The following is a 56,262-nucleotide window of genomic DNA, read 5'->3' as shown; positions in this document are numbered from 1 at the left end:
TGGTCGATCAGTGTTCCAAACAGACCGAGGAGATCAATCTCCCCGTTATCGTCTTCCTGTACGGTGACTGCTGGCGTTTGCTGCATAAGTCGGATTCTTAGCCTTTATTTCGATTCAAAAAGTAGTGGCGATCAGCGTGCAAGACGCTGCGCCCATGCGTTTACAGCTTCTTCGATCAACGCATAAGCGTGCACAAACGCGGCCTTGCCTTGACGGTACGGGTCGCTGATCTCTCGCTCGTTTTGCCATTTGCCCAGCAGCAAGACCTTGCCTCGTGCCTCGGGCGCCATGCTGAGCACGGCATTGATGTGCTGTCGTTCCATGACCAGGATCAGGTCGGCTTCACTGATCGCCTGTGGCGCCAACTGGGTGGCCTGGTGCTTGTCGGCCGGATGACCGTGGGCTTCGAGTACCGCACGGGCGGTGGTTTCAATCGGCTTGCCGACCAACGCGGCAATACCTGCAGAACTGATCTTGATATCGGAGCACGGGAGTGCGCCACGCAAAAGACTTTCCGCGGTGGGACTACGGCAAATATTGCCAATACAGACAATCAACACTCTTTTAAACAAGGCACTATCCCCGGGCCATCCATTACCCCATGAAGCAACCTCTTCAACTTCATTACTTCACGGCAGTATTTATTAACACGTAACCCTTACTTCCCCCAAAATTATCTCCGGACGAAAAATAACAACCACCGCCTTCAAACCGACAATTTATAACATTCATTACTTCGTCACTCCCATCGGTTTTAAATTACAGCCTTGTCACGTATCGCCCTATATAGGAAGAGGAACGCCCATGAGCGCAAATGCCAACAAAGCCTGGTACCTGGTCCAGTGCAAATCCCGGCAGGACGAGCGCGCCGAGGAGCACCTCCAGCGCCAGGGCTATACCTGCTTCCGGTCTACCTATAAACGCGAACGGCTGTTGAAGGGCCAGCGCAGGACCACCCGTGAATCGTTGTTTCCCGGTTATCTGTTTATTCAAATGAGCCAGCAGGACAGCTGGAGCTCACTGCGCTCGACCCGCGGTGTGTCGCGGGTGGTGGCATTCGGCGCGCACCCGTTGCCCATCAGCGACACGCTGGTGGACGAACTCCAGGAGCGCGACCACCAGGCCGTGGTGAGCGCCCTGTTGCAGCCCGGCGAAAGCGTGCGCATCAATGAAGGGCCGTTTGCCGAACTTGAAGCGGTCTTCCTGGCCATGGACGGTGAGGAACGTGTGGTGTTGCTGATGAACTTCCTGCAACGGGAACAACGCATCAACTTGCCATTGGCAGAAATCAGCCGAGTGCAAAGAAGTGACTGATAGCGGCGCTGAACAGACAAGAAATAACATTCAACTTAATAACAGACTAAAAATAACATCCGCTTACTTTTTCACCTCTTGAGAATAAAGTAATACGTGAATTAACAGCGAGGGACGGCCATGAAAAGTTCAAAGCTATTGGTAGAGCGTATCGGCCTGTTTCCTTCTTCGGGAAACATTCACGTCAAGGTTAATAGTTCAACCACCGTTGTAGAACGCATGCAGGTGTTATACGCCGGCCATTCCCTGGACAGTGACGAATCCTGTACCGGGCTTTCAATGGTGTTTGCCGACTGGCGCTTCAAGTTGCAGGTGAGCAATCCCCTGTCCATCTGCCTGTGCGTGGAGAGCCGCGGCGACAACCACCTGATGCAAATGAAGACGGCCGAACTATTGGCGAATATTTCCTGCACCGAGGAGCGGCCATGAGCATTTATGAGGATCTGAAACGGGCCTACGCCTTGAAAAGGCTGACGAACACGTTTGAAGGTTTCGTGGGCCTGGCACCGCACGAACAACTGCCGGCGGAGCAATATGCGCGCAACACCCGGATCATGTCCCACTGGCTGGATCAGTTGCGCGGCAACTCACCGCAGGACATAACCGACACGCTGTTCAAGCAGATGAAGCGTTCGCAGCGCCGTGGCGATGCCCGACGCTTCAATTGCCAGACGGTCCTGCTGGAGCTGCTGGTGGAAAGTAACCTGGCCCTGGACCTGGCCACTTACTCGGCGTTCAACTGCATGGAAGAGGCCCGCCAGGAAGGCTCCTGATGGGCCTGGTCGGCACCTGATACGGCCACTGCCACATGGTTGAGCAGCTTCTCGGCGTTGTACTTGGGTGCCATCGCACTTAACAACAGGATCACCATTCCCCCTCCGATTAACGATGGGGAAACCCGCACTTCAACCACCTCAAGGCGCCATAGAAACGCCAGTGCCGCCATGCCGCCCAAAAAGCCACCGGCCAGTGCTTCGTTGAATGGATGAATATAGGGTGCCACGCAATAGGCACTGAACCAGCCGGCGATCAACATCCCGGCGATAGCTGCGGGCCAGCGCCACTCGGGGTTGACCCGGCGCGCCACCAGGCTCATCGCCACGGGCACCATCAACGACGTATTCATGGCGTGACCGCTGAGCACCGCAATATCCAGCTGCTGGAGCGCCACGCCCCAGCCCTTGAACAGCAACTTGCTGAACGCCACGATGGAATAGGTGCAGGCGATGGTCATCAGCCACCACTTGACCGCCTGGGGCCGGGAATACCAGAGCCAGACGGCGATCACCACTGCGGCCGGAATCATGACGGTGATACCGCCATATTGCGCCAGTTCTTCCCGTATCAAGTGCTGTTCCCTACCCGCAAGTTTTTCCCGGACCCATGAGACCTCAGGTCCGGGCAAAACACAACGACTTCAGGGCGCGCCAGCCAGCGATTGCGGCGAAAACACCTCGGTATCCGTCAGTTTCCGTACCTCTACCCGGTGCGGGAAAATCTTCTTTTCCACAAACAAATCATCCACCTGCTGCAACGCCTGCACATCCCGCTCCTCTACTGGCAGCAGCGACTCATCACCCCATGTGCGCAGCAACTGTGAAACCTTGAGCGGGATATCGTTGACCGTGGCAAACACCCGTGCGTATTCCTCGGGGTTCTGCTGCGCCCATTCAAAGGCCTTGGCGAACCGCTGCAAAACGTCACGCAACGCCTGGCGCTTGAGCGGGTCGCTGAGCACTTCATCGGACGCGGTAATAAACGTCAGGCCGGTATTGATGCCCTCCCCGCTGATCAGCACCCGCGCGCCCTGCTGTTCGGCGAACGCCTGGTACACCCCGAAGGTCGCCCAGGCTTCGATCTTGCCGGCGTTGAACGCAGGTAATGCATCGGTGGGCAGCACGAAGCCGACGTTGACGTCCTTTTCATCCACGCCGGCATTCGCCAGGGCGCGGATCAGCAGGTACTGGGAAATGCTCCCACGGGCCGACGACACCACCACATTGCGTCCTTTCAGATCGGCCACGCTGTGGATCGGTGAATCGGGCGGCACCAGGATCGCAATGCTGCGCGCCTGACTGCGGCGCACCGCAACGATACGCAGCGGCGTGCCTCCGGTGGCAGCCGCCAGCACCGGTGTATCCCCGGCCGGGCCGAGGTCCACGGCGCCGGCGCGCAAGGCTTCGAACAGCGGCGCGGCGCCCTGGAAGTTGGCCCACTGGACCTTGTAGTCGATGCCATCCAGGGCGTGGGCGGCCTCCACCACCGTACGCAAGCCCTTGGCCTGGTCACCGAGGATCAAGGTCACACCCGACAGATCCGATGCAGACTTCGGCGCTTCAGCGGCTTTGTCGCAACCGCCCATCAGCAGTGCAGCCGCCAACAGGCAAAGGGTTCTGAATTCAACCATGGGCAAAACGCCTGACGCTGGCGTTCGCAGGCTGGGCGGCCGGGGCGTCCACTTCAACCCCCAACAGGCTCAGCAAGCGGGCGCGAATCGCCTGGAAACCGTCCTGGCCGGTATCCCGTGCACGGGGCAGGTCGATGCGCAGTTGCTCGGCAATCTTGCCCTCCGCCAGCACGATCACGCGGTCGGCCAGCAGGATCGCTTCGTCGACGTCGTGGGTCACCAGCAACACGGCCGGCGTGTGTTTGCGCCAGAGCTCGATGATCAGGCGATGCATCTTGATGCGGGTCAGCGCATCCAGCGCGGCGAACGGTTCGTCGAGCAACAGCAGCTTGGGCTCGCGCACCAGGCCGCGGGCCAATGCCACGCGCTGGGCCTCGCCGCCGGAGAGGGTCGCCGGGTACGCCTCCAGCCGATGGGCCAGCCCGACTTCCGTCAACGCCTGCACCGCACGGGCCTTGGCGTCGGGAACCCGCAGGCCGAGAATCACGTTTTTCCAGGCGCGCTTCCACGGCATCAGGCGCGGCTCCTGGAACACCGCCGCCCGGGCCTTGGGCACGCGCAACTGGCCGCTGTCGATGCTGTCCAGGCCCGCGAGGCTGCGCAGCAAAGTGGTCTTGCCGGAACCGCTGGCGCCCAGCAACGCAACGAACTCCCCCGGGGCGATATCCAGATCCAGGCCGTCGATGACCCGCTGCTGGCCGAACTGGCGCACCACATTGCGCAACTGCACCGGTGCTGTTGAAGCTTCGAGAATCGACATGTCAGTTCCTCACAAACGATGGGCGCCAGGCCAGGGCAAAACGTTCCAGGGTGCGGATCAAGCCGTCGATCAGCAGGCCCAGCACGCTATAGATCAACAGGCAGATCACGATCACGTCGGTGCGCATGAAGTCCCGCGCATCACTGGCCAGGTAGCCGATACCGGCGGTGGTGTTGATTTGCTCGACAAACACCAGGGCCAGCCAGGAGATGCCCAGGGAATAGCGCAGGCCGACAAAAAACGAAGGCAACGAGCCCGGCAGGATCACGTGCCAGATCAGCTCGCGACGGTTGAGGCCGAGGGTGTTGGCGGCCTCGATCAGTTTGGGGTCGATGTTGCGGATGCCGGCGAACAGGTTGAGGTACACCGGAAAGGTGGTGCCGGTAACGATAAGTGCGATCTTGGTGAACTCGCCGATGCCAAACCAGAGGATGAACAACGGCACCAATGCCAGGGAAGGAATGGTGCGCAGCATCTGCATCGGTGAGTCGAGGATTACCTCGCCGCGCTTCGACAGGCCGGTGATCAACGCGGCCACCACCCCGATACTCACGCCGATGCTCAAGCCCAGCAGCGCCCGTTGCAGGGACACCAGCAGGTGCTTGCCCAGCTCTCCGGAGACGATCATTGCCCACAGGGTGCCGCCAATCTGAGACGGCGCGGCGATGATCCGTGCCGGAATCAAGCCCAGCTCGGAGGCCAGTTCCCACAGCAACAGCAACACAATCGGGCTGACCAGCCGCAGCAACACATCGGGGGTGCGCCAGTTGCGCAGCCAGCGCGGAATCAAGCGGGATGCAACGCCGGCTTGACCCTCGGCCTTGTCGACGGAAAACGAACTGGCGTTAAGGGACTTTTCAGTCATCGGGCTTCCTTCCTCATCAAGAACACGGCCAGGAGCGCCGCTGCGGTTTCATGCTATTCGCATAAAAAACCTCAGTGAAATTCTATTTGGGAATAACCTAATACGATTAAAATGCGCATTACTGATAACTATATAAAACTATGATTCTGTATTTTTATAATTAGGATAGAACCAATCGGCATTTTACAGGCCCGGGTGCGGCCCCTATTTTCGATAGCAGCTTTATTCCTGCCCTCAACAAGGACTGACCATGAGCATCGAATTTATCGGCTATATCGGCGGCCACCACGCCTCCGAGATCCACCCTCGCAGCGGCCCGACCTTGCAGCCCGACTACGTGGAGACCGTGGCCCGCGCCCACGAAGAGGCCGGCTTCGACCGCGCGCTGGTGGCCTTCCATTCCAACAGCCCGGACAGTACGTTGATCGCTGCCCATGCGGCCAGCGTGACGAAAAAGCTGCAGTTCCTGATTGCCCACCGGCCCGGCTTCGTCCAACCCACCCTCGCTGCGCGGCAGTTCGCCACGCTGGATGTGTTCAACGGCGGGCGCACCGCGGTGCACATCATCACAGGCGGCGACGACCGTGAACTGCGGGCCGATGGCAGTCATATCGACAAGGATGAGCGTTATGCGCGCACCGACGAGTACTTGAGCGTGGTGCGGCAGGAATGGACCAGTGAAAAGCCCTTCGACCATCACGGGACTTACTACCGGTACGAGGGTGCGTTTTCGACGGTGAAGTCACCACAGCAGCCGCATATACCGTTGTATTTTGGCGGGTCTTCAGCGGCGGCCATTGCGGTGGCGGGCAAGCATGCGGATGTGTATGCGCTGTGGGGTGAGACCTACGAGCAGGTGAAGGAAGTGGTCGCCCAGGTGCGGGCTGAGGCGGCCAAACATGGGCGTACGGTTCGCTTCAGTTTGTCGTTGCGGCCGATTCTGGCAGAGACTGAAGCGCTGGCTTGGGAGCGTGCGGATCGCATCCTGGAGCAGGCGACGGCGCTGGCGCAGAAGAATGGGTTTGTGAGGCGTGAACCGCCGAATGAGGGGTCGCGGCGGCTGTTGGCGGCGGCGGCCCAGGGGTCGCGGTTGGATAAGCGGTTGTGGACCGGGATTGCGGGGTTGCTGGGAGCCCAGGGTAACTCTACGTCGCTGGTGGGTACGGCCGATCAAGTGGCCGAGGCGTTGCTGGATTATTACGACCTGGGTATCACGACGTTTTTGATTCGTGGGTTTGATCCGCTCAATGATGCGATCGATTACGGCAAGCGGCTGATTCCGCTGACCCGGCAGTTGGTGGCTGAACGGGAACGCCAGGCGGCGGAAAAAGTCGCCTGAAACCATCTGAAGGAGCTGCCCACGCAGCTCCCGCAGAGAAAATCGCTGATTGCATCCAACCCTCTCGCCACGCTAAAGTTGAGAATAATTATCAATCACTAGCTGGCACCTGCATTCCATGAACAACCGCAGCAGTTTCGAACAGGACGTCGAACACCTCTACCTTGAACACAGTGGGTGGTTGAAAAACTGGTTGCGCAAACGCCTGCACGAAACCGCCGATGCCGATGATCTTGCCCAGGACACATTCGTGCGAATCATCGGTGCGCGGCGTCCGGTCAATGAATTGCGCCAGCCCCTGGCCTACCTTGCCACCATCGCAAACAGCCTGTTGATCAACCGCTGGCGCCGCCAGGCAGTGGAGCGCGCTTACCAACACGTGTTGGCCGAGCAACCACAAGCGCTGGAGATATCGCCGGAAGACAAATACCTGCTGATCGAAACCCTGGTGGAGGTCGATGAACTGCTGCATGGGATGCCCGCCGGCATGCGCGAGATCTTCCTGCTGTCGCAGCTCGACGGGCTGACCTACAAGCAGATCGGCAGCCAGCTTGGCCTGAGTGTGGACAAGGTGCAAAAGTCCATGAGCAAAGCGTTCGCCCTCTGCTATGCCAGCCAGTTCGAGTAAGCGCCGTGTCGGTTCAGGATCATCAGGAACACCCCATCCCCGAATCCGTGCGTGACCAGGCTATCGCCTGGTTCACCCTGGCGCAATCGGGTGAGATCAGCCCCCAGCAGCAGGAACAGTTGCAACAGTGGCGCCAGGCCGACCCCCAACACGAACGCGCCTGGCAACGCTTCACCACCCTCACTCAACAGTTGCAACGGCGCAGCCAGCAACTGAGCACCCCGCTGGCACGCCAGACCTTGCAACAGACCCGAACCCTGGAGCGTGATCGTCGCCAGGTGCTGAAACTCCTGTTGGGTGCCGGCTTGTTGGGCGGTACCGCCTGGCAGGCCAGTGACAGCTTTTGGGTACAAAGCGCCCTGGCCGATTACCACACCGCAACCGGCGAACGCCGCCACCACACGCTGAGCGACGGCACACAAATCTGGCTTAACACCCGAACGCTGCTGGATGCGCAATACGATACCCAGGAACGCCGCCTGACCCTGCGTCAAGGCGAAGTCGACATCCTCACCGCCAGCGACCCCGCCGGGCGCCCCTTGCTGGTGTACACCGCCGAAGCGCGCCTGCAGCCGTTGGGCACGCGGTTCACTGTACGGCGCGAAAACGATGGGCACGGAACCCTGGTGTCCGTCAGCAGCGGCCGGGTCGCCGCCCGCCTCAAGGCAGGAGGCGAGGCGCTGGTGGTAGACGCCCAGTCACAGGCCTGGATCAGCAGCACTCGCGTCTACCCGGCACAACCGGCCAACCTGAACGATACGGCATGGATCGACGGATTCATCGTGGCCGAACGCATGCGCCTGGAGGATTTCGCCCAGGAACTGGCGCGGTATCTGCCAGGCATTTTGCGCTGCGAACCGGCGGTCGCCGACCTGCGACTGAGCGGCTCTTACCCGCTGAACAATCCCGGGCAGATCTTCTCGATGCTTGAACAGAGCCTCCCGGTGAAGGTGCAGCAGCGCACGCGTTATTGGGTCACCCTCACCGCGCGGTGAGCCTGCCATGAAAATAAACTGAAAAAAGCCGCAGGTTTTTCATTCTCGTTTGGCTTATGGGCGACTCCCGCTCATTGCAGTGGCGGGAAAGCCCTCCTCCTGACTCCGGAAACCTGCCATGAAAGACCGCTCCGCCCCTCGCCCACGCAGCAGCAATCATCGCTGTGCATCAACCCTCAGCCTGGTCCTGTTCAGCGGCGCGGTACTTGCGCAAAGCGTGCTCGCACCGGTAGCCCTGGCGCAAACGGCAGACAGGCAGATCCACTTCGCGGTCGGCGCAGGGCCGCTGGACCAGGTGTTGGGCCAGTTCGGATTGCAAGCAGCCATTGCGGTATCCGCCAACGCGAGCCTGACCGCCGGCAAAAACAGTCCGGGCCTCGAGGGTGCCTACACAGTAGCGCAAGGCTTTGCGAGGATCCTGGCGGGCAGCGGTTATACCGCCGCGCTGCAAACCAACGGCAGCTATGTGCTGGTGCCCGAGGCCGACAGCACTGGTGCCCTGGAGCTCGGCGCCACCAACATCAATGCCACGGGGCTGGGTGCTACCACGGAAAATACCGGCTCCTACGCCACAGGCTCAATGCAGACCGCCACCAAGCTGCCGCTGTCGCTGCGTGAAACGCCGCAATCGGTGACCGTCATCACCCGTCAACGCATGGACGACCAGGGCATGCGCAGCCTCGACGATGTGGTGCAGGCAACCCCAGGGCTGCGCATGTCCGCAGCACGGCCGGCCAACAGTGAGTATTTCTCCCGCGGTTTCCCCATCAACAACCTAATGTTCGACGGATTGCCCACCACCTACAACGCCGACTGGGTCGCCGCTGCCGACATGGCGCCCTACGACCACGTGGAAATCGTGCGCGGCGCCACCGGTCTGATGCAAGGCGCCGGCAACCCGTCCGCGGCGATCAACATGGTGCGCAAGCGGCCGACGCGGGAGTTCCAGGCCAGCGTCACTGGCAGCGCCGGCAGCTGGGACAATTACCGCTCCGAGCTGGACGTGTCCGGCCCCCTCAACGACAGCGCCAGCGTGCGCGGACGGTTTGTCGGGGCGTACCAGGACAAGGACAGCTTCCAGGATTACGCCGGCCGCGAACGGGGGGTGTTCTACGGCATCAGCGAGTTCGACCTGAGCGACAGCACCACCCTGACCCTGGGAGCTTCGGATCAGAACGATAACAACAACATCAACTGGGGCGGGTTACCGGTCAACAGCGACGGCAGCCATGCCAACTTTTCCCGTTCAAAGACCTTTGGGTATAGCTGGAGCCACCAGGACATCGACAACAAAACCGTATTTGCCGAGCTGGATCACCGGTTCGACAATGACTGGCGCCTGCACCTGGCCGCGTCAAAGAACTGGTCTGACTTCGCGCTGACCGGCGCCGTACTGGAACACTACGGCGCCTACCAGCAGCGGGTGTTCAACCAGACCCGCAACTACGATCAGTCCACTTATGATGCCTACGCCAGCGGACCATTCAGCCTGTTGGGGCGCCAGCATGAACTGGTCGTGGGTGCCAGCAAGCGTCAACTCAAGACCAGCGGCAAGGGCGGCAACACCTTCATTCCAGTGGCCGACATCATCAACTTCAGCCCCCGCAGCGTACCCAAGCCCAGTGTTCCGGACAGCTACGACCTGAATGAAAAAGTCGACCAGGAAGGCCTCTACATCACCACCCGCTGGAGCATCACCGACCCGCTGAAAGTCATTCTCGGCGCACGCCTGGACTGGTACGACACCACATCGATCTACAACCAGATCAATGACGGTTACTACACCAACAGCCAATACAAGGTCACCCGCAACCTGACGCGCTACGCGGGCGTGATCTATGAACTGGACGAGCACCACTCGGTCTACGCCAGCTACACCGACATTTTCATGCCGCAAAGCGAGGTCGCCAACGACAACTCGGTGATCAAGCCGATCGAAGGCAAGAACTACGAAATAGGTATCAAGGGTGAATACTTCGGCGGCGCGCTCAATGCCAGTGCCGCGCTCTTCCAGATCGACCAGGAAAACCGCGCGGCCTTGCTCGACAACCAGTCCCAGTGCGCGCGTAGCAACGACGGTGTGTACTGCTACGAAGCCGCCGGCAAGGTCCGCAGCCAGGGTATCGACCTGGAACTGATCGGCGCCCTGACCCCTGATTGGCAAGTGGGCGCCGGCTACACCTTCGCCCAGGCCAAGTACCGCAAGGACGCCGATCGCACCAAGGAGGGCCGCCTGTTCGACACCGACCTGCCACGCCATATGTTCAAGTTGAACACCGTGTACACCCTGCCAGGGGAGCTGGATCAGTGGCGTGTCGGCGCCAACCTGTATGGCCAGAGCAGCATGTTCAACAAGGGCAGCAACTCAAGTTTCGGCCCCTACCATATCGAACAGGAGGCCTATGCACTGGTGGGATTGATGGTGGGCTACAAGGTCAATCAACACCTCGATACCCGGCTGAACGTCAACAACCTGTTCGACAAAAAGTACTATCAGGGCATCGCCAGCAACAGCACCTGGAGTCCGTATGACGTGTACGGCGATCCACGCAATTTCACGGTGACCGCCAAGTACAGCTTCTGACCCGACCTGCGGTGAGGGAGCAGTCTCTCTCACCGCATCGATCAGTTCTTGTAATCGGTATCGCTGCGCTCCAGCTGCCGAATCAACGCATTCCAGTGCCGCGCCACCCCCGGCCCATCCCCGCTCTTGAACACTTCTGCCTGCTTCTCCACCTTGGCCACCACCTCCGCCGGCGGAAAGATCAACTCGGCATTTCCCCCCGCCTGCGCCGCAATCTGGATATTGCACGCCCGCTCCAGCCCCTGCAGCTGCTGGAACGCATGCTCCACACTCACCCCCGCCGTCAGCAATCCATGATTGCGCAGGATCATCACGCTCTTGTCCCCCAGGTCGGCCACCAACCGCTCACGCTCATCCAGGTCAAGGGCCACACCTTCATACCCGTGGTACGCAACGCGCCCGGAAAACCCGATGGAATGCTGGGAGATCGGCAACAACCCGTCCTTCTGCGCCGACACCGCAATACCGTCCCGCGTATGCGTATGCAGCACGGCCTGCAAATCGTGGCGAGCCGCATGGATCGCGCTGTGGATCACATAGCCCGCATAGTTGATGCCCAGGCCCGTAGGGTCATCGACAATCGTGCCGTCGATATCCACCTTGACCAGATTCGAAGCGCTGATCTCATCGAACAACAGCCCGTAGGCATTGATCAGGAAATGTTCCTCAGGCCCCGGCACCCGGGCGGAGAAGTGCGTGTAGATGTGGTCGGTCCACTTGTACAAGGCCGCCAGCCGATAGGCCGCCGCAAGTTTAACGCGCACCTCCCACTCTTCCGGGGTAACCCGCTGGCGGACGTTGTTCGAGACACTGGAGATCGAGGTGACGCTGCTCATGGCAAAACTTCCTGGATGGCCTTAAGGACTTCCAGGCAAGCCTAGGGGATGACCAAAAATAATAAAAAGCACATTTTAATCTAAGCTAATTATTATTTTTTTTCATATCACGCCGCATTGCGCACCTTGTGCAACGACGCCGCCACCAGCTTGCCAAACGCGTCCACCGGCCCTTGCAGGTTGCCCAGGAAATGCGGGTAGATCAGCCACAGGTCCATCACCGGCTTGAAGTCCTTCAGTGGCATGGCCGCCAGTTGATCGCGATGGGCGCTGCGCTCCAGCAGCGGGCGTGGCACCAGGCCGAGGCCCAGGCCGTCAGCCACCAGGCCCAACTGTAGCTCGGTGCCGAAGGTCTCCAGGTTGACCCGCAACGCCAGGCCCTGGTCCGACAGGGTGCGTTGCAACCCGGCACGGAAACCGCAGCCATCCGGGTTCAGGATCCAGCCATTCTGGTACACGTCCGCCAGCTTGCAGGGCTTCTTCGGCAGTTGGGCCTTGGCACACACCACCACCAGTTCCATCTTGCCGATGGACTCGCCGACGATGTTGTCCGGGAAGATCTTGCCCGCCGGAAACAGCGCCGCCGCCGCGTCCAGTTCGCCGCGCTCGATCTTGCCCACCAGTTGGCTGCCCCAGCCGGTAGCCACCTGGGCCCGCAGCTCGGGGAATTCACTGCGCAGGTGCTTGAGGGCGTCCAGCAACACCACGTCGCCAATGGTCTGCGGCACCCCCAGGCGCAGCAGGCCGGTGGGCGGCGCGTCGGTGGCCACCAGTTCCCGCAGGGCGTCCATTTCCCGAAGGATCGAACGGCACTGTTCATACACCCGCGTTCCGATCAAAGTAGGCTTGAGCGGCTTGGTGTTGCGGTCGAACAACTCCACCCCCAGCGCCTGCTCGAAGTTCTGCACGCGACGGGTAATGGCCGGCTGGGTCAGTTGCAGCGACTCGGCGGCATGGCTGATGGACTGGCAACGAATCACTTCGACAAAGGCATCGATATCGTCAATTTTCATTTGGGCCGCACATAGAGAACAGTCATTAAGATGTGTGAAAAGCATAGTTCCATAAACGGTGGCTGGATAGCCCAACCCCCGGATCGATAACGTCTAACGCTATTCAAACCGGTTCTAAATTACTTTCCGCTATAACCTAATCATTAAAAAATAGCATATTAACTATAAACATTATGCTTAGATAAACCCATCACCACGAACCACCCACGATGGAATTGTCATGACCCAGGCCCGACACCCGGAGAGACTCAGAGCATTCATTGGCGCCCTGGCGGAATTGATCGACGGCAACCCTCGCGAAGGCGACCTGCTGCACCGCGGCGGCAAGCTGCTGGCGCAACTGGTCAGCCACGATGACTGGCTGCCGGACGAGTTTGCCCAACCCGACCCCGAGCGTTATCAGCAATTCCTGCTGCACGCCGATTCGCGGCAGCGCTTCAGCATCGTCAGCTTTGTGTGGGGGCCGGGGCAGACCACGCCGATCCATGACCATCGCGTGTGGGGGCTGATCGGCATGCTGCGCGGTTCCGAGTATTCCCAGGGCTTTGAGCGTAACGCCGAGGGCGCACTGGTCGCCGACGGCAAGCGCATCCAGCTGGAACCCGGCCAGGTGGAAGCCGTGTCGCCGAAGATCGGTGACATCCATCAAGTCAGCAATGCCTTCAGTGACCAGGTGTCCATCAGCATTCATGTGTATGGCGCCAACATCGGTGCGGTGCGCCGCGCCGTGTACCAGCCGGACGGCAGCGAGAAACTGTTTATCTCCGGTTATTCCAACGCTTTTCTCCCGAACATCTGGGATTTGTCCAAAGACGCCCTGTCCAAAGAGAGCCCTGCCCCATGACTGTATCGAACCGCAGCTTCGCCCAGATTCGCCAGGCCCTGCTGGACCGTGAAGAAGTCGCCCTTGTGGATGTGCGCGAGGAAGCGCCTTTCGCCGAATCCCACCCGCTGTTCGCCGCGAATATCCCGCTGTCGAAACTGGAACTGGAAGTGTATTCACGCATCCCACGCCGGGATACCCAGGTGACGGTGTACGACAATGGCGAAGGCCTGGCACAGATCGCCGCCCAGCGCTTGCAGGCGCTCGGCTATACCGAGGTCAGCCTGCTGGAAGGCGGCCTGGACGGTTGGCGCAGCGCCGGTGGCGAGCTGTTTATCGACGTCAACGTGCCAAGCAAATCCTTTGGCGAGCTGGTGGAAAGCCAGCGCCACACACCGTCGCTGGCGGCTGAAGAAGTGCAGGCGTTGCTCGACAGCAACGCCGACGTGGTGGTGCTCGACGCCCGCCGCTTCGATGAATACCAGACCATGAGCATTCCCACCGGCATCAGCGTGCCCGGCGCCGAACTGGTGCTGCGCGCCCGTGAGCTGGCACCGGACCCGGCCACGCGCATTATCGTCAACTGCGCCGGGCGTACCCGCAGCATCATCGGCACCCAGTCGCTGATCAATGCCGGCATCGCCAACCCGGTGTCTGCCCTGCGCAACGGCACCATCGGCTGGACCCTGGCCGGGCAGAAGCTGCAACACGGCCAGGCTCGACGCTTCGCGCCGACCTCGGAAGAACACCGCCAGATCGCCGCCAGGGACGCCCGCCAAGTCGCCGACAAGGCCCGCGTAGGCCGCGCCACCCTCGCCGACCTGCAACGCTGGCAGCAGGAAGCGACGCGCACCACTTACCTGTTCGACGTACGCACCCCGGAAGAATTCGAAGCCGGCCACCTGCCCGGCTCGCGCTCCACACCGGGCGGCCAACTGGTGCAGGAAACCGATCACGTCGCCAGCGTACGCGGCGCCCGGCTGGTACTGGTGGATGACGACGGCGTGCGGGCCAATATGTCTGCGTCCTGGCTCGCACAACTGGGTTGGGAAGTGCATGTGCTGGATGACCTGCAACCTGCGCACTTCAGCGAACCGGGGGCCTGGGTTGCCCCCGTCCCGGCGCCGCAACAGGCCGAACTCATCAGCCCGCACACCCTCGCCGAATGGCAGGCTCATGGCGACACCGCAGTACTGGATTTCACCGCCAGCGCCAACTACGTCAAGCGCCACATTCCCGGTGCCTGGTGGGCGTTGCGCGGGCAGTTGCCCGAAGCCTTGCGCAAGGTGCCTGCTGCCGAACGCTACGTGTTGACCTGTGGCAGCAGCCAGCTGGCGCGCCTCGCGGTGGCGCAAGTCGAAGCGCTGACCGGCAAGCCCGTGTTCCTGCTGCAGGACGGCACTGCCAGCTGGATCGCCGCGCAACTGCCGCTGGAGGAAGGCGAGACCCGCCTGGCTTCACCGCGCATCGACCGCTACCGCCGCCCGTACGAAGGCACCGACAATCCGAAGGAAGCCATGCAGGCCTACCTCGACTGGGAGTTCGGCCTGGTGGACCAGCTGGCCCGCGACGGCACCCACGGGTTTTATGTGATCTGAACACCCCCAGGAGCGAGCCCGCTCGCTCCTCTTCCCACTACCAGCCGACCCCTTCTCCAGGCGGAGGCGACTGAACGCAAGACCTAGCCTGGAGCCCGCCTGATGCGCTTTACCCTTGCCCTTTTACTGGCCGCCCTCACCCTGGGTGCGACTTGCCAGGCCGCCGACCTGCAGCCCCTGCGAGTGGCCAACCAGAAATCTACCATCAAGGCGCTGCTGGAAGTCGCCGGCGAAACCCGGGATGTGCCCTACGAAATCCAGTGGTCCGAGTTCCCCGCCGCCGCACCGCTGGGCGAAGCCCTCAACGCCGGGGCCGTGGACATCGGCGCGCTGGGGGATGCGCCCTACGTGTTCGCCCTCGGTGCCGGAGCACCGCTGAAGGTGGTGAGCATCATCCACGCCGAAGGCCGCAACACCACCGCGCTGATTGTTCCGAAAGATTCCCCGATCCACGATCTTGCCGACCTCAAGGGCAAGCGCATCGTCACCACCCGCGGCTCCATCGGGCACTTCCTGGCGATCAAGGCGCTGCGCAGCGCCGGCCTTTCCACCCACGACGTGCAGTTCATCTTCCTGCTGCCCAGCGAGTCACGGCTGGTGCTGGATAACGGCACCGCCGATGCCTGGTCGACCTGGGACCCCTACACCACCGTGGTCACCAGCCAGAGCCAGGCAAGGGTCCTTGCCAGCGGCAACAACCTGCTGAGCAATCACCTGTACCTCGCCGCCACCAGCAAGGCGATTGCCGACAAGCGCGTGCAGCTGGACGACTTCGTGGCCCGGGTCGACCGCGCCTACCGCTGGAGCAACGATCACCCGCAGGCGTTCGCCGCCGCCATGGCCAAAATCACCGGCTTGCCGCTGGAGGTGCACGTAGCCGTGGCCAACGCCACCCATATGCAACCGGTGGCGATTGACGACTCGGTGATCAGCGGCCTGCAAACCACCGCCGACATCTATCAGGACGAAGGCCTGCTGACCAAACACATCGACGTCTCCCAAGGCTTCGACAAAAGCTTCAACGCCAAACGTGCCCCGCTTACCCAGGCTTCCCGCTAAAAGGAGAGAGAACATGAGCAAACGCCAACTGAAACTCGGTGCCATGGTGCACGGCGTCGGTCACGGCTGGGGCGAATGGCGCCACCCGCAGGCGCAGCCCAATGCCAGCGTCAACTTCGGGTTCTACAAGCATCAGACGCAACTGGCCGAAGGCGCGAAGTTCGACTTCGTGTTCATCGCCGACAGCCTGCATATCCATGAAAAATCCAGCCCGCACTACCTCAACCGTTTTGAGCCGCTGACCATTCTTTCGGCCCTGGCGGCCCTGACCTCGAACATCGGCCTGGTGGCGACCGTCACCGTGAGCTACACCGAACCGTTCCAGGTGGCGCGCCAGTTCGCCTCCCTGGACCACATCAGCGGCGGCCGCGCCGGCTGGAACGTGGTGACTTCGTGGCTCAGCGGCACCGCCGACAACTTCGGCAAGGCCGAGCACCCGCCCCACGCCGTGCGCTACCGCATCGCCAGGGAGCACGTAAATGTGGTCAAGGGCCTGTGGGATTCCTGGGAAGACGATGCCTTTGCGTACAACAAGCAAAGCGGCGAATTTTTCACCCCTGGCAAGCTGCATGCACTGGAACACAAAGGCGAGTTTTTCTCGGTCAAGGGCCCGCTGAATATCGCCCGCTCGCGCCAGGGCCAGCCGGTGATTTTCCAGGCGGGCACTTCCGAGGACGGGCGCAATTTTGCCGCCGAAAACAGCGACGCGATTTTTGTCCATGCCGAGACCTTCGACGAAGCCAAAGCCTACGCCCAGGACTTGAAGAAACGCGCCCGCAGTTTTGGCCGTGATGCTGATCAGTTGTCGATCCTGCCGGGCATCCGGCCGATTGTTGGCCGCGACGAAGCCGAGGTGGAAAGCCGCTATCAGCAAGCTGTGGAGCTGGTGACCGTCGAGGACGCAATCGTCGCCCTGGGCCGCCCGTTCAACGACCACGATTTCAGCAAGTACCCGCTGGACGAACCCTTCCCGGAACTCGGCGACCTGGGCTCCAACAGCCAGAAAGGCGGCTCCGACCGCATCAAGCAACTGGCCCGCGATGAACGCCTGACCCTGCGGGAAGTGGCCCTGCGGTTCTCCCGGCCCAAGCGCGATTTTGTCGGCACCCCGGAGCAGGTCGCCGACGCGATCCAGACCTGGTTCGAAGCCGGCGCGGCCGACGGCTTCATCATCAATTCACTGCTGCCGGACGGCTTGCAGTACTTCACCGAGCTGGTAGTGCCGGTGCTGCAACAACGCGGGCTGTTGCGCAGCGAATACAGCGGCGCCACCCTGCGGGAAAACCTTGGCCTGGACGTGCCGGCGAACCGCTACAGCACCCCGTTCGAAACTCAACCAACGCAGATCGCCATCTGACCAGGGCACGACCATGACGAACACGATCAAACACGGACAGTTCAATCGTCGCGGCTTCCTGGGCGCCAGTTCGATTGCCCTTGGCGCCCTGGGCCTCGCCTCGCTGGTGCCCCGGGTTTTCGCTGCACCTGCGAAGCTCTCGGACCTGACCCTGGCCGTCGCCACCTACCGTGGCCAGGACTCGTATTTCACCGACGACGCCGGCACTTCCAACACGCCCTATAAAGTCGACTACGCCGAGTTCGCCGGCGGCAACCTGATCGTCGAAGCGCTGGCCTCCGGCAGCCTGGACATTGGCGGCATGAGCGAGATCCCGCCGATCTTCTCGATCCAGAGCCACCGCGAGCCGAAGCTGATTGCGGTGCTGCAAGGTGACGTGAATAACCAGGTGATCCTGATTCCCAAGGAGTCGAAAATTGAATCCATCGCCCAGTTGAAAGGCAAGCGTGTGGGCTATGTGCGCTCCACCACCTCGCACTACTTCTTGATCAAGGCCTTGAAGGAGCAAGGACTGACCTTCAACGACATCACCCCCGTGGCACTCACGCCACAGGACGGTTTCAGCGCGTTCCAGAGTGGCCAGCTGGACGCCTGGGTGATCTACGGGGTGTTTATCCAACTGGCAAAATTCCGCAGCGGCGCCCGGGTATTGAAAACCGCCCTCGGCTACCTCTCCGGCAACTACCTGATCGGCGCCCGCCCCGCCGCCCTGGAAGACCCGCTGCGCAAACAGGCGATCCAGGATTACTTGCAGCGCCAGGCGCGCACGCTGGAATGGATGAACAACAACCCTGAGCCGTGGGCTGAAAAATCGGCGAAGTTGCTCGGTGTGGACAAGGCCGTGTTCCTCGACGTGTACAACAACCGCAGCCAGCCCTACAGCGTGATCGAGGTGAACGACCAGGCCATCGCTTCGCAGCAGGAAGTGGCGGACCTGTTCTTCAATGCCGGGGTATTGAACGAGCGGCTGGATGTCAGCCCGTTGTGGGACCGGCAGTTCAAGTTGCTGCCCATTTAGAAGACGAACACGATCCAGTGTGGGAGCTGGCTTGCCTGCGATAGCGGTGCATCAGATTGCATTTTCAGCGGCTGACACTCCGCTATCGCAGGCAAGCCAGCTCCCACATTGATCGGTGTACACCCATCCAGAGTGAACCGACCATGAGCCTTTCTTCTCAACCGTCACTGCGCTCCGTGGAAGTGGCCAATTTCGAAGCCTTGCTGGAACGCCTCAGCGCCCAGCTCGCCGCCACTGCACACATCGTTGATGAATGCGGCACCTTCCCCCACGACAACTTCAAGCTGCTGCACGAACACGGCCTTGTCGCCCTGACCGTGCCCAAGGCCCTCGGCGGTGGCGGTGCCAACCTGAGCCAGGCGCGCAAGGCCATCAGCGCGATTGCCAAGGGCGAGCCGTCCACCGCGTTGATCCTGGTGATGCAGTACCTGCAACACACGCGCCTGCAAGACAGCAAAACCTGGCCGTCCGCCCTGCGCACCCAGGTCGCCGAAGACGCTGTGCGCTATGGGGCGCTGATCAATGCCCTGCGCGTCGAACCCGACCTCGGCACCCCGGCCCGTGGCGGCCTGCCCGCGACCATCGCCCGGCGTACCGCCGCCGGCTGGCGCATCAGCGGGCGCAAGATCTACTCCACCGGCAGCCATGGCCTGAGCTGGTTCAGCGTGTGGGCTCGCAGCAGCGATGAAGACCCGTTGGTAGGCGCCTGGCTGGTGCCCAGGAACAGCCCCGGCATCAGCATCATCGACACCTGGGACCACCTCGGCATGCGCGCCACCTGCAGCCATGAAGTGGTGTTCGACAACGTGCTGGTGCCGCTGGACCACGCGGTCAGCGTCAGCCCCTGGAGCGCACCGCAGGCGGAACTGGACGGTGACGGGTTCCTGTGGATGTCGGTACTGCTCTCATCGGTGTACGACGCCGTGGCCCAGGCCGCGCGCGACTGGCTGGTGGACTGGCTGGAACAACGCAAGCCGTCCAACCTCGGCGCCGCGCTGTCGACCTTGCCGCGCTTTCAGGAGACCGTCGGGCATATCGACACTCTGCTGTTTGCCAACCGCAGCCTGCTGGATGCCGCCGCCGACGGGCACACCCCGACGGCCCACGCCGCACAGATCAAATACCTGGTGACCGGCAACGCGATCCGTGCCGTCGAGTTGGCCATCGAGGCGTCCGGCAATCCCGGCCTGTCCCGACACAGCCCACTGCAGCGGCATTACCGCGACGTGCTGTGCAGCCGCGTGCATACCCCGCAGAACGACGCGGTGCTGCAAGGCGTCGGCAAGGCCGTCTTCGCTCAACGACATAAGGAACGCCCATGAGCCAGGTGATTATCGCCAGCCAGCTGGACGAAGATTTCAATCAAGTCATCCGCCAGCGCCTGGCCCTCACGCACCCCGGTGCCGAGGTGATCAGCGTGCCGGCCGGTGTGCCCAGCGACTTGCCGGCCCAGGCCAATATCCTGCTGGCCCGGCCGATCAATGTGCGCGGCTACACCGCGCCGGACACACCGCCGCCGGGTTGGCCGTATGGCGTGCAGTGGATCCAGGTGGTGTCGTCGGGCATCGACTTCTATCCCAGGTGGCTGTTCAACGGGCCGCCGGTGAGCACCTCACGGGGCAGCGCCGCCGAAAACCTCGCCGAGTTCGCCCTGGCGGCAATCTTCGCGGCGGCCAAGCATTTGCCGGATATCTGGGTAAAGGATGCCCAGTGGCAGTTCACCCCGCTGCGCCCGCTCAAGGGCACCACCCTGGGGATTCTCGGGTTTGGCGCGATTGGCCGCAGCCTGGCGCAGAAGGCTCATGGGTTGGGGATCAAGGTGGTGGCATTACGCCAAAGTGACACGCCGTTTGACGTGGAGGGTGTGGACGCGGCGCGGGATATCCATGACCTGTTTGCGCGTTCCGATCACCTGGTGCTGGCAGCGCCACTGACGGAGGCCACACGGCATATCGTCGATCGGGAGGCGCTGGCGAATGCCAAGCCAGGGTTGCACCTGATCAATATTGCCCGGGGAGGATTGGTGGATCATGAGGCGCTGCTGGAGGCGCTGGACAGCGGCCATATCGGGCTGGCTTCGCTGGATGTGACCGAGCCCGAGCCATTGCCGGACGGGCATGCGTTGTATGGGCATCCGAGGGTCAGGGTGTCGCCGCATACGTCAGCGATTTCGACCAATAGCCGGCATGACATTGCGGACAGTTTTCTGGGCAATCTGGAAAGGTATCTGAGTGATCGGCCGCTGGAAAACCTCGCTGATACCCAACGCGGTTACTAAGCCCAACAGAAATCAAAATGTGGGAGCTGGCTTGCCTGCGATAGCAATGGATCAGTCGATATCAATGTGACTGACCTACCGCTATCGCGGGCAAGCCCGCTCCCACATTTGTTTTTTGTCGGCTGAAAAATATCATCAGCCTTACGCATCACATTCAAACCAATACATACCTGTTTTTTATAATTAACTTATAACTAATCGGACTTTTACGCCCGGCATTTATACAAATACTGTTACATCCAGTACCGACCCCTGACCAGGTGGAGGCCCAATTTTGCCTAAACCGTCAACCACCTCAGGGGTCCATCATGAGTCCTACCGCCGTACCCAATCGCCTGGCACTGGCCATCTCCCTCGCCCTGTTCGGCCTCGCCGTTCACGCCGACGACACCGCTTTGCCGGTGGTCAATGTCACCGCCGAGCACCGCAGCGAAGACCTGCAAAAAACCCCGCTGGCGATTTCCGCGTTTGATGAAAAGGCCCTGGAAGACAAGCAGATCAACAGCGTGCGCGACCTCTCGGGCCAGGTGCCGAACCTGACACTCAGCCGCCAGTCGATCTCCTACAGCGCGCAGACCTACGGCATTCGCGGCATCGGTGAAACCGACCCGATCCAGGAAGCCGCCGTCGCCGTGTATGCCGATGACCTGTACATCCCGCGTGCGATTTCGTCGATGCTCGACTTCAACGATGTGGAGCGCGTCGAGGTGCTGCGCGGGCCCCAGGGCACGCTGTACGGGCGCAACAGCAGCGCCGGTGCGATCCGGGTGATCACCCGCGACCCGACCCAGGAAACCCGTGGTTTTGTAGAGCTGGGCGCCGGCAACTACGACGCGCAGAACGCACGCCTGCTGATCAGCGGCCCGCTGGTGGACAACGCGCTGTTCGGCAGTTTCTCGGCGATCCGCCTGAGCCGCGACGGCACCGTCTCCGACCCCACCCGGGGCAAGGATGTAAACAACGTCGACATCCAGTCCTATCGCGGCAAGCTGCGCTACAAGCCGGTGGATTCGCCGTGGGATGTGCAACTGACCCTGGCCGGTACCTTCGACCGGGGCGACACCACCAGCTACACGCCTTTCGACGCCAACGGGCATTTCGACAAATTCAAGAGCTACAGCAGCCTCGACCCGAAAAACCGCCTGGACCAGGGCAGCTCGGTACTGCGGGCGATCTACGCGATCAATGACAACCTGAACTTCAAGTCGGTGACCGCCTACTCGGCGTTCCACCAACCGGTGGACTACGACAACTCAGGGCAAGCCGCGCTGATCCAGAACAACCTGATCCTGTACAAGCAGAACTATGCGACCCAGGAGTTCCAGCTCAACGGCGACTACGACGATTTCAGCTTCAGCACCGGGGTGTACCTGTACCGCGAGAAGTTCGACGCCGACCGCGACAACCTTACCTATTCCATCGCCCGCAATCGGGTGATCGGCCAGGGCCAATACAGCACCACCAACACCGAAAGCTATGCGCTGTATGGCCAGGGCACCTACAAGCTGACGCAACAACTGTCGCTGATCGCCGGCCTGCGCTTTACCCGCGAGCACAAGAATTTCGACTTCACCAACTACGCGATCAACACCGACCGGCAAATCACCGGCACCAACTTCACCGCCGAGTCGAGCAAATCCTGGCAGTCCACCAGCCCGAAGATCGGCTTCGAATACGCCTGGACCCCGCACCTGAACCAATACGCCTACGTCGCCAAGGGTTTCAAGGCCGGTGGCTACGACAACCGCGCCCCCACCCAGGCCGCCGCCGAACAGGCGTTCTCCCCGGAAGACGTGACCACCTGGGAAACCGGGGTCAAGGGCGACTTCTTCGACCAGCGCCTGCGGGCCAACGTCGCGCTGTTCTACAACGACTACAAAGACCTGCAAACCAACGCCTATGACCCGGCGCTGGGGGTGAGCCTGCGCACCAACGTCGGCCGTGCCCACACCTACGGCGTGGAGCTGGAAACCCTCACCGCCCTGAGCCGCGACCTGCAACTGACCGCCAACGTCGGCTACCTGCAAAGCAAGTACGACGACTTCCAGAACGCCAGCGGTGCCGGGGTGGATGCCAACGGCAAGCAACTGGTGTTCTCGCCACGCTGGAACACGAGCGTTGGCCTGAACTACACCATCCCGGCCGGGCTGCCGGGCACCTGGCTGGCAGGCACCGATGCGCAGTTCCAGACCAAGTCCTACGCCAACGCATTGAACGACGACATCCAGGAAATCCCGCAACAGACCTTCTGGAACGCCAACACCCGCTACATCAGTGGCGACGGCCACTGGACCACCACCCTGGCGGTGAAAAACCTGCTGGACCGCGCCTACCCGCAGTCGGTGGGCTACGTGCCCTCCAGCGGCGCCCGCTACTACTCGGTCAACGACCCGCGAACCTTGTTGCTGACCGTGCGCTACGACCTCTGACAAACCGCTATCTCAAGGAGCGAATCATGGCTTTTACCCGCAGGGAACTGATTTCCCGTATTGCCGCCGTGGGCGGTTATTCCGCCGCTGTCAGCGCATTGGGCGCGCTGGGGCTGACGCCTCAGGCGGTGGCATCGAGCTTTACCCCGCTGCAATTGGGCAGCACCGGCAAAGGCAAGCAGGTGGTGGTGGTCGGCGCCGGGATCTCCGGGCTGGTCAGCGCCTATGAGCTGCGCAAGGCCGGGTTCAACGTGACGATCCTGGAAGCCCGCGACCGGGTGGGTGGACGCAACTGGACCCTGCGCCGAGGCACCAAGGTCGATTTCGACGACGGCGTCAGCCAGACCGTCGACTTTGATGACGGGCAGTTTTTCAACGCCGGCCCCGCGCGTATTCCCAGCCACCACCAGACGATTCTCGGCTACTGCCGCGAGCTGGGTGTGGAGCTGCAAGTACTGGTCAACAGCAGCCGCAACGCCCTGGCCCGGCCGGATACGCAGCAACCGGCATTCCAGCTGCGCCAAGCGGTCAACGACACCCGCGGCCAACTCTCGGAACTGCTGGCCCGCACGGTCAGCCGCAAGGCGTTGGACCAGGACCTGAGCGTGGATGACCGCAAAGCGTTGCTGAGTTTCCTCAAGGTGTACGGCGACCTCAACGGTGACCTGCAATACAAGGGTTCGGTACGTTCCGGCTACACCCGCGTGCCTGGCGCTGGCGACCAGACTGGCGTGACCCGCGCGCCGCTGGAGCTGCAGACCCTGCTCAATCCCAAGCTGTGGGGCGCGCTGGTGTTCGATGAAATCCCGGAGTTTTCCTCCACCATGTTCCAGCCGGTGGGCGGCATGGACCGCATTCCGTATGCCTTCTACGAGCATCTGAAAGATGCGGTGCGCTTCAACGCCGAAGTCAGCGATATCCAGACCTCGGAGCAAGGCAGCCGGATCACCTACCGCGACCGCATCAGCGGCAAGACCCAGGTGCTGAGTGCCGACTACGCGATTGTCACCGTGCCCTTGCCGCTGCTGGCCAAGCTGCCAACCAACTTCACGGCACCCTTCAAGCAGGCGATCCAGACCGCGCAAAGCGACCAGGCCAACAAGGTGGCCTGGCAGGCGCCGCGTTTCTGGGAAACCGACTTCAACATCTACGGCGGCCTGTCGTACCTCGACCATGAAGTCAAAGGCCTGTGGTACCCCAGCGACCGCCTCAACAGCGCCCAGGGGATTCTGGTGGCGGCCTACAACACCAGTGAATCGGCCCAGGCCTTCAGCCAGAAATCCCTGGCCGAACAGTTCGCCTCCTCACGCCAGGCGGTGGAGCTGTTGCACCCCGGCCACAGCGCCAAGCTGCAAAAACCGGTGGCGATCAACTGGTCGAAAGTCAGCTACAGCAAGGGCCCGTGGATCGTCAACGACGAGGTCGGCGAAAGCGCCTACCGCCTGCTCAACGAGCCCCAGGGCCGCACGTACCTGGCCAGCGACGCCCTCGCCCACGGCGGCGTCGGCATCTGGCAGAACAGCGCCGCCGATTCGGCACGGCGCATCGTCTCGCTGATCGGCCGGCATGCCGAACGCCAGCAACCGGGCGTCGCCGCCTGACTTTTCTCTCTCAAGGAATGAACCGATGAAGACGCTTTTTGCAGGACTGCTGATGACCGCCACCACCCTTGCCGCCCACGCCGATGAGATCAAGCGCGTGCCGCTGCCGAACTCGAATTTCCCGATCTCATTGGCGGTGTCGGTGCCGCCGCAGACCGAGCTGCTGTTTGTGAGTGGGTTGCTGGCCGACCTGCATGACCCCAAGGCGCCGAAAGACTCGTTTGCCGCCTATGGCGACACGGCCATCCAGACCACGTCGATCCTCAACAAGCTCAAGGGTGTGCTGCAAGGCCAGGGCCTGGATTTGGGAGATGTGGTGCAGCTGCGGATATTCCTGGTGGGCGATCCAGCCAAGGGCGGCAAGCTCGACTTTGCCGGGTTGCAGGAAGGCTACACGCCGTTTTTCGGCAGTGCCGAGCAGCCGAAAAAACCGGCGCGCACCGCGGTGCAAGTCGTCGCGCTGCCATTGCCCGGCGGGCTGGTAGAAATCGAAGCGGTTGCCGCGCGCAAACGCTGACAGGGACATCACTCGAGACCAAGGAGCTCCACTCTCATGCGAAAATTCAACTGGCTGACGGCACCTTTGTGGCGAGGGAGCTTGCTCCCGCTGGGGCGCGTAGCGGCCCTGAAGCCTGACTCCGCAATTTCCTCGGAAGACCGTATTGGGGCTGCTACGCAGCCCAGCGGGAGCAAGCTCCCTCGTCACAGCAAGCTTCCTCACCACAGCAAGCTCCCTGGCCACAGCAAGCTCGCTCATCGTAAAAGGCTACACCGGTACAATCATCTGAAACTCCTGCCGCTCTCGCTGGCGTGTGGCCTGGCGTCCTTCGGCGTCGAATCTGCCGAAGACCGCTCCCCCACCCTCGACACCGTCGTCGTCACCGGCAACCGTGGCGCCGAACAACGCACCGTCACCACCAGCCCCACGCCGATTGATGTGATCAGCGGCGAACAGCTGCGGGCCGTGGGCAAGCCGAGTTTGCTGGAGGCATTGGGCAAGTTCATCCCCTCCTTCAACCTGCCCGACCGCGCCGGCTGGGATGCCAGCGGCGTGGTGCGTTCGGCCACCTTGCGCGGCCTCACCGCCTCTCACGTACTGGTGCTGGTCAACGGCAAACGCCGGCATACCAGCGCCACCCTGAACATCAACGGCATCAACAGCGGCGCGGCCCCCAGCGACCTCGACCTGATCCCGGTGGCTGCCATCGACCATGTGGAGGTGCTGCGCGACGGTGCAGCGGCGCAATACGGCTCGGATGCGATTTCCGGGGTGATCAACATCATCCTCAAGCAGACCACCGGCGGCAGTTCCGACACCACCCTGGGGCAGAACTACGACGGCAAGCGCGGCACCGGCCAGGAGGCGCTGAACTATGGCTTCCAGGTGGGGGAAGCCGGGGTGCTCAACGTGTCCCTCGACACCCGCTACCAGGAGCGCGACAACAAGGCCGGCAGCAACGGCTACAGCAGCCATTACTACCCGCTGGCGGACGGTTCCCCCGACCCGCGCGAAGCCACCTCCAGCCACCACACCTACAAAGGCTACGGCTCGCCCCGCAGCCAGTTGGGCGATGTGGCGTACAACCTCGACCTGCCGCTGAACGACAACCTGACGCTGTACTCGTTTTCCACCCTGGCCACCCGGGAGAACAACGACGGCCAGAACTTCCGCCTGCCCAACGGCCGCAACACCATCACCACCGGGCCCAATGGTTACCCCGACGGCTACAGCCCGTACTGGCTGGTCAACGAGACCGACTTCCAATCGGCCTTCGGTGCCAAGGGCAATGACCTTGGCGGTGGCTGGGGTTGGGACCTGAGCAGCACCTACGGGCGCAACTACGCCAAGCAGCGCACCTACGACAACCAGAACCCGTCCCTGGGCGAAAGCACACCGAACAAGTTCACCTCCGGGATCTACATCGCCGACCAGCTCACCACCAACCTCGACCTGAAAAACACCTACGAGATCGGCCTGGCCAAGCCGTTGGACGTGGCGTTCGGCCTGGAGCATCGGCGCGAAAGCTACGAGACCCGCGCCGGCTCCGAGGCTTCCTATATCGATGGCGGCTACGTGTTCCCGGCAGGCCATCCGCGTGCCGGGCAGCGTCCCGATCCGGGGGCCCAGGTCACCAACGGCATCCGTCCGGAAGACGCGCAGAAGGTCAGCCGCAACAGCGTCGCCAGCTATGTCGATCTCGGGTTCTACCCCACCGAGCAGTGGTACATCGGCGTGGCCGGGCGCTACGAACATTACAACGAAGGCGTCGGCGGTACCCGCAGCGGCAAGCTCAGCACGCGGTATGCGTTCAACCCGGTGTTCGCCCTGCGCGGTACCGTGAGCAACGGCTTTCGCGCACCGTCCCTGGCCAACGAGATCTTCACCGCACGCTCCACCGGGTTCGACACCATCAATGGCGTGTACCAGTCGTATAACTACGTGATCCTGCCGGTGGATTCCGCCGGCGCCCAGGCATTGGGTGCCAAGTCACTGAAGCCGGAGCGCTCGACCAACTTCAGCCTCGGTTTCGCCGTGACCCCAAGCGATGACTTGAGCCTCACGGTGGACGGCTACGTGATCAACCTGCGGGACCGCCTGGTGCTCAGCGAACGCTTCCAGGGCCCGGGCATTGCCTCCCTGCTGGACAGCATCGGCGTACCGGCCACGGCGGGCGCGCAGTACTTCACCAACGGCGCCAACACCCGCACCTCCGGGGTGGACGTGGTGGGCAACTACCGGCAGAACCTCGACCGCTACGGCTCGGTGAAATGGACGGCGGCGCTGAACTACAACCACACGCAGATCCTCAGCGTCAACGACACCCCGGCGCAGCTCGCCGCCTTGGGCAACTTCCAGTTGATGGGTCGCCAGTCACGGGCACTGATCACCAAGACTTCACCCAGCAGCAAGATGATCTTCTCCGCCGACTGGGCGATCCACGACTTCGACGTCAACCTGCGCCTGACTCGCTACGGCACCTACACCGAGGTCAACAGCTCCAGCGACGCGAGCCTGGACCGCACGTATTCGGCCAAGTGGATCACTGACCTCGACGTGGCCTACGCGATCAGCAAACAGCTGACGGTGGCCGTAGGTGCGCAGAACCTGTTCGACAAATACCCGGATCACATCGGCGTGAAGAACTCGTCGTTCGGCGATAACTGGGGCAGCTATTCGCCGTTCGGGTTTACCGGCGGGTATTACTACAGCCGGGTGCAGTACGCGTTCTGATTCAACAACCGCCGGCCAGGCGTTCACGCAGGAACTCGATCAACGCCTGCACCGGGCGCGAGCTCTGGCGGTGCTGGGGGTAAACGGCGGAAAGGGTCAGGGGTTCGGGCGCGCAGTCATCCAGCAGCGTCACCAGGCGGCCGTCCTGCAAGGCTTGGGCAACGATAAAATTGGGTAGGTAGGTGATGCCCAACCCGGCCACGGCGGCATCCCGCAGCAGCTCACCGTTGTTGACCCGCATGCGCCCGCTGACGTTGCGGGTGTGGGGTTTGCCATCGACCTTGAAGTGCCATTGCACCTGGCGACCGTGGCCGTAAGGCAGGCATGCGTGATCGGCCAGGTCATCGGGACTCTGCGGCGTGCCGTGGCGGGCCAGGTAGTCGGGACTGGCGCAGTAGACGCGCTGCACACTGGCGATGCGTCGGGCGATCAGGGTCGAATCCTCGAGGGTGCCGATGCGCAGCACCAGGTCGTAGCCCTCGCTGATGAGGTCTACCGGGCGGTCACTGAGGTCCACTTCCACGGTGACGTGAGGGTGGCGTTGCAGGAACAGCGGCAACAGGCAACCCAGGTGCGCCATGGCAAACGACAACGGCGCGCTCAGGCGAATGGTGCCTCGGGGCTCGGTGTTTTGCCCGGCGATGCCCTGCTCCACTTGCTCGACTTCACTGAGCAGGCGCAGGGCGGATTCGTAGTAACTCTGGCCCAGCGGCGTGACGTCCAGGCGGCGGGTGGAGCGGTTGAGCAGGCGTACGCCGAGGCGCTCTTCCAGCTGGATCAGGCGGCGGCTGACAAACTGCTTGGACAGGCCAAGATGCTCGGCGGCAGCGGTGAAACTGCCGGATTCCATGACCTGGCAAAACAGGCGCATGTCTTCGAAGGGGTTCATTGTCGCTTCTCGGTGGACGCTGGGCTGTTTTATAGCCGGTCAGTCGCCACACCACAAATCAAAATGTGGGAGCGGGCTTGCTCGCGAAGGCGGTGGGTCAGTCGGTACATGTATTGACTGGCACACCGCCTTCGCGAGCAAGCCCGCTCCCACATTGGATTACCTGCATATCAGAGAGCGGTTTATTTGGCCGTCAGCGCCGAGTAGCTGTTCATCAAATTGCGATAGTTGGGAATACGCGGCGACAGCAGGTTGGCCAGGCCTTCCATGTCATTGCGCCAGTCGACCTGCAGCTCGCAGGCCACCGAAAACCAGTTCACCAGCTGTGCACCGGCCGCCGTCATGCGTGCCCACGCCGCCTGTTGCACGGTCTCATTGAAGGTGCCCGACGCATCGGTCACCACAAACACTTCAAACCCTTCAGCCAGGGCCGACAGCGTCGGGAAGGTCACGCACACGTCGGTCACCACACCGGCAATGATCAGTTGCTTGCGCCCGGTGGCTTTCACTGCCTTGACGAAATCTTCGTTGTCCCATGCGTTGATCTGGCCAGGGCGCGGGATGTACGGCGCGTCCGGGAACAGTTCTTTCAGCTCCGGCACCATCGGGCCATTGGGGCCGCTTTCGAAACTGGTGGTGAGGATAGTCGGCAGCTTGAAGAACTTGGCCAGGTCCGCCAGGGCCAGGACGTTGTTCTTGAATTCGTTGGGCGAGAAGTCCTGCACCAGGGAAATCAGGCCGGTCTGGTGATCCACCAGCAGGACCACGGCGTCATCTTTGTTCAGGCGTTTGTAAGTCATGGGAATACTCTTTTGGGGTTAGATTCAGAAGGCAAAACACGAGCAGCCAAACGCGCCCCAGAAACCCTGGAAGTCGCTGACCGGCACGTTCGAGAGACGCGCCCGTTCATGGCTATGGGCATGCACGCCACAGGGGCCGCTGCACTGGTGCACCTGGGCTTGCAGCGCTGAGGCCGGGCGCCAGTGGCCCGGTACCTTGACCACCGGCGACCAGTCCGGCAGCACCGGCACGCTGGGTGGTGCGAAATCTTCAAAGTCGCCGGCGCCGTACACCACCTTGCCGCCGACCACGGTGAGTACCGATTCGATCCACTTGATGGCCTCCTCATCGACACTGAAGAAGTCCGCCGACAGTGCCGCCACGTCCGCCAGTTGGCCGACCTTGATCTGGCCCTTCTTGCCCTGCTCGGAGGAGAACCAGGCGCTGCCGTGGGTGAACAGTTCCAGGGCCGTCAGCCGGGGCAGCCCCTCGGCGTGCAGTTCCAGCCCGCCGACGGTGCGGCCGCTGACCATCCAGTACAGCGAGGTCCAGGGGTTGTAGCTCGACACCCGGGTGGCGTCGGTGCCGGCGCCCACCGGCACGCCTTCGGCGAGCATGCGTTTGATCGGCGGCGTGGCCTCGGCGGCCTTGGCGCCGTAGCGCTCCACAAAGTACTCACCCTGGAACGCCATGCGGTCCTGGATCGCGATGCCGCCGCCCAGCGCCCGCACGCGCTCGATGTTCTGCGGGGTGATGGTTTCGGCGTGGTCGAAGAACCATGGCAAGCCGTTGAACGGGATGTCGCGGTTGACCTTCTCGAACACGTCGAGCATCCGCGAGATCGACTCGTTGTAGGTGGCGTGCAGGCGGAACGGCCAGCGCTGTTCTACGAGGTGGCGCACCACCGGTTCCAGTTCCTGCTCCATGGTCAGCGGCAGGTCCGGGCGTGGCTCGAGGAAGTCTTCGAAGTCGGCCGCCGAGAACACCAGCATTTCGCCCGCGCCGTTGTGGCGCAGGTAGTCGTCGCCCTGATGCAGGGTCACGCTGCCGGTCCAGTTCTTGAAGTCGCTGAGTTCTTCCTTGGGCTTCTGGGTGAACAGGTTGTACGCGATGCGCACGGTCAGTTGCTGGTCCTTGGCCAACTGTTCGATCACGGCGTAATCGTCGGGGTAGTTCTGGAAACCACCGCCGGCGTCGATGGCACTGGTCAGGCCCAGGCGGTTGAGTTCGCGCATGAACTGGCGGGTGGAATTCACCTGGTATTCCAGGGGCAGTTTCGGGCCCTTGGCCAGGGTCGCGTAGAGAATCATCGCGTTGGGCCGCGCCACCAGCATGCCGGTGGGGTTGCCGTTATGGTCGCGCACGATCTCGCCGCCGGGCGGGTTCGGTGTGTCCTTGGTGTAGCCAGCCACCCGCAGGGCCGCGCGGTTGAGCAAGGCCCGGTCATACAGGTGCAACACGAACACCGGCGTATCGGGGGCGGCCTGGTTGAGCTCGTCGAGGGTGGGCATGCGCTTTTCAGCGAACTGGAATTCGTTCCAGCCGCCCACCACCCTCACCCACTGCGGCGTGGGCGTGCGGTCGGCCTGGTCCTTGAGCATGCGCAGGGCATCGGCCAGGGACGGCACGCCTTCCCAGCGCAGTTCGAGGTTGTAGTTCAGGCCGCCACGGATCAGGTGCAGGTGCGAGTCGTTGAGGCCAGGGATGACGGTGCGACCCTTGAGGTCGATGACCTGGGTACCACTGCCGCGCAGGGCCATGGCTTCGCCGTCGGTGCCCACCGCGACGAAGCGTCCCTGGTGGATCGCAACTGCCGTGGCGCGGGGATTTTCACGGTCCACGGTGTGGAACTGGCCATTGAACAGAATCAGGTCGGCGTTCATAGGGTTTCCTTTACAGAGGCTTCGAGCCAGGGCGCGAACAGGCGGGTGGCCGCCGGCATCAGCAGGTAAACCACCAGTAAAACGATGGTCAGGGTGACCAGGAAGGTGGCGACGATGTAGTTGGACAGGAACGGGTGCAGCCGCAGTACCGGGCCCCAGATGATCGGCACCAGCAAGGTCAGCGGCAGGATCACCAGCAGCGTGACCACTGCCTGTTTCCAGCGCGGCGGCTTGGCGGCAGCATCGGCCAGGGGCGAGAACCAGAACTCGTTGACCGCGCCGACTTCGGTCTGGTCGCCGTCGGCCAGCATCGGTGCGGCTTGGTTGATCAGCTCCAGGCGCTGCGGCGAATCGAGCCAGCGCTCCAGGTCTTCGGTGGAGCGGTAACGCAGCACGCAGGTGAACAACGCAAGGCCGCCCTGCTTGCTGCGCACCACGTCAACGCCGAGGTGGCCGGGACGCTCACCGGCAATACGCACGATGCGTCGCAGCCAGGCTTCGTAGTCGGCTTCAAGCCCGGGTTTTATGCGGTGCTTGACCACCAGGGTCACGACCTCGTCCGGCCCGCCTTGTGCTGTTGAGTCCATCGTGCCCTTCCCCTGGATGCTTGAACGTTCGCGCTAGTGTGCGACGGCCCGATCCAGAAAAATTGCATGCATGTGCTCAGTTCAACAGATGCTTGCAGCGGTCTACACTGGGGATTCATTCACCGGTAAGGTGTGTGAAAACAAGCGCCCATCGACCACGGATAGCGATCATGGCTCAACCAGCAGCTGCAACCGGAACCCTGTGTTCAGAGCGGGAACAGAGGGTCAAGCAATTGATCCTCGCCAATCTTGCTGGCCCCCTGGAGGTGACGGAACTGGCTCGCGCCTGTGAGCTGTCCCGCAGCCATTTCTCCAGGGCCTTCAAGCGCACCACCGGTGTATCGCCCCAGGAATGGATTCGCCAGCAACGCATCAAGCAGGCCAAGGTGCTGATCACCGGCTCCGCCCTGAGCCTGACGCAGATCAGCCAGGAATGCGGGTTCTGCGACCAGGCGCACTTCTGTCACCTGTTCAGCCGCAGCGAAGGCGTGAACCCGATGGCCTGGCGCAAACTTCAGCTGCGCTACCGCCATCATCTGCGGACGGCACAGCTGGCGATCGTCAATCTAAAAGAGACAGTCATTCCGATTTCAGCTTCTTAATCAACCTATCGTTAACCAGTAATCTTCTCCTCACACCGAAGCCCTGCATCTCGCAGCCAGGCTTCCCTTGAGGAGAACACCCCATGCTGACCCTTCGCAAAGCCTCGGAACGCGGCGCCGCCAATCACGGTTGGTTGAAGTCGTTCCACACCTTCTCGTTCGCCAACTACTGGAATCCCAAGGAACAGGGTTTTTCCGACCTGCTGGTGATCAACGATGACCGGGTTGCCGCCGGCAAGGGCTTCGGCCAACACCCGCACCGCGACATGGAGATTTTCTCCTATGTGCTCGAAGGCGCCCTGGAACACAAGGACACCCTGGGCACCGGTTCGGTGATTCGCCCCGGCGACGTGCAACTGATGAGCGCCGGCAGCGGCGTGGCCCACAGCGAGTTCAACCACAGCCACACCCAGGGCGTGCACTTCCTGCAAATCTGGATCGTGCCGGATGTGGCGGGCGCCGAACCGCGCTATCAGCAGGAGCACTTCACCGAGACGCAAAAACGCGGCCGGTTGCAGTTGATCATCTCGCCGGAAGGCACCGACGGCTCCCTCGGCGTGCGCCAGGACGCGCGGGTGTATGCCGGGCTGTTCAACGGCTTTGAAACCGCCAGCCTGCCGCTGGCCCCGGAACGCTACGCCTACATCCATGTGGCGCGGGGCAGCGTTGAAGTCAACGGCCAACGCTTGCACGAAGGCGACGGTGCCCGAGTGCGCGATGAGCGGGAGATTCACCTGAGCCATGGGGAGGACGCCGAGGTGCTGGTGTTCGACCTGCGCCCTCGGGAACTGCCAGAAATGCCGTGATGAGCGACGCGATGGCCCGGGAAAACGGGCCATCGCTGGCGTCGATAGTCACCATCAGCCCAATGAAGTTCTCTTAAAAAATCTGCCGCGTAACATCGCATCCATACCAACCAACGACTTTCCCGGAGCACACCCTCATGAAACGCCAACTCTTGCTTAGCCTCGCTTTCTCGGTACTTGCTGTAAGCGCCTTTACCCAACCTGCCCTCGCTGAAGGCGGCGCGGATCGCCTGATGGACAGCCGCGTGGCTGAGGGTGGGTCTGACCGTATGCTGGAACGCCGCGTTGCTGAAGGCGGGTCTGATCGCCTGCTGGAACGTCGTGTTGCTGAAGGTGGAGCTGAACGTCTCCAGGGCAACCGTGTAGCTGAAGGTGGTGCTGACCGTCTTCAAGAAAACCGTGTGGCTGAAGGTGGTGCAGACCGCCTGATGGACAACCGCGCGTAACGACTGTGGTTCGCGGTTCACCCCCCAGCCGGCCTGATCAGCCGGCTTTTTTTCGCCTGCTAACTGAACCTCACAAGCGCCACGACCACTGTGGCGAGGGAGCTTGCTCCCGCTGGGCTGCGCAGCAGCCCCAATGAACTCACCGCGTTTCTCCAGGAAGACCCCATTGGCAGGTGTTGGGGCCGCTTCGCAGCCCAGCGGGAGCAAGCTCCCTCGCCACACAAGCTCTCTGGCCATTAGTGAAGTTCACGATCCAGCCACACCACCGCCTTGCCAATCTGCTGCCGTGCCTCAATCCTCGCGTGCACCTGCGGCACCTCTTCCAGGGCGTAATGCCCTTCGATATCCACCGTCAGCGAACCTTCAAGTATCGCCGCGAACACCGCATTGGCACGCCTCTGCACCGTAGGCCCGTCAGCCATGTGGTCGTTGAGCCGTGGGCGAGTCAGGAACAGTGAACCGGCCTCCCCCAACTCCATCGGATCGAGGTCAGTGATCGAACCGGAGACGTTGCCGTAATTGACGATCAGCCCCCGCGTACGACAGGCCTTGAAGCTTTCACGCAAGGTGGCCTTGCCCACCGAATCGAACACCACGTCCACACCCCGCCCCTGCGTTACCTGCAAGACTCGCTCGGCAAACCCGTCGTATGGCCAGGCGTGATCAGCACCGCGCTGAAGGGCAATCGCACATTTTTCAGTGCTGCTGCCGGTGGTGAATACCGTGGCACCGAGTCGCCGGGCCATTTGCACCAGCAACTGGCCGATGCTGCCGGACGCGGCATGGATCAGGCAGCTGTTGCCCGCCTGCAACCGCGCGACGTCTTCAATCAGGTAGTGAGCCGTGCAGCCCTGGAACATCGCCGCAGCCGCCTGATCGAAGCCGATCGCATTGGGAATCTGCGCCACTCGCGCGGCGGGCACGCTGGCGTATTCGGCGAACGCGCCCCATGAAATGCACCAGGCCACCCGATCACCCGGCGCCAAATGGCTCACGCCCTCGCCCACCGCCACCACCACACCCGCGCCTTCCATACCCAAGGTGCACGGCAGCCGTACCGGGTAGGTCACCGACTTGGCGTACTTGCCCTGGCGGGTGTGAACATCCATGAAATTGATCCCGGCACAGGCCACCTTGACCAGTACATGGCCGGCGGTCACCTGGGGTTTGGGCACATCAAGGCGCAGTTGAACAACTTCCGGGCCGCCGTAGGTTTCAAGGGTGAGGGCTTTCATCGCGGGACAACTCCGTTTGCAGTGGGAATGCGCCATGGTAAAAGGCGCTAATCTGTACGAGAATTCCCCAACACCTCCCACCCTCCGTGCGAAAATAACCCGATGTTCGACTGGCAGGATCTGTATTTCTTCACCGTGCTGGCGCGCACCCAATCACTGTCGGCTGCCGCCCGCGAACTGCAGGTGGAACACGCCACTGTTGGCCGGCGCGTCGATGCCCTGGAAAAAGCCCTCGGCGTCAAACTGGTGGATCGCCTGCCCCGCAGCCGGCCGCTCACCGAGGAAGGCCTGGCACTGGCGAAGCTGGCGGCCGGCATGGGCGAGATGGCCACAGAAGTGATGCGCCTGTCCCGCGTGGCCTCGATCGAAGTGGCCGGCACCGTGCGGGTCAGTTGCCCGCCGTCGATTGCCATCCACTGCATCGCGCCCCATGTCGCACGGTTCAGGGTGCAGTATCCCAAGCTGAATATCGTGTTGATGTCCTCGACGACGCTGGCCGCCCTCGACAAAGGCGAAGCCGACATTGCCCTGCGCACGGTGCGTCCCGATGAGGAAGCGCTGGTACGCAGAAAGGTCGGCGCCGTGCGTTTCGGGCTCTATGCCACGCCCGAGCTCAAGCAGTTACCCGCTGAACAGTGGACATTCATTGCCTATGACGCCACCCGCGACCACCTGCCCCAACAGGCGTGGATGCATCAGGTGCGCGGCAACCGCACGATTGCCTTCGCCGCCAGCGACCTGATCACCCAGCAAATGGCCGCCCGGTCCCAGGTGGGTGCGGTGGTGTTGCCCACGCTGGTGGGCGATCACGACGCGGCATTGGTGCGCCTGGCAACGACCACCGAAGGCCCGGTTCGCGATATCTGGCTGACGGTGTATCCGGATATGCGCCGCTCGCCTTCGGTGAAGGTGGTGATGGAGTTTCTGGTGAGCTGCATTGAAGGCGAGCCGCAGTTGCGGCGCTGCCTCAGTTGAGGGCGGGCTGGAATTTCTTGCGATAAGCCACCGGCAACACACCCACCCGTTGCTCAAATAAGCGGCGGAAGGAATTGCTGTCCTCATAGCCTACGGCGTAGGTGATGCTGTCCAGCGTCATACGGGTGGTTTCCAGCAGTAGCTTGGCCCGCTCCAAACGCAGGGTTTGCAGGTAGGCAATGGGTGTATAGCCGGTGGCCTCCTTGAAGCGCCGCTTGAAATTGCGAACGCCAAAACCAAAGCGCCGAGCCAGGTCATCGATTACAACGGCTTGTGCAAAGTGCTGCTCCAGCCAGTGTTGCACCCGCAAAATATCTCCGTCGCAGTGGTTTTTAGGCGATGACCACATCACATAGATGGATTGCTCACTGCGCACGTTGTCGATCAGTAGGTACTTGCTGCAGGTATGCGCCAACTCCGGTGTGCCGAAGCGGCGTATCAGATGCAACAGCAGGTCCATCGCGGCACTCGCCCCGCCGCTGGTGATCACCCGGTTTTCTTCACAGAGGATCTGCGTCTCCTGCAACGTCACCCCGGGGTAGCGCCGGGCAAAGAGTTCGGCAAAAGCCCAGTGAGTGGTGGCGCGCAACCCATCCAGTAGACCGTTCTCGGCAAGCATGAACGCGGCGGTGCACATTGATGCAACCACCGCGCCTTGCGCGTGCTGCTTGCGCAGCCATGCACCGTAGGCGGGAAACGCCGGCAAGGCCTCTTTCAAGGTGAACAAAAACCCCGGTATCAGCACCAGATCCGTGTGCCCTAGTTGTGCCATCGAACAATCAACCTGCAAGCACTGCCCGCCCCAAGCGTTGACGACCTGACCGTCGAGCGAGACGACGACCACTTCAAAGGGCTGCTTGCCCTCGGCAAACAGATTGGCCGCACTCAGCATCTCAAGGGCGAGCGTGGCGCTGGCAGCCGAACACCGATCGGCCAGGAGCAGGGTAATGTGCATAAAAATTCCAGATTGCGCTTTTCGCATGAAATAAGTCATTTGCGCACCTACCTTACCTGATTCCTCCGCACTACAGTGCGAGCTTCAATCACTGCTCGGCTAATTCATGAATCTCTGGTTTCGCTTACTGCTCATGCTGTTTCGGCGCCCCTGGCGCAAGCCCGTCGATGGCCTGGCCACCACCGTTGTACGGATGCGTGTCTGGCCGCTGGACCTTGACCTCAACCGGCACGTCACCAACGGCCGGTATTTCACCCTGGCCGATGTCGGGCGCATGGATTTCGTACTGCGCAGCGGCGCATTTCGCGTGGCTTTGCGCAATAAGGCGCTGCCGGTTGTCGGTGACACCTGGGGCAAGTTCCGACGGGAATTGAAGCTGTTCGAAGCGTTTGAAATCCACACCCGGATTCTGGGCTGGGATCAAAAATGGAGCGTGATGGAGCACCGCTTCGTCAGCCGGGGCCGCGTGGTCGGAGTAGTGGTGATGCGCGGGCTGTTTCGCTCGGCCAAGGGCACCCTCCCCGCCGCAGATTTTGTGCGGGAGCTGGGATTGGCCGAGGTATCACCCGCGATGCCTGAATGGCTGAGGGCGTGGACGCACAGTTGCGACACCATGAGCGCCCAGTTGCGCGAGGAGGAGCACCGTTCAGGTGTTATTGCGCGGTCGAGTACTGAGCGTCGCTGACCTGCTCCATACAGTCCACCACCTTGCCGTCGAGCATTTCGTTAATCGCGATATGGGTCATGGTGGCCGCCAGGCTTCACCCGCATTTGCGCTGTTGGTGGAAGCGTTGCGTTATCGCGGCTGAAAGAAGTCCGTCAGGGCCGCGCCCAAGCCATCGAACACCACGGCGATGCGCGGGACCTTGCGCATGTCCTGATGCATGGCGATCCACACGTCAACCTTGAAATCCACCTGCGCGGGCAACACCCGCACCAGCCCGTGACGTTGTGCCACCTGGGCTGAACACACGCCGATCCCAAGCCCCGCACGCAGAGCGGCCAACTGCGCGAGGTGATCGTCGGTGCGAATCACCGTACTGGGCGCCGAACAGTCGAAACCGCGCTCACCCAGGAATTCGATCTCCAGCAAGTTGCGGTCCGGCCCGATCAGCGGGTAGCCGTGCAATTGCGCAACGGTGTCCGGCGTGCCCTGCTCTGCCAACAGGTCGGGTGCGGCGTACAACCCTACGTGAAGGTCGCCGACCTTGCGCGCGACCACCGTGGATTCGACCGGGCGACGGATGCGTACGGCGACGTCGGCCTCTTGCCGGGCAAGTGCCTGCAGCCGATTGGATACGCTCAGTTCGATGGCCAATTGCGGATTATCACGGCGCAGGCTGCGCAACATGGGCGGCAGCACTTCAACGCCCAGCAGCTTGCCGCTGGTGAGCCGCACCGTGCCGCCGGCGAGGGCCGTGTCGGCCGAGGCTGCGCGGCTGAAGGCGTTGGCGGCAACGGCCATCGCTTCAACGTGGCTGATCAGGTCCTTGGCCGTGTCGGTGGGCAACAGCCCGGCGGGTGAGCGGATAAACAGGCTGACCCCGACGCTCTGCTCCAGGGCCTCGATCCGTCGCCGCGCGGTGGCCTGGGCAATCCCCAGCAAACGGGCCGCGCCCGACAGGCTGCCGGTGCGCAACACGGCGAGGAAGGCGCGCTGGGTTTCCCATTGGAGTTGCGGGGCGTTCATACATTTCCTGTGAGCCGCTGGGCAGTTTTGGCGGATGTTCTTTGTTCGGGGGCTGCGGCATGCTGGCGAGCATAACCGATGGGGCTTTCGCCCTCACTTTGCACAGGATCGTTTTTGATGACACTCACGGGCCAATGTCGCTGCACCCGCGTGACCTACACCCTCGATACCGACGCGCCGCTGGCGGTGTATGCCTGCCATTGCCGCCACTGCCAGACCTGGAGCGGCAGCGCGTTTGCCCTGCATGCGCTGTTGCCGGCGGATGCGCTGCGGGTTGAAGGTTCGCTGACGGAATATGCCTATGACGTTGATGGGCAGCGCTCGGAACATCGGTTGTGCGGGGTGTGCCATACGCGGATCTGCAACACCACGACGGCCGCGCCGGGGTTGGTTGTGCTGCGGGTCGGGACACTGGATGAGAGCCCGTCCGTGCAGCCGGTGGCGCATATCTGGCTGCGGCACAAGCAGCCGTGGGTAACGCTGGCGGAGGGTGTTCCGACCTGGCCGGAAAGCCCTGCGCCCCAGGCGTTTGCGCAGGCGTTGAGCGTTCCTCTGTAGACATGACTCACACCCACACTGTGGCGAGGGAGCTTGCTCCCGCTGGGTTGCGCAGCAACCCCAAAAGCATTGACCGGCCCATCCTGAAAGACCGCAGCGGCCTACCAGGGGGCGCTTCGCACCCCAACGGGAGCAAGCTCCCTCGCCACATTGGGCTCTGTGGCGATGTTGAGACTCAGCACTTCGCCATTGTGCAACTGCCAGGCGAAGAAGTCTGAGAAATCATCGCGAACCAATGCGCGAATCGCCTTGGCGACAACCCCATGGGCAACCAGCACCACCACCTGTTGCCCATGGTTCACCAGCAACTGATTCAATCCGCCCCGGATGCGCTCGACGAACTGCGAGATTGACTCACCATCCGTGGGTGCCCGCTCCCATTGCCGGGTAATATTCTGCGCCCAAAGGTCGGGATAACGCTGCGCCGCCTCCGCCTGGGTCAGTCCCTCAAACACCCCCACGCCGCGCTCACGAAACGCATCCAGCGTAGGCAGTTGCAGCCCATCATCCGCAAACACAATGGCCGCCGTTTGCTGAGCCCTGCGCAGCGGCGAGACGATGACGGCGTCGATCTGCGCCGGCAATTTTTCCCGCAACTCCCGCGCCTGCAGCACGCCCCGTTCGTTGAGATCAATGTCCAGCGAGCCCTGGTAACGCCCCTCGGCATTGGCTTGAGTTTCGCCGTGACGAACAACATACAACTGCATACCGCCCTCCTTCATCCTGACGCTGAAAGGCCGCGACCGGCGCACCCGATAAAGGCCTAAGCTAAGATCGAAAAATTATTTATCGAATGTTTTTTAGAACAATAAGCTCACCTTAATCCATTAAGAGTCGAGCACGCCATGCCCCTGTTTTCGCTCCATCGTCTTTTCATCACTGGCCTGGCCACGCTGGGCCTCTGCACCGCCCTGAACGCTCAGGCCGAGGAAACCGTACGCATCGGCTACCAGAAATCCTCGACCCTGATCACCTTGCTGAAAACCCAGGGCACCCTGGAAAAAGCCCTCAAGGCCGACGGCATCGACGTCACCTGGCACGAGTTCCCCAGTGGCCTGCCGCTGCTGGAAGCACTGAACGTCGGTAACGTGGATATCAGCGCTGACGTGGCCGACACCGTACCGATCTTCGCCCAGGCCGCCCAGGCCAAGCTCACCTACTTCGCCCAGGAAGCGCCCTCGCCTCAAGCCCAGGCGATCGTGGTGCGCAAGGACTCGCCGATTCAGCAACTGGCGGACTTGAAAGGCAAGAAAATCGCCGTGACCAAGGCCGCCGGCACTCACTATTTATTGATCGCAGCCTTGAACAAGGCGGGGCTGGCCTTCTCCGATATCGAGCCGGCGTACCTGACGCCCGCCGATGGCCGCGCTGCATTTGAAAACAACAAGGTTGATGCCTGGGTCACCTGGGAACCGTTCCTCACCAGCGTGCAGCGCCAACTGCCCACCCGCACCCTTGCGGACGGTACCGGGCTGGCCAGTTACAAGCGCTATTACCTGACGGGTACGCCCTATGCCCAGGCGCATCCCGAAGTGCTGAAGCTGGTGTACGAGCAGTTGCACCAGGCTGGCGAGTGGGTGAAGAGCCACCCGCGTGATGCCGCGAAAGTGCTGGGGCCGTTGTGGGGCAACCTGGATGTGGAGACTGTCGAGGCCGCCAATGCTCATCGCAGTTATGAGGTGCAGCCGGTGACGCTGGATCAGTTGGGGGAACAGCAGAAGATTGCGGATGCGTTCTTCAAGGCGGGGTTGTTGCCCAAGGCGGTGGATGCGCAGGATGTGCAGGTGTGGAAACCCTGAGGCAGTCAACTGTGGGAGCCGGGCTTGTCCGCGATGCAGACAACCCGGTACTCCAGTCATACCGCGGTGATGCCATCGCAGCCTCGCCAAGGCTCGACAGCTCCCACAGGTGATGTTCAGGGCCTGGACTATCGGCGGTGTCAGCTTTTACGCGTCGCGTCATCCAGCGCAAGGATGGTATGAGCATTGGTCACCGTGGTCGCCAGGGTATTGATCACTCCCGAACGCAACGCCCCCAGCGTCGCCGCCGCCTTGGTGTTTTCACTGGCAATCGCCACCACATCCGGAATCCGGAACAGCTCCTGCACCGTCAACCCGATCACCCGCCCCTGAATCGCGTTGACCGCCGGCTGGCCATGAATGTCGATGAAGTCATAACCCATCATGTCCCCCACCGTGCCGGACAACCGCGCCTGTGCAATTTCCTGGGGCGAAAACCACCCCATGCGCACCATGTTGCTGTTTTCACTCATGTCACCGATGCCGATCAACGCCATGTCCGCACGGCGGGCACGGTCAAGCGTGGAACGCACCGTATCGTTGCTGATCAACACCCCGCGCAGTTCCGGGTTGGCCACCAGCGCCGGGGCGTACAGGCTTTCACTCTCGCCACCAAACCGCAGGGCCAGGCGCCGGCAAATATGGTCGGGGTTCATGTATTCACCCGCCTTGAGCGAACCGCCAATGGCGCACACAAACGTGCAGTTGCGGGTCACCGGCAAAAATACGTTATCGGCCACCGCACCGACATTACGCCCCATGCCGACCGCGACGATCATCCCGTCGCTGAGGGTTTTGTTCAGGTAGTTGGCCACCAGGCTCGCCACCGCCGAGCGCTGGGTGTCCGGGTCGCTGTGGTCCACCGCAATCAAGGCGCGGTCCAGCTGGAAGCGCTCCACCAGCGCCTGTTCCAGCTCGTTGTTCATCGCCGGGTGCTGCAACACCCGCACCTCGACAATCCCTTCATCCCGTGCGCGTTTGAGCAGGCGGCTGACTTTTGCCCGGGACAGGTCGAAGCGCTTGGCGATGGCTTCCTGAGTGACGTTCTCAAGGTAATAGAGCATTGCCACTTCGGTCATCAGGTCGATGTCGCTGGCGATGCGCTGGGTACTGTCACTCATGGGCACGGGCTTCCGTTTCGGTGTCAAAGGCGCATTCTCCCGACTCTTGCCCCGTTCCGTCCACTACTGATGCCCGTCACGCTCGATCGCGTTGATGCGGTCGACCTTGGCCCCGGAACGCGCGGCTTCGAACTCCGACTCCAGGAACGACTTGACGATGCTCTTGGCCAGTTCCGCGCCGATCACCCGTGCACCGATGGACAGGATCTGCGCATCGTTGCTCTTGCGTGCCCGCTCCGCCGAATAGGTGTCATGGGCCTGGGCCGCACGAATCCCCAGGACTTTGTTGGCCGAGATGGCCATGCCGATGCCAGTGCCGCACACCAGCACGCCCAAGCGTTGCTCGCCGGCATTGATCGCCGTGGCCACCGCCAGGGCAATGTCCGGGTACAGCACCGGCGCCGTGGAATGGGTGCCGAAGTCCGTCACCGGGTAACCCAGCGCCTCGATATGGCGCTTCAACAGTTCTTTGAGCTCATAACCCGCTTCATCGCATCCGATAGCCACCGGGAAAGGTGTGTTCATGGCGTTTGGCTCCGCTGCCGTTTTGGGTGCTGGAGAGTGATCATATGATCACTCAGTGAAATTTAGCTCAGTCATTTCTCGGATATTCCAGTCGCCCTGTCAAGCAGGATTTAGCTGACCTTCCAGTCAAAGCCCTCTAAACCGGCGTACTTTGCGCAAATCCATCCATTTACAACTTTTCAGTGAAAGAGATTGACTGATCAGAATTTCATTTGATACACATATGCTCACAGCGAAACATGACTGTGCGACCTAATAAGAATTCACAGCACGAGGACACGCCGATGGCCACGCCATTACTGCTCCAGGCTGAACACGTCGCCAAGGCTTACGCCGGGATTCCTGCCCTGCGTGAGGGGCGCCTCTCTCTGCGGGCCGGCAGCGTCCACGCCCTGTGCGGCGGCAATGGCGCAGGCAAATCGACTTTCCTGAGCATCCTGATGGGCATCACCCAGCGTGACGCCGGGACCATCCTGCTCAACGGCTCCCCCGTTCAGTTCAACCGCCCCAGCGAAGCACTCGCGGCGGGGATCGCGATGATCACCCAGGAGCTGGAACCCATTCCCTACATGACCGTCGCCGAAAACATCTGGCTGGGCCGCGAACCGCGCCGCGCCGGCTGCATCGTCGACAGCAAGGAGCTCAACCGGCGCACTCGCGAACTGCTGGAAGGCCTGGAGTTCGACGTCGACGCCACCAGCCCCATGCATCGCCTGAGCGTGGCGCAGATCCAGCTGGTGGAGATCGCCAAGGCATTCAGCCACGACTGCCAGGTGATGATCATGGACGAGCCCACCTCGGCCATCGGCGAGCGCGAGGCCGAAACCCTGTTCAAGGCCATCCGCCGCCTCACCGCCCGTGGTGCCGGCATCATCTATGTGTCGCACCGCCTCAGTGAACTGGCGCAGATTGCCGACGACTACAGCATCTTTCGCGACGGCGCCTTCGTTGAGACCGGGCGCATGGCCGATATCGACCGCGCCCACCTGGTGCGCGGCATCGTCGGCCAGGAACTGACCCGCATCGACCACAAGGTCGGCCGCGAATGCGCCGCCGAATGCTGCCTGGACGTCGACAGCCTGAGCCGCGCCGGCGAGTTCCAGGACATCAGCCTGCAACTGCGCCAGGGCGAGATTCTCGGCATCTACGGGCTGATGGGCTCGGGCCGCAGCGAATTCCTCAACTGCATCTACGGCCTCACCACGCCGGACTCCGGCAGCGTGACCCTGCAAGGCAAACCGATGCCCATCGGCCTGCCCAAGGCAACGATCCAGGCCGGCATGTCACTGGTCACCGAAGACCGCAAGGACAGCGGCCTGGTGCTCAGCGGCAGCATCCTCTCGAACATCGCATTGTCGGCCTACAAGCAGCTGTCGAGCTGGTCGCTGATCAATGCCCGCAAGGAAAACCAACTGGCCCAGGACATGGTCAAGCGCCTGCAGATCAAGACCACTTCCCTGGACCTGCCGGTGGAATCCATGAGCGGCGGCAACCAGCAGAAAGTAGTGCTCGCCAAATGCCTGTCGACCCAGCCGATCTGCCTGCTGTGCGATGAGCCGACCCGGGGCATCGATGAAGGCGCCAAGCAGGAGATCTATCACCTGCTGGACCAGTTCGTGCGCGCCGGCGGCGCGGCGATTGTGGTGTCGTCCGAAGCCCCGGAATTGCTGCACCTGAGTGACCGTATTGCCGTGTTCAAAGGCGGAAGGCTGGTGACCATCAGCAGCGATACCGCCCTTTCCCAGGAAGCCTTGTTGAGTCTTGCCTCATGAATGCCAAATCACTTTCTACACCTGCAGCCGCCCCCGTCACGACCGCACCCCGCAGCCGCCTGCGCCTGTCCCTCGACCGCTTCGGCCTGCCGCTGGTGTTCATCCTCCTGTGCCTGGTGATGGCCTTCGCCAGCGAATACTTCATGACCTGGCGCAACTGGATGGACATCCTGCGCCAGACCTCGATCAACGGGATCCTCGCCGTGGGCATGACCTACGTGATCCTGACCAAGGGCATCGACCTGTCGGTGGGCTCGATCCTGGCGTTTGCCGGGCTGTGCAGCGCCATGGTCGCGACCCAGGGGTATGGCGTGCTGGCGGCGGTCAGCGCCGGGATGTTCGCCGGGGCGATGCTCGGAGTGGTGAACGGCTTTATGGTGGCCAACCTGTCGATCCCGCCCTTTGTCGCGACCTTGGGCATGTTGAGCATTGCCCGGGGCATGACCTTCATCTTGAACGACGGCAGCCCGATTACTGACCTGCCCGACGCCTACCTGGCGCTGGGTATTGGCAAGATCGGCCCGTTCGGTGTGCCGATCGTGATCTTCGCCGTGGTCGCGCTGATCTTCTGGATGGTGCTGCGCTACACCACCTACGGCCGCTATGTGTACGCGGTGGGTGGCAACGAGAAGAGCGCGCGCACCTCCGGGATCGGCGTGCGCAAGGTGATGTTTTCGGTGTACGTGGTCTCGGGCCTGCTCGCCGGGCTGGCCGGTGTGGTGCTGTCGGCGCGCACCACCTCTGCCCTGCCCCAGGCCGGCACCTCGTATGAGCTGGATGCGATTGCCGCCGTGGTAATCGGCGGCACCAGCCTGTCGGGCGGTACCGGCACGATTGTCGGCACGCTGTTTGGCGCATTGCTGATCGGCGTGATCAACAACGGCCTGAACCTGCTCGGCGTGTCCTCCTATTACCAGCAGGTCGCCAAGGGCCTGATCATCGTGTTCGCAGTGCTGATTGACGTGTGGCGCAAGAAGAAACGCTAGTTCTGAAAACTACCACTACAACAATAACGGAGTTCTCTCATGAAACCTGGTACGACTTTGGCCGCCGTCGCGGCACTCTCCCTGCTCGCCAGCAGTGTCACCCTGGCCGCCGATGGCAAGACCTACAAGATCGGCGCCGCCGTGTACGGGCTCAAGGGCCAGTTCATGCAGAACTGGGTGCGCGAGCTGAAGGAACACCCCGCAGTCAAGGACGGCACCGTGCAGTTGACCGTGTTCGACGGCAACTATGACGCACTGACCCAGAACAACCAGATTGAAAACATGGTGACCCAGCACTACGACGCGATCCTGTTTGTGCCGATCGACACCAAGGCCGGCGTCGGCACCGTGAAGGCCGCCATGAGCAATGACGTGGTGGTGATCGCCTCCAACACCAAGGTGGCGGACGCCAACGTGCCTTATGTTGGCAACGATGACGTGGAAGGCGGTCGCCTGCAGGCCCAGGCCATGGTCGACAAACTCAAGGGCCGCGGCAACGTGGTGATCATCCAGGGCCCGATTGGCCAGTCGGCGCAGATCGACCGCGAAAAGGGCGAGATGGAAGTACTGGGCAAGCACCCGGACATCAAGATCATCGAGAAGAAAACCGCCAACTGGGACCGCGCCCAGGCCCTGGCCCTGACCGAAGACTGGCTGAACGCACACCCCAAGGGCATCAACGGGGTGATCGCGCAGAACGACGACATGGCCCTCGGCGCGGTGCAGGCGTTGAAGTCCCATGGGCTGACGTCCAAGGATGTGCCGGTGACGTCCATCGACGGCATGCCGGATGCGATCCAGGCGGCGAAGAAAGATGAAGTGACCACCTTCCTGCAGGACGCCCAGGCCCAGTCTCAAGGCGCGCTGGATGTGGCGCTGCGGGCGCTTGCAGGCAAGGATTACAAGCCGCAGTCGGTGATCTGGGAACGTTATGGCAAGGACGTGAAATGGGGTGACGGCACCGCCAAGAACTACATCCTGCCGTGGGTGCCGGTGACCAATGCGAATGCGGATGCGCTGTATCAGCAGGTGAGCGGTACGAAGTAAGTTTTGACTTGAAACCCGGTCAAGTGTGGGAGCGGGCTTGCTCGCGAAAGCGGTGGATCATTCAACAGATGTGCCACCTGATACACCGCTTTCGCGAGCAAGCCCGCTCCCACATTGGATCTCCACCGATCTGAAAAATGGAGTCATGTTCATGTCTGGATTCTGGAATCAAGCCTTCGACCTCACCGGCCGCTGCGCCGTGATCACCGGCGGGGCCGCCGGGATCGGTCTGGCTTGTGCCAGCCTGTTGGTGGAACGTGGCGCGCGGGTGGCCCTGCTGGACCGCGACCCGGCCGTGGTCGAAGTCGCCGCCAGCCTCGGCGCCGGGAACATCGGCATCGCCGTGGACCTGCGCCAACTCGACCAGGTGCACAGCACCGTCGATTACGTATTCGATCACTTCAAACGCCTGGATTACCTGGTCAACAGCGCCGGCGTGGCCCTGCTGGACAAGGCCCTGGACGTCAGCGAAAACGCCTGGGACACCACTCTCGACATCAACCTCAAGGCCAGCTTCTTCGTGGCCCAGGCCTGCGCCAGGCACATGGTGGCCCAGGGCAGCGGGCGCATCGTCAACCTCGCCTCCCAAGCGGCAGTGATCGGCCTGGACCGTCACGTCGCCTACTGCGCCAGCAAGGCCGCCGTGGTCGGCATGACCAAGGTGCTCGCCATGGAATGGGCGCCCCACATCAACGTCAACGCCATCTCCCCGACCATCGTCGAAACCGCCCTCGGCAAAAAGGCCTGGGCGGGCGAGCTGGGGGAACGGGCCAAATTGCAGATCCCGGCGGGCCGCTTTGCCCAGCCGGAAGAAATCGCCGGGCTGGCGTTGTACCTGCTCAGCGACGCCGCACAGATGATCACCGGGGAAAACGTGGTGATCGACGGTGGCTACAGCATCCAGTAATTGATCTTTTGTCGTGAGGTTTATCGTCATGTCTACCGTTACCGAACGCACTGCCGAACAACTGTCCCCCGTCATTCCGAAAACCATGCAGGCCGTGGTCTGTCACGGCCCCGAAGACTATCGCCTGGAGACCGTCGATGTGCCGACGCCCGGCCCCGACGAGATCCTCACCAAGGTCGAGCTGTGCGGCATCTGCATGGGCGACATCAAGACCTACCGCGGCGCGCCCTCGTTCTGGGGCGACGCCGAGCAGCCGCGCTACGTGAAGCCGCCGATGATTCCCGGCCACGAGTTTGTCTGCCGCGTGGTCGCCCTCGGCCCTGGCGCGGAAAAGCGCGGGGTGAAGGTCGGCGACCGGGTGATTTCCGAACAGATCGTGCCGTGCTGGGGCTGCCGCTTCTGCAACCACGGCCAGTACTGGATGTGCCAGAAACACGACTTGTACGGCTTCCAGAACAACGTCCAGGGCGCCATGGCCCAGTACATGATCTTCACCAAGGAAGGCATCATCCACAAAGTACCGGACTCGATTGCCCCGGACGAAGCCATCCTGATCGAACCCCTGGCCTGCTCGCTGCACGCGGCGGAACGGGCGAATGTGGATTTCGACGACATCGTGGTGGTGGCCGGCGCCGGCACCCTGGGCCTGGGGATCATCGGTGCGGTGCGCATGCGCAACCCGAAAAAACTCATCGTGCTCGACATGAAACCCGAACGCGCTGCCCTCGCCCTGCGCATGGGTGCGGATGAAGTGTGGAACCCGGCTGAAGTCGACGTGATGGCGAAGATTCGCGAGATCACCGATGGCTACGGCTGCGACATCTACATCGAAGCCACCGGGCACCACAAGGCGGTGAACCAGGGCCTGGCGATGCTGCGCAAGCTGGGGCGCTTCGTGGAATTCAGCGTGTTCAACGACGAGGCCACGGTGGACTGGTCGATCATCGGTGACCGCAAGGAACTGGACGTGCTGGGCTCGCACCTCGGCCCGTACATGTACCCGCGCGCCATCGACTTTATCGGCAACCGCAAGATCGACATGCGCGACGTGGTGACCCACAAGTTTGCCCTGGAGGACTTCAAGGAAGCGTTTGCGGTGATGGAGCGCGGGGACAAGTCGCTTAAAGTCGTCCTGGAACCCTGATTGGCCCAATAACCCAAAACCCTGCGGGCGCCGGGCTTAGGCTTTTTGTGGGAGCTGGCTTGCCTGCGATGCAGACGCCTCGGTCTATCTGTGACACCGAGCCGATGCAATCGCAGGCAAGCCAGCTCCCACAAAGCCCCCGGCTCCCACACCAAGAACAAGAACACAGGAAACCGCGTTATGAATCGAGTGATAAACGATCCCGACCAGGTGGTCGAGGACATGCTGCGGGGTATTCTGGTCGCGCACCCCGAGCTGCGCCAATACGAAACCAATCCCCGGGTGATCGGCAAGGCCAAGCCGTCACCACAGGGCCGCGTGGGCATCGTGACCGGCGGCGGCTCCGGCCATGAACCGGCGTTCCTCGGCTATGTCGGCCCGGGCCTGGTGGACGCCGTGGCCGTCGGCGAAATCTTCTCCTCGCCCACCGCCAAAAGCTTCTTCGACGCCTTCCGTGCCGCCGACCACGGCGCCGGCGTGGCGTGCCTGTACGGCAACTATGCCGGCGACAACATGAACGTGAAGCTGGCGATGAAGATGGCCGCCAGCAAGGACATGCGCATCCGCACCGTGGTCGCCAACGACGACGTGGCCTCGGCGCCCAAGGCCGACATCGCCAAGCGTCGCGGCGTGGCAGGCGAGATCTTCATGTGGAAGGTCGGCGGTGCAGCCGCGGCCCAGCATTACGACCTGGACGGGGTGATTCGTGTTGCCCAGAAGGCAGTCGACAACTGCCGCTCCATCGGCATCGGCCTCACGCCCTGCACCATCGCAGCGGTGGGCAAGCCGAACTTCCAGATTCCCGACGGGCAGATGGAATTGGGCATCGGCCATCACGGCGAGCCTGGCATTGAAGTCATCCCGATCGAATCCGCCGAGGCCATGGCGGCCCGCATGCTCGCACCGATCCTCGCCGACCGCGACTTCAGCCAGGACGACAGCGTGGTGGTGCTGGTCTCGGGCCTGGGTGCGACGCCGGTGATGGAACTTTACATTTTCTACGCCGAGGTTGAACGTCAGCTGCAAGCCAGGGGCTTGAAGATTCACCGCTGCTACGTGGGCAACTACTTCACCTCCCTGGAAATGATGGGCGTGACCCTGACCTTACTGGGCCTGGACGCCGAGCTGAAATCCCTGATCGACCAACCCTGCCGTTCCATCGGCATGACCCAGGCGGACTAAACCATGAGCCAGCATTTCTCCACCCACGACGGCAGCGCCATCGTCGCCGACCTGGTGAGCGTGATCGTTGCCAACCGCGAGTACCTGAGCGAAGTCGACGGCGCCATTGGCGATGGCGACCACGGCATCAACATGGCCAAGGGGTTCGCCCATTGCGGGCGCACGATTGAAGGCCGCCAGCTGACCCTGGCCGAAGCCCTGGATGAGTTGACACTGAGCCTGATGGAAGGCATCGGCGGCTCCATGGGGCCGTTGTATGGCAGCCTGTTTATCGGCATGGCGGATGAGGTGCGCGGCAGCGAACAGATTGACGCGGCGACCTTTGCCCATTTGCTGCGGGGCGGGCTGACCTCGTTGCAGGACATCACCGAAGCCGGCGTGGGTGACAAGTGTTTGATGGACACCTTGATTCCGGCGGTGGAGGCGTTTGAACAGGCCCATGGGTCAGGAGCGTCATTCAGTGAGGCGTTGGAGGTGATGAAAAGTGCTGCTTCGCGGGGGCGGGATTCCACCAGGGATCTAGTGGCGAAGATTGGGCGTGCCAGCCGCTTGGGCGAGCGCTCGTTGGGCGTGCTGGATGCCGGGGCGGTATCGTGCTGCTTGATACTGACGCGATTGGCGGATTCGGTTCAACCGCGGTTGGTGTAGCGCCTGGTCAGGCCTCATCGCAGGCAAGCCAGCTCCCACAGTTGACCGCGTACACCCAGGCAACTCGGTCAACTGTGGGAGCTGGCTTGCCTGCGATGGCCGCGACCCGGCTTAACTTTTATCACCAAAACCAGCCGCACTCAGTTTGACCTGCTCTATATACCGCGCCACCGCCGGCGCCTTTTCAAAGCGCCGGTAAATCAGCGACAACCAGGACGACGCCTCGCTGCCTTCAATGCTGCGGTACACGACATTCGGCAAGCTCACATGCCCCACCACCGACTCCGGCACCACCGCCACGCCCTGCCCCAGTGACACCAACGCAATCACCGCCACCAACCCACCCGGCTGCGGCCCCAGTCGCGGCGCATAACCACCCTGCGCTGCCACGTGCAGCGTGCCGCTGATCTGCTCGGGCAAGATAAACGTCTCGTTCTGCAGATGCTCGCAACCGATTGCCTTCAACCCCAGCAGCCACGAATCCTGGGGCAACGCCAGCACAAACCCTTCACTGCTCAACCGCACCGCTTCGACCCCATCAGGCAAGGTCATCGGCGAACGAATGTAACCAATGTCGAAACGCCCCTCCGCCACCAGCCCCGGCAACGCCGCCATGGGGCTCTCACGCACGCTGAGGCTCACGTCCGGGCAGTCCGCGCAGAACGACTGCACCTGGCGCTGCAACAACCCCGAATACACCGCCGACGCCACATAACCCAGCTCGATATGACCGATCTCGCCACGCCCGGCGCGCTGGGCATTGCGTTGGGCAAACTCGAACTGGCGCACGGTGGCCTCTGCCTCGATCAGCAAGGCCGCGCCCGCCTCGGTCAGGCTGACCTCGCGCTGGCGGCGGATAAACAAGCGCGTACCGAGGGTGGCTTCCATGTCCTGGATCTGCCGGCTCAGGGTCGGCGGCGCGATACCCAGCTGTTCGGCAGCACGGGTGAAATTGCGTTGCCGGGCAACCGCCAGGAAGTAGCGGAAATGACGTATTTCCATCACAGGATTAGCTCAAAGGTAATGAAGTTCTGTATGGCGCCTAACAAGGACGCCACCTGCCGGGGATAAGCTCGCGGTACGTTCACAGTAGAGAGGCTTTCCCATGTTCGTCAAATCATTGGTCCTGGTGCTTGCCGGTCTTTGCACCGTGCCCGCAGCGCTGGCCGCAGAAGCCCCCGCAAGCATTGCCCACAAGGCAATCCTGAGCCTGGCAACGGCCCAGCAGATCGCCGCACACGCGCGCAAGGTCGCCGCCGACAAGGGCTGGCCCTGCGCCGTGGCCATCGTCGATGACGGTGGCTGGCCGATCCTGACGCTGCGCATGGATGGCGCTCCCGTGGTGGCCGGTATCGAGCTGGCCCAAGGCAAGGCGCGCACTTCAGCGCTCTTCAAGCGGCCGTCCGGGGACCTGGAAAACGCCATCAACAATGGCCGCCCGGCAGCCATCACCGCCGGCCTGTTGATGATGAAGGGCGCCCAGCCAATCATCCTTGAAGGCCAGGTAGTGGGCGCCATCGGCATCAGCGCAGATACTCCGGCCCACGATGACGAGATCGCCCTCGCGACGGTGGCTTCGGTGCAGCCATGAGCAAGGTCAGCCCGCGCCTGACACTGCTGACCGCCTCCGGGGTCTGTTCGCTGATCGTGCTCGACACCAACATCGTCGCCGTGACCCTGCCGAGCATCGCCCGGGACCTGGGGGCGAATTTTGCCGATATCGAATGGGTGGTCAGCGCTTATATGCTGGCCTTCGCCGCCCTGTTATTGCCGGCCGGAAGCATTGCCGACCGCTTTGGCCGCAAGAAGACCCTGGTCTGGGGCCTGGGTATTTTCATCCTCGCCTCCCTCGGCTGCGGTGCGGCGCCGAATGCGTTGTTCCTGGATATCGCTCGCGCCGTCAAAGGTGTCGGCGCAGCGCTGCTGCTGACCTCGGCCCTGGCCTCCATCGGCCATACCTTCCATGACGAAGTGGAACGCGCCAAGGCCTGGGCCTTCTGGGGCGCGTGCATGGGCGTGGCGATGACCGCCGCACCGACCCTCGGCGGGTTGATTACCCAATACCTGGGCTGGCGCTGGATTTTCTATCTGAATTTGCCGGTCGGCCTGGTGCTGATGGGACTGGTGCTGCGCGCGATTCCGGAATCCCGCGATGCCCAGGCTGCAAGGCTCGACCCTTGGGGCAGCCTGAGTTTCAGTGCCAGCCTGCTGTGCCTGATCTGGGGCTTGATCGAAGCCAACCGTATCGGCTGGGACAACCCGCTGACTTATGCGCGGCTGATGGGAGGCGCTGCGTTGCTGGGTGTTTTTGTACTCGCCGAACGCCTGCAACAGCGGCCCATGGTCGACCTGCAACTGTTCAGGCACCCGCGCTTTATCGGCGCACTGCTGGGGATGTTCGCCTACGCCGGCTGTGCCCAGGTGATGATGACGCTGCTGCCGTTCTACCTGCAAAACGGCTTGGGCTTCTCCGCGATTGCCTCCGGGCTGGGCATGTTGCCGTTTGCCTTGACCATGTTGATTTGTCCGCGGATAGGCGCCCGACTGGCTAGCCGTTTTGCCCCGGCAACGATGATGGCGACGGGGCTGGCGTTGGTGGGGTGCGGCAACCTGCTGAGTGCCTGGGCGGTCAATATCGGTGGTTATCTGCCGTTCGCCCTGGCGATTGCCGTCACGGGGGCCGGCGCGGGATTGCTCAATGGCGATACGCAGAAAAACATCATGGCCTGCGTGCCACGGGACCGCGCGGGGATGGCGTCGGGCATGAGCACCACCATGCGCTTCAGCGCGATCATGTTGGCGATCGGGGTGTATGGGGCGTTGTTGAGCAGCCATAGCGAACAGTTGCTGCACACGAGCATCGGCTCCCAGTGGCAGGAACAGGCGGCAGGGATTGCTTCACGGGTAGTGGCTGGCGATATGCCGGCGGCCATGGCGTTGCTGCCCGAGTCAGCACGGGACACGGTGCAGCCACTGGCGCGGCAGGCGTTCGTCGGCGGGTTCAGCGTGGTGCTGTGGGTGGCGGGGTTGTTGGGTTTGCTGGGGGCGCTGGTGGTGGGCTCGTTGATGCGGCACCCCATACCGGCGGTGCCTCAGGCCTCGTTACTAGCTCGGTAATGTGACCAACACAAAACCAATGTGGGAGCGGGCTTGCTCGCGAAGGCGGTGTGTCAGTCACAGATGTATTGACTGACACACCGCCTTCGCGAGCAAGTAGAATCGTCGCACCGCCGCTCCCACATTTTGATCTTCGACAGTCAGTTGAAGGGTTACCAGAAACGCTGCTGGGTCAGGCGACTCCACCAGGTCAGCAGCACCCGGTCGACCGAACCGCTGGCCGCCAGGCCCACCCGCTCCTGCAGGCTTTTACGCTCGGCATAGTGCAGGTGGAACACCTCGGCGGTCTTGGCCTTGGTCGCCAGGTATTCGTCGCTGGTTTGCAGCTGGTCCACCAGTTGCTTGTCCAGCGCCGCGACGCCCAGCCAGACTTCGCCGGTGGCCACATCATCAATCGCCAGCTGCGGGCGGTAGCGCGACACGAAGTTCTTGAACAGTTGATGGGTGATGTCCAGGTCTTCCTGGAACTTCTCGCGGCCCTTCTCGGTGTTTTCGCCAAACACGGTCAGGGTGCGTTTGTATTCACCGGCGGTCAGCACTTCGAAGTCGATGTCGTGCTTCTTCAGCAGGCGGTTGACGTTGGGCAACTGCGCCACCACGCCAATCGAGCCAAGGATGGCAAACGGTGCGCTGATGATTTTCTCGCCGATGCACGCCATCATGTAGCCGCCGCTGGCCGCGACCTTGTCGATGCACACGGTCAACGGCACGCCCGCCTCGCGGATACGCGCCAGTTGCGACGACGCCAGGCCGTAGCTGTGAACCATGCCGCCGCCGCTTTCAAGGCGCAGCACCACTTCGTCCTTGGGTGTGGCCAAGCTCAGCAGTGCCGTGATTTCATGGCGCAGGCTTTCAGTGGCCGAGGCCTTGATGTCGCCGTCGAAATCCAGCACGAACACCCGTGGCTTGGCTTCTGGCTTCTTCTTGCCCTTCTTCTTTTCGGCCTTGCCTTCAGACTTGCGCAGGGCCTTGAGCTGGTCCTTGTCGAGCAGGGTCTGCTCCAGGCGCTCACGCAAACCCTTGTAGAAGTCATTGAGCTTGCTGACCTGCAACTGGCCGGCAGCTTTGCGGCGGCCTTTGCTGCGCAGTGCGGCGAAACTGATCAGCACCACCAGGATGGCGACGACCAGGGTGACGGTTTTAGCCAGGAAAGTAGCGTACTCGGCCAGAAAATCCATGTGACTCCTTACAAGTGCAGTGCGCCAGGCGCGGATTGCCCAAGCATACCGACGCCACCGCCATGGGGCCAGTGATCAAACCGCCAGCAGCGGGCCTCTAACGACCTTTTAAAACAAGCGTATGTTTTTTCATTGACAGCTTCCCGGCATCCTCATAACCTCGCCAGACTTTCAACGTACCGGGAAAACGGACGTGGGCAGCATCTACCTGATTCGACATGGCCAGGCCTCCTTCGGTGCAGACGACTACGACGTGCTGTCGCCCATCGGTGTGCAACAGGCGCAAGTGCTTGGCCGCCACCTGGCGGAACTGGGCCTGAGCTTCGACCGCTGCGTGTCGGGCGACCTGCGCCGCCAGCAGCACACTGCTACCGCCGCCTTCGAACAATACAGCGCCCTCGGCCTGCCGGTACCCACGCTGGAAGTCGACAGCGCGTTCAACGAGTTCGACGCCGAAGCGATCATCCGCGCCCTGCTCCCGGACCTGCTGCACAGCGAACCCGAAGCCCTGCATATCCTGCGCAACGCCGCGCAAAACCGTGGCGAATTCCAGCGCATCTTTTCCCTGATCATCGAACGCTGGCTGGCCGGCACCTACGACCCGCCGGGCCTGGAAAGCTGGCTGGGATTTGTCGAACGTGTTCAGGGTGGCCTGCAACGCCTCCTCGAAGCCGCCGACAACCGTGACAAGATCGCCGTGTTCACCTCCGGCGGCACCATCACGGCCCTGCTCCACCTGATTACCCGAATGCCTGCCGCACAGGCCTTCGAACTGAACTGGCAAATTGTTAACACCTCGCTCAACCAGCTGAAATTCCGTGGTCGCGAGGTGGCACTGGCTTCCTTCAACAGCCATACCCACTTGCAACTGTTGAAGGCGCCGCAGCTCATCACTTTCCGATGAATTGCGGCCAACCGTGACCCCAAGGTCACTGGACTCACCATAAAAGGATCGAAACCATGACTGACGTAGCTAAAGCCGTAGAAGCAATGAAAGCCAAATTCAACCCAGCCGCTGCCGACGGCCTGGACCTGGTGTTCGGTTTCCGTATCGACGACACCCAGAACTTCTCGCTGGTTGTGAAAAACAACACTTGCGAACTGCTGGAAGGTGAAAACCCGGACGCCCAAGTCACCCTGGTGATGGACGGCGACACCATGAAAGGCATCGTTGACGGCTCCACCGACGGCATGCAGGCATTCATGGGCGGCAAACTGCGCACTGAAGGCGACATGATGCTGGCCATGAAATTGAGCGAGCTGTTCCCGGCCTGATCAGGGCAACCCTGGCAAG

General features: G+C 62.2%; 56 protein-coding genes and 1 pseudogene (1 of these 57 running past the window's edge). 36 read left to right on the top strand and 21 right to left on the bottom strand.

The window, feature by feature from the left end; genetic code table 11:
* Positions 1-86, bottom strand: partial view of a polysaccharide biosynthesis tyrosine autokinase gene (locus HX818_RS09525; protein WP_177019923.1) — the beginning only. 2,143 nt of this gene lie to the left of the window's left edge; 86 of the gene's 2,229 nt are visible here — the first part of the coding sequence; the start codon lies at positions 84-86; its stop codon lies beyond the left edge, outside the window.
* 45 nt (positions 87-131) lie between these two features.
* Entirely contained in the window at positions 132-572 is a 441-nt protein-coding gene (locus HX818_RS09520; RefSeq protein ID WP_032899408.1) for a low molecular weight protein-tyrosine-phosphatase, read from the bottom strand.
* Between the two features lie 232 nt (positions 573-804).
* Between HX818_RS09520 and rfaH the strand changes: the two genes are divergently transcribed.
* The 3 genes from rfaH to HX818_RS09505 all read left to right on the top strand — a co-directional run bounded on the left by rfaH (position 805) and on the right by HX818_RS09505 (position 2,087).
* Positions 805-1,314: a transcription/translation regulatory transformer protein RfaH gene (gene rfaH, locus HX818_RS09515; RefSeq protein WP_003211330.1), complete on the top strand. Its 510-nt coding sequence runs from the start codon at positions 805-807 to the stop codon at positions 1,312-1,314.
* Positions 1,315-1,434: 120 nt separating this feature from the next.
* On the top strand, positions 1,435-1,743 hold the full coding sequence (locus HX818_RS09510) for a phosphomannomutase (protein ID WP_256346297.1): 309 nt from the start codon (positions 1,435-1,437) through the stop codon (positions 1,741-1,743).
* Complete coding sequence (locus HX818_RS09505; protein WP_177008627.1) at positions 1,740-2,087, top strand: hypothetical protein; 348 nt, start codon at positions 1,740-1,742, stop codon at positions 2,085-2,087. Before HX818_RS09510 ends, HX818_RS09505 begins: the two co-directional genes overlap by 4 nt.
* Here the strand turns inward: HX818_RS09505 and HX818_RS09500 are convergent.
* The 4 genes from HX818_RS09500 to HX818_RS09485 all read right to left on the bottom strand — a co-directional run bounded on the left by HX818_RS09500 (position 2,039) and on the right by HX818_RS09485 (position 5,346).
* Entirely contained in the window at positions 2,039-2,662 is a 624-nt protein-coding gene (locus HX818_RS09500) for a hypothetical protein (RefSeq protein ID WP_177019922.1), read from the bottom strand. The two genes, HX818_RS09505 and HX818_RS09500, sit on opposite strands and share 49 nt — an antisense overlap.
* A gap of 69 nt (positions 2,663-2,731) precedes the next feature.
* Entirely contained in the window at positions 2,732-3,721 is a 990-nt protein-coding gene (locus tag HX818_RS09495; RefSeq protein ID WP_008435483.1) for an ABC transporter substrate-binding protein, read from the bottom strand.
* Complete coding sequence (locus tag HX818_RS09490; protein WP_008435484.1) at positions 3,714-4,481, bottom strand: ABC transporter ATP-binding protein; 768 nt, start codon at positions 4,479-4,481, stop codon at positions 3,714-3,716. Before HX818_RS09490 ends, HX818_RS09495 begins: the two co-directional genes overlap by 8 nt.
* Before the next feature lies 1 nt (position 4,482).
* A complete protein-coding gene (locus HX818_RS09485) occupies positions 4,483-5,346 on the bottom strand; it encodes an ABC transporter permease (RefSeq protein WP_003211316.1) in 864 nt (287 codons plus the stop codon).
* A 250-nt stretch (positions 5,347-5,596) separates the two neighbouring features.
* Here HX818_RS09485 and HX818_RS09480 point away from each other — a divergent pair, with 250 nt between their 5' ends.
* The 4 genes from HX818_RS09480 (at position 5,597) to HX818_RS09465 (ending at position 10,892) form a co-directional block, all read left to right on the top strand.
* Complete coding sequence (locus HX818_RS09480) at positions 5,597-6,685, top strand: LLM class flavin-dependent oxidoreductase (protein WP_177019921.1); 1,089 nt, start codon at positions 5,597-5,599, stop codon at positions 6,683-6,685.
* A 118-nt stretch (positions 6,686-6,803) separates the two neighbouring features.
* Positions 6,804-7,313, top strand: coding sequence for a sigma-70 family RNA polymerase sigma factor (locus HX818_RS09475; protein ID WP_177008630.1), 510 nt, complete (start codon positions 6,804-6,806; stop codon positions 7,311-7,313).
* A gap of 5 nt (positions 7,314-7,318) precedes the next feature.
* Positions 7,319-8,308, top strand: coding sequence for a FecR domain-containing protein (locus tag HX818_RS09470; RefSeq protein ID WP_371315706.1), 990 nt, complete (start codon positions 7,319-7,321; stop codon positions 8,306-8,308).
* Between the two features lie 118 nt (positions 8,309-8,426).
* Positions 8,427-10,892 (top strand): TonB-dependent receptor, encoded by a 2,466-nt coding sequence (locus HX818_RS09465; protein WP_177019920.1) that lies wholly within the window; start codon positions 8,427-8,429, stop codon positions 10,890-10,892.
* Between the two features lie 41 nt (positions 10,893-10,933).
* Here HX818_RS09465 and HX818_RS09460 read toward each other — a convergent pair whose 3' ends face one another.
* A complete protein-coding gene (locus tag HX818_RS09460) occupies positions 10,934-11,728 on the bottom strand; it encodes a class II aldolase/adducin family protein (protein WP_010171950.1) in 795 nt (264 codons plus the stop codon).
* A 107-nt stretch (positions 11,729-11,835) separates the two neighbouring features.
* The gene (locus tag HX818_RS09455; protein ID WP_008434597.1) at positions 11,836-12,741 is read right to left on the bottom strand and encodes a LysR family transcriptional regulator; all 906 of its coding nucleotides are present in this window, start codon (positions 12,739-12,741) and stop codon (positions 11,836-11,838) included.
* A gap of 220 nt (positions 12,742-12,961) precedes the next feature.
* Here HX818_RS09455 and HX818_RS09450 point away from each other — a divergent pair, with 220 nt between their 5' ends.
* From HX818_RS09450 to HX818_RS09400, 11 genes are all read left to right on the top strand, one after another.
* Positions 12,962-13,585, top strand: coding sequence for a cysteine dioxygenase (locus tag HX818_RS09450; protein WP_008434600.1), 624 nt, complete (start codon positions 12,962-12,964; stop codon positions 13,583-13,585).
* Positions 13,582-15,162 carry a rhodanese-related sulfurtransferase gene (locus HX818_RS09445; RefSeq protein ID WP_177019919.1) on the top strand — a complete coding sequence of 527 codons (1,581 nt, stop codon included), beginning with the start codon at positions 13,582-13,584 and terminating at the stop codon, positions 15,160-15,162. The genes HX818_RS09450 and HX818_RS09445 overlap by 4 nt, the downstream gene beginning before the upstream one ends.
* Positions 15,163-15,264: 102 nt before the next feature.
* Positions 15,265-16,221 (top strand): ABC transporter substrate-binding protein, encoded by a 957-nt coding sequence (locus HX818_RS09440; protein ID WP_003211301.1) that lies wholly within the window; start codon positions 15,265-15,267, stop codon positions 16,219-16,221.
* A 13-nt stretch (positions 16,222-16,234) separates the two neighbouring features.
* Positions 16,235-17,578 (top strand): LLM class flavin-dependent oxidoreductase, encoded by a 1,344-nt coding sequence (locus HX818_RS09435; protein WP_008434605.1) that lies wholly within the window; start codon positions 16,235-16,237, stop codon positions 17,576-17,578.
* A 13-nt stretch (positions 17,579-17,591) separates the two neighbouring features.
* A complete protein-coding gene (locus HX818_RS09430; RefSeq protein WP_177019918.1) occupies positions 17,592-18,596 on the top strand; it encodes an ABC transporter substrate-binding protein in 1,005 nt (334 codons plus the stop codon).
* A 143-nt stretch (positions 18,597-18,739) separates the two neighbouring features.
* The gene (locus tag HX818_RS09425) at positions 18,740-19,918 is read left to right on the top strand and encodes an acyl-CoA dehydrogenase family protein (RefSeq protein ID WP_177019917.1); all 1,179 of its coding nucleotides are present in this window, start codon (positions 18,740-18,742) and stop codon (positions 19,916-19,918) included.
* A complete protein-coding gene (locus tag HX818_RS09420; protein ID WP_177008637.1) occupies positions 19,915-20,874 on the top strand; it encodes a D-isomer specific 2-hydroxyacid dehydrogenase family protein in 960 nt (319 codons plus the stop codon). The genes HX818_RS09425 and HX818_RS09420 overlap by 4 nt, the downstream gene beginning before the upstream one ends.
* Before the next feature lie 308 nt (positions 20,875-21,182).
* The gene (locus HX818_RS09415) at positions 21,183-23,303 is read left to right on the top strand and encodes a TonB-dependent receptor (RefSeq protein WP_177019916.1); all 2,121 of its coding nucleotides are present in this window, start codon (positions 21,183-21,185) and stop codon (positions 23,301-23,303) included.
* Positions 23,304-23,329: 26 nt separating this feature from the next.
* The gene (locus HX818_RS09410; protein WP_008434613.1) at positions 23,330-24,904 is read left to right on the top strand and encodes an FAD-dependent oxidoreductase; all 1,575 of its coding nucleotides are present in this window, start codon (positions 23,330-23,332) and stop codon (positions 24,902-24,904) included.
* A 25-nt stretch (positions 24,905-24,929) separates the two neighbouring features.
* The gene (locus tag HX818_RS09405; protein ID WP_003211308.1) at positions 24,930-25,421 is read left to right on the top strand and encodes a RidA family protein; all 492 of its coding nucleotides are present in this window, start codon (positions 24,930-24,932) and stop codon (positions 25,419-25,421) included.
* A gap of 36 nt (positions 25,422-25,457) precedes the next feature.
* Positions 25,458-28,136: a TonB-dependent siderophore receptor gene (locus HX818_RS09400; RefSeq protein ID WP_256346296.1), complete on the top strand. Its 2,679-nt coding sequence runs from the start codon at positions 25,458-25,460 to the stop codon at positions 28,134-28,136.
* Position 28,137: 1 nt separating this feature from the next.
* Here the strand turns inward: HX818_RS09400 and HX818_RS09395 are convergent, their stop codons facing one another.
* The 4 genes from HX818_RS09395 to HX818_RS09380 all read right to left on the bottom strand — a co-directional run bounded on the left by HX818_RS09395 (position 28,138) and on the right by HX818_RS09380 (position 32,275).
* Positions 28,138-29,025, bottom strand: coding sequence for a LysR family transcriptional regulator (locus HX818_RS09395; protein ID WP_177019915.1), 888 nt, complete (start codon positions 29,023-29,025; stop codon positions 28,138-28,140).
* A gap of 182 nt (positions 29,026-29,207) precedes the next feature.
* Positions 29,208-29,831: an isochorismate family cysteine hydrolase YcaC gene (gene ycaC / locus HX818_RS09390; protein WP_161635723.1), complete on the bottom strand. Its 624-nt coding sequence runs from the start codon at positions 29,829-29,831 to the stop codon at positions 29,208-29,210.
* Positions 29,832-29,849: 18 nt separating this feature from the next.
* On the bottom strand, positions 29,850-31,688 hold the full coding sequence (locus HX818_RS09385; RefSeq protein WP_003207313.1) for an amidohydrolase: 1,839 nt from the start codon (positions 31,686-31,688) through the stop codon (positions 29,850-29,852).
* A complete protein-coding gene (locus tag HX818_RS09380) occupies positions 31,685-32,275 on the bottom strand; it encodes an antibiotic biosynthesis monooxygenase (RefSeq protein WP_177019914.1) in 591 nt (196 codons plus the stop codon). The genes HX818_RS09385 and HX818_RS09380 overlap by 4 nt, the downstream gene beginning before the upstream one ends.
* 170 nt (positions 32,276-32,445) lie before the next feature.
* Here HX818_RS09380 and HX818_RS09375 point away from each other — a divergent pair, with 170 nt between their 5' ends.
* The 3 genes from HX818_RS09375 (at position 32,446) to HX818_RS09365 (ending at position 34,129) form a co-directional block, all read left to right on the top strand.
* On the top strand, positions 32,446-32,877 hold the full coding sequence (locus HX818_RS09375; RefSeq protein WP_023658747.1) for an AraC family transcriptional regulator: 432 nt from the start codon (positions 32,446-32,448) through the stop codon (positions 32,875-32,877).
* Between the two features lie 83 nt (positions 32,878-32,960).
* Positions 32,961-33,683, top strand: a complete 723-nt coding sequence (locus tag HX818_RS09370; protein ID WP_177019913.1) for a pirin family protein — start codon at positions 32,961-32,963, stop codon at positions 33,681-33,683.
* Between the two features lie 137 nt (positions 33,684-33,820).
* Entirely contained in the window at positions 33,821-34,129 is a 309-nt protein-coding gene (locus tag HX818_RS09365; protein ID WP_177019912.1) for a hypothetical protein, read from the top strand.
* A 236-nt stretch (positions 34,130-34,365) separates the two neighbouring features.
* Here the strand turns inward: HX818_RS09365 and HX818_RS09360 are convergent, their stop codons facing one another.
* Positions 34,366-35,364, bottom strand: a complete 999-nt coding sequence (locus HX818_RS09360) for a quinone oxidoreductase (RefSeq protein ID WP_177019911.1) — start codon at positions 35,362-35,364, stop codon at positions 34,366-34,368.
* Between the two features lie 102 nt (positions 35,365-35,466).
* On the opposite strand from HX818_RS09360, the gene HX818_RS09355 reads away from it, so the two are divergent.
* Positions 35,467-36,339, top strand: a complete 873-nt coding sequence (locus HX818_RS09355; RefSeq protein WP_177019910.1) for a LysR family transcriptional regulator — start codon at positions 35,467-35,469, stop codon at positions 36,337-36,339.
* On the opposite strand, the gene HX818_RS09350 is transcribed toward HX818_RS09355, so the two are convergent.
* The gene (locus tag HX818_RS09350; RefSeq protein ID WP_177020116.1) at positions 36,332-37,294 is read right to left on the bottom strand and encodes a GlxA family transcriptional regulator; all 963 of its coding nucleotides are present in this window, start codon (positions 37,292-37,294) and stop codon (positions 36,332-36,334) included. The two genes, HX818_RS09355 and HX818_RS09350, sit on opposite strands and share 8 nt — an antisense overlap.
* Before the next feature lie 106 nt (positions 37,295-37,400).
* Between HX818_RS09350 and HX818_RS09345 the strand changes: the two genes are divergently transcribed.
* On the top strand, positions 37,401-37,979 hold the full coding sequence (locus HX818_RS09345) for an acyl-CoA thioesterase (protein ID WP_102368798.1): 579 nt from the start codon (positions 37,401-37,403) through the stop codon (positions 37,977-37,979).
* On the opposite strand, the pseudogene HX818_RS31180 reads toward HX818_RS09345, so the two are convergent.
* Both HX818_RS31180 and HX818_RS09340 read right to left on the bottom strand, forming a co-directional pair.
* A pseudogene (locus HX818_RS31180) lies at positions 37,948-38,040 on the bottom strand (cupin domain-containing protein); the annotation flags it as partial. The gene HX818_RS09345 and the pseudogene HX818_RS31180 overlap by 32 nt on opposite strands.
* A gap of 50 nt (positions 38,041-38,090) precedes the next feature.
* Complete coding sequence (locus HX818_RS09340) at positions 38,091-38,984, bottom strand: LysR family transcriptional regulator (RefSeq protein WP_177019909.1); 894 nt, start codon at positions 38,982-38,984, stop codon at positions 38,091-38,093.
* 117 nt (positions 38,985-39,101) lie between these two features.
* On the opposite strand from HX818_RS09340, the gene HX818_RS09335 reads away from it, so the two are divergent.
* On the top strand, positions 39,102-39,542 hold the full coding sequence (locus HX818_RS09335; protein WP_177019908.1) for a GFA family protein: 441 nt from the start codon (positions 39,102-39,104) through the stop codon (positions 39,540-39,542).
* A gap of 101 nt (positions 39,543-39,643) precedes the next feature.
* On the opposite strand, the gene HX818_RS09330 is transcribed toward HX818_RS09335, so the two are convergent.
* Positions 39,644-40,249, bottom strand: coding sequence for a histidine phosphatase family protein (locus tag HX818_RS09330; protein WP_177019907.1), 606 nt, complete (start codon positions 40,247-40,249; stop codon positions 39,644-39,646).
* 138 nt (positions 40,250-40,387) lie between these two features.
* On the opposite strand from HX818_RS09330, the gene HX818_RS09325 reads away from it, so the two are divergent.
* On the top strand, positions 40,388-41,341 hold the full coding sequence (locus HX818_RS09325) for an aliphatic sulfonate ABC transporter substrate-binding protein (RefSeq protein WP_177019906.1): 954 nt from the start codon (positions 40,388-40,390) through the stop codon (positions 41,339-41,341).
* A gap of 140 nt (positions 41,342-41,481) precedes the next feature.
* Here the strand turns inward: HX818_RS09325 and HX818_RS09320 are convergent, their stop codons facing one another.
* Complete coding sequence (locus HX818_RS09320) at positions 41,482-42,462, bottom strand: sugar-binding transcriptional regulator (protein ID WP_003215718.1); 981 nt, start codon at positions 42,460-42,462, stop codon at positions 41,482-41,484.
* 63 nt (positions 42,463-42,525) lie between these two features.
* Entirely contained in the window at positions 42,526-42,987 is a 462-nt protein-coding gene (gene rpiB / locus HX818_RS09315; protein ID WP_003215716.1) for a ribose 5-phosphate isomerase B, read from the bottom strand.
* Positions 42,988-43,271: 284 nt separating this feature from the next.
* On the opposite strand from rpiB, the gene HX818_RS09310 reads away from it, so the two are divergent.
* From HX818_RS09310 to dhaL, 7 genes are all read left to right on the top strand, one after another.
* The gene (locus HX818_RS09310; protein ID WP_003215714.1) at positions 43,272-44,759 is read left to right on the top strand and encodes a sugar ABC transporter ATP-binding protein; all 1,488 of its coding nucleotides are present in this window, start codon (positions 43,272-43,274) and stop codon (positions 44,757-44,759) included.
* Positions 44,756-45,745: an ABC transporter permease gene (locus HX818_RS09305; RefSeq protein WP_177019905.1), complete on the top strand. Its 990-nt coding sequence runs from the start codon at positions 44,756-44,758 to the stop codon at positions 45,743-45,745. Before HX818_RS09310 ends, HX818_RS09305 begins: the two co-directional genes overlap by 4 nt.
* Positions 45,746-45,784: 39 nt before the next feature.
* Positions 45,785-46,792, top strand: a complete 1,008-nt coding sequence (locus tag HX818_RS09300) for a substrate-binding domain-containing protein (RefSeq protein WP_003215690.1) — start codon at positions 45,785-45,787, stop codon at positions 46,790-46,792.
* Between the two features lie 151 nt (positions 46,793-46,943).
* Complete coding sequence (locus HX818_RS09295; RefSeq protein ID WP_177019904.1) at positions 46,944-47,699, top strand: SDR family oxidoreductase; 756 nt, start codon at positions 46,944-46,946, stop codon at positions 47,697-47,699.
* 28 nt (positions 47,700-47,727) lie between these two features.
* On the top strand, positions 47,728-48,843 hold the full coding sequence (locus tag HX818_RS09290) for an alcohol dehydrogenase catalytic domain-containing protein (RefSeq protein ID WP_177019903.1): 1,116 nt from the start codon (positions 47,728-47,730) through the stop codon (positions 48,841-48,843).
* Between the two features lie 180 nt (positions 48,844-49,023).
* A complete protein-coding gene (locus HX818_RS09285; protein ID WP_003215684.1) occupies positions 49,024-50,025 on the top strand; it encodes a dihydroxyacetone kinase subunit DhaK in 1,002 nt (333 codons plus the stop codon).
* A gap of 3 nt (positions 50,026-50,028) precedes the next feature.
* Positions 50,029-50,673 carry a dihydroxyacetone kinase subunit DhaL gene (dhaL, locus tag HX818_RS09280; RefSeq protein ID WP_177019902.1) on the top strand — a complete coding sequence of 215 codons (645 nt, stop codon included), beginning with the start codon at positions 50,029-50,031 and terminating at the stop codon, positions 50,671-50,673.
* A 111-nt stretch (positions 50,674-50,784) separates the two neighbouring features.
* On the opposite strand, the gene HX818_RS09275 is transcribed toward dhaL, so the two are convergent.
* Positions 50,785-51,675, bottom strand: a complete 891-nt coding sequence (locus HX818_RS09275; protein WP_177019901.1) for a LysR family transcriptional regulator — start codon at positions 51,673-51,675, stop codon at positions 50,785-50,787.
* Between the two features lie 103 nt (positions 51,676-51,778).
* Here HX818_RS09275 and HX818_RS09270 point away from each other — a divergent pair, with 103 nt between their 5' ends.
* Positions 51,779-52,264 (top strand): heme-binding protein, encoded by a 486-nt coding sequence (locus HX818_RS09270; RefSeq protein WP_177019900.1) that lies wholly within the window; start codon positions 51,779-51,781, stop codon positions 52,262-52,264.
* A complete protein-coding gene (locus HX818_RS09265; RefSeq protein ID WP_177019899.1) occupies positions 52,261-53,790 on the top strand; it encodes an MFS transporter in 1,530 nt (509 codons plus the stop codon). Before HX818_RS09270 ends, HX818_RS09265 begins: the two co-directional genes overlap by 4 nt.
* A gap of 152 nt (positions 53,791-53,942) precedes the next feature.
* Here HX818_RS09265 and sohB read toward each other — a convergent pair whose 3' ends face one another.
* Complete coding sequence (gene sohB, locus HX818_RS09260) at positions 53,943-54,968, bottom strand: protease SohB (protein WP_008434663.1); 1,026 nt, start codon at positions 54,966-54,968, stop codon at positions 53,943-53,945.
* A gap of 193 nt (positions 54,969-55,161) precedes the next feature.
* On the opposite strand from sohB, the gene HX818_RS09255 reads away from it, so the two are divergent.
* Both HX818_RS09255 and HX818_RS09250 read left to right on the top strand, forming a co-directional pair.
* Positions 55,162-55,872 carry a histidine phosphatase family protein gene (locus tag HX818_RS09255; protein ID WP_177019898.1) on the top strand — a complete coding sequence of 237 codons (711 nt, stop codon included), beginning with the start codon at positions 55,162-55,164 and terminating at the stop codon, positions 55,870-55,872.
* Between the two features lie 56 nt (positions 55,873-55,928).
* Positions 55,929-56,243, top strand: coding sequence for an SCP2 sterol-binding domain-containing protein (locus HX818_RS09250; protein ID WP_048730219.1), 315 nt, complete (start codon positions 55,929-55,931; stop codon positions 56,241-56,243).
* Positions 56,244-56,262 lie beyond the last annotated feature (19 nt).

It is taken from the genome of Pseudomonas sp. F9001, assembly GCF_013385435.1.
GTDB lineage: Bacteria > Pseudomonadota > Gammaproteobacteria > Pseudomonadales > Pseudomonadaceae > Aquipseudomonas.
Note: the sequence above shows the minus strand (reverse complement) of the source record. Positions and strands in the feature narration are given on the sequence as shown.

What these genes read in the sequence shown, in the direction of transcription:
- rfaH (WP_003211330.1), top strand. Translation starts at nt 805, where the DNA reads ATGAGCGCAAATGCCAACAAAGCCTGGTACCTGGTCCAGTGCAAATCC.
- HX818_RS09510 (WP_256346297.1), top strand. Translation starts at nt 1,435, where the DNA reads ATGAAAAGTTCAAAGCTATTGGTAGAGCGTATCGGCCTGTTTCCTTCT.
- HX818_RS09505 (WP_177008627.1), top strand. Translation starts at nt 1,740, where the DNA reads ATGAGCATTTATGAGGATCTGAAACGGGCCTACGCCTTGAAAAGGCTG.
- HX818_RS09495 (WP_008435483.1), bottom strand. Translation starts at nt 3,721, where the DNA reads ATGGTTGAATTCAGAACCCTTTGCCTGTTGGCGGCTGCACTGCTGATG.
- HX818_RS09490 (WP_008435484.1), bottom strand. Translation starts at nt 4,481, where the DNA reads ATGTCGATTCTCGAAGCTTCAACAGCACCGGTGCAGTTGCGCAATGTG.
- HX818_RS09485 (WP_003211316.1), bottom strand. Translation starts at nt 5,346, where the DNA reads ATGACTGAAAAGTCCCTTAACGCCAGTTCGTTTTCCGTCGACAAGGCC.
- HX818_RS09480 (WP_177019921.1), top strand. Translation starts at nt 5,597, where the DNA reads ATGAGCATCGAATTTATCGGCTATATCGGCGGCCACCACGCCTCCGAG.
- HX818_RS09475 (WP_177008630.1), top strand. Translation starts at nt 6,804, where the DNA reads ATGAACAACCGCAGCAGTTTCGAACAGGACGTCGAACACCTCTACCTT.
- HX818_RS09465 (WP_177019920.1), top strand. Translation starts at nt 8,427, where the DNA reads ATGAAAGACCGCTCCGCCCCTCGCCCACGCAGCAGCAATCATCGCTGT.
- HX818_RS09460 (WP_010171950.1), bottom strand. Translation starts at nt 11,728, where the DNA reads ATGAGCAGCGTCACCTCGATCTCCAGTGTCTCGAACAACGTCCGCCAG.
- HX818_RS09455 (WP_008434597.1), bottom strand. Translation starts at nt 12,741, where the DNA reads ATGAAAATTGACGATATCGATGCCTTTGTCGAAGTGATTCGTTGCCAG.
- HX818_RS09450 (WP_008434600.1), top strand. Translation starts at nt 12,962, where the DNA reads ATGACCCAGGCCCGACACCCGGAGAGACTCAGAGCATTCATTGGCGCC.
- HX818_RS09445 (WP_177019919.1), top strand. Translation starts at nt 13,582, where the DNA reads ATGACTGTATCGAACCGCAGCTTCGCCCAGATTCGCCAGGCCCTGCTG.
- HX818_RS09440 (WP_003211301.1), top strand. Translation starts at nt 15,265, where the DNA reads ATGCGCTTTACCCTTGCCCTTTTACTGGCCGCCCTCACCCTGGGTGCG.
- HX818_RS09435 (WP_008434605.1), top strand. Translation starts at nt 16,235, where the DNA reads ATGAGCAAACGCCAACTGAAACTCGGTGCCATGGTGCACGGCGTCGGT.
- HX818_RS09430 (WP_177019918.1), top strand. Translation starts at nt 17,592, where the DNA reads ATGACGAACACGATCAAACACGGACAGTTCAATCGTCGCGGCTTCCTG.
- HX818_RS09425 (WP_177019917.1), top strand. Translation starts at nt 18,740, where the DNA reads ATGAGCCTTTCTTCTCAACCGTCACTGCGCTCCGTGGAAGTGGCCAAT.
- HX818_RS09420 (WP_177008637.1), top strand. Translation starts at nt 19,915, where the DNA reads ATGAGCCAGGTGATTATCGCCAGCCAGCTGGACGAAGATTTCAATCAA.
- HX818_RS09415 (WP_177019916.1), top strand. Translation starts at nt 21,183, where the DNA reads ATGAGTCCTACCGCCGTACCCAATCGCCTGGCACTGGCCATCTCCCTC.
- HX818_RS09410 (WP_008434613.1), top strand. Translation starts at nt 23,330, where the DNA reads ATGGCTTTTACCCGCAGGGAACTGATTTCCCGTATTGCCGCCGTGGGC.
- HX818_RS09405 (WP_003211308.1), top strand. Translation starts at nt 24,930, where the DNA reads ATGAAGACGCTTTTTGCAGGACTGCTGATGACCGCCACCACCCTTGCC.
- HX818_RS09400 (WP_256346296.1), top strand. Translation starts at nt 25,458, where the DNA reads ATGCGAAAATTCAACTGGCTGACGGCACCTTTGTGGCGAGGGAGCTTG.
- HX818_RS09395 (WP_177019915.1), bottom strand. Translation starts at nt 29,025, where the DNA reads ATGAACCCCTTCGAAGACATGCGCCTGTTTTGCCAGGTCATGGAATCC.
- HX818_RS09385 (WP_003207313.1), bottom strand. Translation starts at nt 31,688, where the DNA reads ATGAACGCCGACCTGATTCTGTTCAATGGCCAGTTCCACACCGTGGAC.
- HX818_RS09380 (WP_177019914.1), bottom strand. Translation starts at nt 32,275, where the DNA reads ATGGACTCAACAGCACAAGGCGGGCCGGACGAGGTCGTGACCCTGGTG.
- HX818_RS09375 (WP_023658747.1), top strand. Translation starts at nt 32,446, where the DNA reads ATGGCTCAACCAGCAGCTGCAACCGGAACCCTGTGTTCAGAGCGGGAA.
- HX818_RS09370 (WP_177019913.1), top strand. Translation starts at nt 32,961, where the DNA reads ATGCTGACCCTTCGCAAAGCCTCGGAACGCGGCGCCGCCAATCACGGT.
- HX818_RS09365 (WP_177019912.1), top strand. Translation starts at nt 33,821, where the DNA reads ATGAAACGCCAACTCTTGCTTAGCCTCGCTTTCTCGGTACTTGCTGTA.
- HX818_RS09360 (WP_177019911.1), bottom strand. Translation starts at nt 35,364, where the DNA reads ATGAAAGCCCTCACCCTTGAAACCTACGGCGGCCCGGAAGTTGTTCAA.
- HX818_RS09355 (WP_177019910.1), top strand. Translation starts at nt 35,467, where the DNA reads ATGTTCGACTGGCAGGATCTGTATTTCTTCACCGTGCTGGCGCGCACC.
- HX818_RS09350 (WP_177020116.1), bottom strand. Translation starts at nt 37,294, where the DNA reads ATGCACATTACCCTGCTCCTGGCCGATCGGTGTTCGGCTGCCAGCGCC.
- HX818_RS09345 (WP_102368798.1), top strand. Translation starts at nt 37,401, where the DNA reads ATGAATCTCTGGTTTCGCTTACTGCTCATGCTGTTTCGGCGCCCCTGG.
- HX818_RS09340 (WP_177019909.1), bottom strand. Translation starts at nt 38,984, where the DNA reads ATGAACGCCCCGCAACTCCAATGGGAAACCCAGCGCGCCTTCCTCGCC.
- HX818_RS09335 (WP_177019908.1), top strand. Translation starts at nt 39,102, where the DNA reads ATGACACTCACGGGCCAATGTCGCTGCACCCGCGTGACCTACACCCTC.
- HX818_RS09330 (WP_177019907.1), bottom strand. Translation starts at nt 40,249, where the DNA reads ATGCAGTTGTATGTTGTTCGTCACGGCGAAACTCAAGCCAATGCCGAG.
- HX818_RS09325 (WP_177019906.1), top strand. Translation starts at nt 40,388, where the DNA reads ATGCCCCTGTTTTCGCTCCATCGTCTTTTCATCACTGGCCTGGCCACG.
- HX818_RS09320 (WP_003215718.1), bottom strand. Translation starts at nt 42,462, where the DNA reads ATGAGTGACAGTACCCAGCGCATCGCCAGCGACATCGACCTGATGACC.
- rpiB (WP_003215716.1), bottom strand. Translation starts at nt 42,987, where the DNA reads ATGAACACACCTTTCCCGGTGGCTATCGGATGCGATGAAGCGGGTTAT.
- HX818_RS09310 (WP_003215714.1), top strand. Translation starts at nt 43,272, where the DNA reads ATGGCCACGCCATTACTGCTCCAGGCTGAACACGTCGCCAAGGCTTAC.
- HX818_RS09305 (WP_177019905.1), top strand. Translation starts at nt 44,756, where the DNA reads ATGAATGCCAAATCACTTTCTACACCTGCAGCCGCCCCCGTCACGACC.
- HX818_RS09300 (WP_003215690.1), top strand. Translation starts at nt 45,785, where the DNA reads ATGAAACCTGGTACGACTTTGGCCGCCGTCGCGGCACTCTCCCTGCTC.
- HX818_RS09295 (WP_177019904.1), top strand. Translation starts at nt 46,944, where the DNA reads ATGTCTGGATTCTGGAATCAAGCCTTCGACCTCACCGGCCGCTGCGCC.
- HX818_RS09290 (WP_177019903.1), top strand. Translation starts at nt 47,728, where the DNA reads ATGTCTACCGTTACCGAACGCACTGCCGAACAACTGTCCCCCGTCATT.
- HX818_RS09285 (WP_003215684.1), top strand. Translation starts at nt 49,024, where the DNA reads ATGAATCGAGTGATAAACGATCCCGACCAGGTGGTCGAGGACATGCTG.
- dhaL (WP_177019902.1), top strand. Translation starts at nt 50,029, where the DNA reads ATGAGCCAGCATTTCTCCACCCACGACGGCAGCGCCATCGTCGCCGAC.
- HX818_RS09275 (WP_177019901.1), bottom strand. Translation starts at nt 51,675, where the DNA reads ATGGAAATACGTCATTTCCGCTACTTCCTGGCGGTTGCCCGGCAACGC.
- HX818_RS09270 (WP_177019900.1), top strand. Translation starts at nt 51,779, where the DNA reads ATGTTCGTCAAATCATTGGTCCTGGTGCTTGCCGGTCTTTGCACCGTG.
- HX818_RS09265 (WP_177019899.1), top strand. Translation starts at nt 52,261, where the DNA reads ATGAGCAAGGTCAGCCCGCGCCTGACACTGCTGACCGCCTCCGGGGTC.
- sohB (WP_008434663.1), bottom strand. Translation starts at nt 54,968, where the DNA reads ATGGATTTTCTGGCCGAGTACGCTACTTTCCTGGCTAAAACCGTCACC.
- HX818_RS09250 (WP_048730219.1), top strand. Translation starts at nt 55,929, where the DNA reads ATGACTGACGTAGCTAAAGCCGTAGAAGCAATGAAAGCCAAATTCAAC.